This is a genomic window from Ensifer sp. (genome assembly GCF_035999135.1).
GTDB lineage: Bacteria > Pseudomonadota > Alphaproteobacteria > Rhizobiales > Rhizobiaceae > Ensifer.
This window is the reverse complement of sequence record NZ_DASYGZ010000236.1, coordinates 1-41,915: the sequence shown is the minus strand read 5'-3', so window position 1 is coordinate 41,915 and position 41,915 is coordinate 1. Positions and strand designations below refer to the sequence as shown.

The following is a 41,915-nucleotide window of genomic DNA, read 5'->3' as shown; positions in this document are numbered from 1 at the left end:
GGAACAGATAGAATGAAAATTCCATATTGACGAAACGTCGGAATTTATGTTTCATACCGCCATCACCCACAGTACGAAAATGGTCGGGCCCGCCAAGGTGTCCGCGGGGAGGAAGCAGTGAGCCAGAACGTTTCGGCACAGCGAGCAAAGCCGCTCGACCTGATCACCATCGGCCGGGCCTCGGTCGATCTCTACGGCCAGCAGATCGGCACGCGGCTTGAAGACGTTTCGAGCTTTGCGAAGTCCGTCGGCGGCTGCCCCTGCAACATCTCGGTCGGCACGGCCCGGCTCGGCCTGAAATCGGCGCTTTTGACCCGCGTCGGCGACGAGCAGATGGGCCGCTTCATCCGCGAGCAGCTCACCCGCGAGGGCGTCGAGACCCGCGGCATCGTCACCGATCCGGAGCGACTGACAGCGCTTGCGATCCTCGCGGTTGAGAACGACAAGTCCTTTCCGCTGCTCTTTTATCGCGACAACTGCGCCGACAACGCGCTTTGCGAAGACGACGTTTCGGAAGAGTTCATCCGCTCCGCCCGCGCGATCCTCGTATCCGGCACCCATTTCTCCAAGCCGAACACCGACGCCGCCCAGCGCAAGGCGATGCGCCTTGCCAAGGAAAGCGGCGCAAAGATCGTCTTCGACATCGACTACCGCCCGAACCTCTGGGGTCTTGCCGGTCATGACGCCGGCGAGAGCCGCTACATCGCTTCAGACCGCGTCTCGGCGCACCTCAAAACCGTTCTTTCCGACTGCGACCTGATCGTCGGCACCGAAGAGGAAGTGCTGATCGCGTCCGGCGAAAGCGACCTGCTTCAGGCGCTGAAGACGATCCGCGCACTTTCAACGGCGACGATCGTTTTGAAGCGCGGACCGATGGGCTGCATCGTCTATGACGGCCCGATCTCCGACAATCTGGAAGACGGCATCGTCGGCAAGGGTTTTCCGATCGAGGTCTACAACGTGCTTGGCGCCGGCGACGCCTTCATGTCCGGCTTCCTGCGCGGCTGGCTGCGTGACGAGCCGCATGCAACGTCGGCCACCTGGGCCAATGCCTGCGGCGCCTTCGCCGTCTCGCGCCTGCTCTGCGCCCCTGAAATCCCGACCTGGACGGAACTGAAGTTCTTCCTCGAAAACGGCAGCAAGGAACGGGCGCTGCGCAAGGACGAGGCGATCAACCACGTGCACTGGGCAACGACGCGCCGGCGCGACATTCCGCTTCTGATGGCGCTCGCAATCGACCATCGCAGCCAGCTCGAAGACATAGCCGCCGGCGATCCGGCGCTGCTTGCCCGCATTCCCGCCTTCAAGGTGCTGGCGGTCAAGGCGGCCGCCCAGGTCGCCGCCGGTCGCTCCGGCTTCGGCATGCTGATCGACGACAAGTATGGCCGCGATGCGCTCTATGCCACCGGCGCCCACCGCGACTTCTGGATCGGCAAGCCGATCGAGCTGCCGGGCTCGCGTCCGCTGCAGTTCGAGTTCAGCCAGGATCTCGGCAGCCGGCTGATCGACTGGCCGGTCGACCACTGCATCAAGGTGCTTTCCTTCTACCATCCGGATGATCCGGCCGAACTCAAGTCACAGCAGGTGGCAAAGCTGCGTTCGGCCTTCGAGGCGGCCCGCAAGGTCGGGCGTGAAATCCTGATCGAGATCATCGCCGGCAAACACGGCAAGCTCGACGACCAGACCATTCCACGCGCCCTTAACGAACTCTACGACGCAGGCCTCAAGCCCGACTGGTGGAAGCTCGAGCCGCAGGCAAGCCGCAGCGCCTGGGCAGCGATCGACGCCGTCATCGAAGCGCGTGACCCGCTCTGCCGCGGCGTGGTGCTGCTCGGCCTCGAGGCGCCCTATGAGCAGTTGAAGGACGGATTTGCGGCCGCGCGCACCTCGAAGACCGTCAAGGGCTTCGCCGTCGGCCGCACAATCTTCGCCGATGCCGGCAAGGCCTGGCTTGGCGGCACGATGACAGACGACCAAGCGATCGCCGACATGGCCGGCAAGTTCAAGGCGCTGGTGGATCTCTGGCTGCAATTGGGTGAAACGAAAGCGGCATAGGATCGGCGCCCAAGCGTCGGACAATGCATCAAGCAGGGTGGAACGGGACGATTTCGCCCACGAGGAGGAAACAGACAATGAGCCAGAAGACCGTGCGCATGACCATGGCCCAGGCCGTGGCGCGGTTCCTGACCCGCCAGATGACCGTGATCGACGGAAAGAAAGTACCGATCTTCGGCGGTGTCTTCGCCATCTTCGGCCATGGCAACGTCGCCGGCGTCGGCGAGGCACTGTACGCGATCAAAGACACGCTGCCGACCTACCGCGCCCAGAACGAGCAGGGCATGGCCAATGCCGCGATCGCCTTTGCCAAGGCGAGCTTCCGCCGCCGCTTCATGGCCTGCACCACCTCGATCGGCCCCGGCGCGCTCAACATGGTGACGTCGGCGGCGCTTGCCCATGTCAACCGCCTGCCGGTTCTCTTCCTGCCCGGCGATGTCTTTGCCAACCGCCGCCCCGATCCGGTGCTGCAGCAGGTCGAAAGTTTTGGCGACGGCACGATCTCGGCCAATGACTGCTTTCGTCCGGTGTCGCGCTATTTCGACCGCATCACCCGGCCCGAGCAGATCATCCCGGCACTGCGCCGCGCCATGCAGGTGCTGACCGATCCTGCCGATTGCGGCCCGGTGACGCTGTCGCTCTGCCAGGACGTGCAGGCGGAAGCCTACGACTATCCGGAGAACTTCTTCGACGAGAAGGTCTGGGTGCCGCGCCGGATCGAACCCGATCTCGACGAACTGGCAACCGCGATCGCGGTACTGAAGGAAGCCAAGAAGCCGATCATCATCGCCGGCGGCGGCGTGCTCTATTCGGAAGCAAGCAAGGACCTTGCAGACTTCGCCGAGCGGCATGGCATTCCCGTCGTCGAGACCCAGGCCGGCAAGTCGGCGTTGCCGCATTCGCATTCGCTCAACATGGGCTCGGTCGGCGTGACCGGCACCTCCGCCTCCAACGCGCTTGCCGAGGATGCCGACGTGGTGCTCGCCGTCGGCTCGCGTCTGCAGGACTTCACGACCGGTTCCTGGGCACTCTTCAAGAATGAAGGCCTGAAGATCATCGGTCTCAACGTCCAGCCCTTCGATGCCGGCAAGCACAACGCCCTGCCGCTGATTGCCGACGCCCGCGCCGGTCTCAACCGCATTTCCGGCGGTCTTGGCGGCCACAAGGCCGATCCGAGCTGGACTGCCAAGGCCAAGGCCGGCAAGGCCGAATGGCTGGCTGTGGCCGACAAGGCGACGGCCACGACCAATGCCGCCCTTCCCTCCGATGCCCAGGTGATCGGCGCCGTCCAGCGCGCCCGCGGAGCCAGGAACACGACGCTCGTCTGCGCTGCCGGCGGTCTGCCGGGTGAGTTGCACAAGCTCTGGCAGGCGGAAGAGCCCGGCGGCTACCACATGGAATACGGCTTCTCGACCATGGGCTACGAGGTCGCCGGCGGTCTCGGCGTCAAGCTCGCCAAGCCCGAGAGCGACGTGATCGTCATGGTCGGCGACGGCAGCTACATGATGCTGAACTCGGAGATCGCCTCGTCGATCATGCTCGGCGCCAAGTTCACCATCGTGCTGCTCGACAATGCCGGCTACGGCTGCATCAACCGGCTGCAAATGGGCACCGGCGGCGCCAACTTCAACAATCTGCTCACGGACACGCACCACGTCGAGCTGCCGCAGATCGACTTCGCCGCCCATGCCGGCGCCATGGGCGCCGTGACCCGCAAGGTCGGCTCGATCTCCGAGCTCGAAACGGCGCTCAAGGAAACGGCGGGCGAGACGCGAACGACCGTCATCGTCATCGACACCGACCCGCTGATTACCACCCAAGCCGGCGGCCACTGGTGGGATGTGGCCGTGCCGGAGGTTTCGGACCGCAGTCAAGTGAACGACGCGCGCAAGGGCTACGAAAAGGCCCTTAACGCCCAGCGGTTCGGCTGAACAAGAACAAAGCGCTCGCGTTTACTGCGCGGGCGCTTTTGCATGTCGGGCGACGCCCCGGAGGAATCAGAGGTTGACAATTGCCCCTCACCCTAACCCTCTCCCCGCCCGCGGGGATAGGGGAAGTGCCCCACCGGGAGCTCGATATGGGTGCACCGCGGCGCGGCACATCCCTTCTCTCCGCCTGCGGGGAGAAGGTGGCGGCAGCCGGATGAGGGGGCCGCCTGGGTGGTAAAGACAGACAACGACGAAGCAACCGCTTCAGCAGACAGAAAGTGAAAGACATGATCCGCTACGGAACCAACCCGATCGCCTGGAGCAACGACGACGATCATTCGATCGGCGCGCATCTGACGCTCGAGGACTGCCTGTCCGATTGCCAGAAGATCGGCTTCGACGGCATCGAGAAGGGCCACAAGATGCCAACCGATCCGGAGGCGCTGAAGCAGAAGCTCGGCTCCTACGATCTCGTCTTCGTCTCCGGCTGGCACTCGACCAACCTGCTGACCCACGACGTCGAGGCCGAGAAGAAGGCGATCCAGCCGCATCTCGACCTTCTGAAGCACAATGGCTGCAAGGTCGCGATCGTCTGCGAGACCTCGAACGCCATCCATGGCGACGACACCAAGTCGGTCGCCAACGACAAGCCGGTGCTGCCGGCCGACCAGTGGAAGAAGTTCGGCGCCGATCTCGAAGCGGTCGCTCAATATTGCGCCGACCAGGGCATCGACCTCGTCTACCACCACCACATGGGCACGATCGTCCAGACCGGCGAGGAAATCGACCTCCTGATGCAGAACACCGGCCCGGCGACCAAACTTTTGCTCGACACCGGCCACGCCTGGTTCGGCGGATCCGACCCGGCGGACGTGGCGAAAAAGTACATGCACCGCGTCCGCCACATTCATGCCAAGAACGTTCGCCCGTCCGTCCGCAAGGTCGTCGAGGGCGAGGGCCTTTCGTTCCTTGAAGGCGTGCGCCGTGGCGTCTTTACCGTTCCTGGCGACAGCGAAGGTGGCGTCGACTTCCTTCCCGTTCTGAAAATTGCCGCCGAACACGGCTATTCCGGCTGGCTGGTGATCGAGGCGGAACAGGATTCGGCCGTGCGCAACCCGTTCGAGTACCAGTCGCTCGGACTGAAATCGCTGAAGGCCTTTGCCAAGGAAGCAGGCCTCGACAAGTAAGCGCGTCCATCCGGTTGCCGGGTGTGCTTCGGAGTACGCCCCTCATCCGGCTGCCGCCACCTTCTCCCCGCTCGCGGGGAGAAGGGATATGCTGCAACCGCTCGATCCTCTCTATGCTTGGCTGAGCGCGCGCCGCGAACGCGAGAAATCCCCTCTCCCCGTCCGCGGGGAGAGGGCTAGGGTGAGGGCGCGCCGAAAGCGCAGCCGCCGTCAAAGAATTCAGGAGATCGACATGTCCAAGCTGCTCGTCAAACCGAAGGCCAAGTCCGGCCTGATGCAGAACGTCACACCGGAGAGCGCCGGCTGGACCTATGTCGGCTTTGCACTCGAGCGATTGAAGGCGGGTGAAACGACCGAAGGCGAGACTGGCGACAAGGAAGTCTGCCTCGTGCTCGTCTCCGGCAAGGCAAAGGTTTCCGTCGACGGCGAAGGCTTTGGCGAACTCGGCGAGCGCATGACGCCGTTCGAGGGACAGCCCTATGCCGTCTATGTGCCGAAGGGCAGCCACTGGCAGGCGACCGCCACGTGCGACCTCGACCTTGCCATCTGCTCGGCGCCTGGCGGCGATGGCTTCAAGGCGAAGGTGATCACGCCCGGCACCCATCCGCAGATGACGCGCGGCAAGAACACCAACACCCGCTATGTCACCAACATCATGCCCGAGGACGACGGCTCGGCGCAGTCGCTGCTCGTCGTCGAGGTGATCACCCCCGGCGGTCACACCTCCTCCTATCCGCCGCACAAGCACGACCAGGACGATCTGCCGGCCGAGAGCTACCTGGAAGAGACCTATTATCACCGGATCAACCCGCCGCAGGGTTTTGCCATGCAGCGCGTCTATACCGACGACCGCTCGCTCGACGAGACCATGGCGGTCGAGGACGGCGACGTGACGCTGGTGCCAAGGGGGTATCACCCGGTTGCCGCCGTGCACGGCTATGACGTCTATTACCTGAACGTCATGGCCGGGCCGAAGCGCGTCTGGAAGTTCCACAACGCTCCCGAACACGCGTGGCTGTTCACCGGCGTGTAAGCGGCAGCGAACAAAGACGCTCCGAAGCTCCGTGCCCGTTTGCTGTGCGACTGGCAAAGGGGTTGCGGCGGCCTTCGAGCCGATCCCGACCCAACGGCATCAGAACGAGGGAGAACCGCATACACTTTTTCCAGTCGCGCCCTAGCTTCTCTGCTTTCAGGGAGGCGTCTCATGCGCATCGACGGCCAATGCCATTGCGGCTTCGTGACCTATGAGGCCGAGATCGATCCGGCCGATGTCGCGATCTGCCACTGCACCGATTGCCAGCAACTGACCGGGACCGCTTATCGGGTGACCGCCGGAACGGCGCGCGAGAACTTCAGGATCACCGGCGGCGAGCCCAAGCTCTACACCAAGACTGGCGCCAATGGCCGGAAGCGGCTGCAGTACTTCTGCCCGGACTGCGGCTCCCCCGTCTACACGACCGGCACCGACGAGGATGCGCTCGAAGTGGGCATCCGGGTCGGCACGATCAACCAGCGCCAGCAGCTCAAGCCCAGGTCGCAGATCTGGTGTTCCTCGGCACTGCCGTGGATCGGTGACGTCAGGCAATTGCCGGGCCGCGATCGCGACGAGGCGCCCTATGCGTGAGGAACGCGCCAGGGTGGCTCACGTTTTGCCCGCTCACGCCACCGCCAGCAGACTTTTCCGCAGCGGCGCCCAGGCGTCACCGATCACCACGGAAGCGGGCGTTGCCGTCATCTGCGACGGCCGCGCCTTGGGGTTCGCAGCAAGATAGGTTTTGACAAGGTGATAGCCGATCGTGTGGCCGGCCCAGCGCGGAAGGGCGCGATCGTAGCCGTAGAACCAGCCCTCGTGATCATAGGTGTCCGACCAAAGCTCCCGTTCGGCGCGCTCCAGCACCTGCGGCCACTCGCCGGCGGCGATCGCATGTCCCCACAGGCGGCCATCGCCGCCGTTGATCTCGTCGTCAAAGGCATCCGCGAGACCTTCCGTGACCAGGGCTTCTCCCAGGCGGACGCCATAGCCGCAGGTCGCGTGGCGGAAGGAATGATGCAGTTCATGCGTCAGCGTCTTTAAAAGATCGCCGCCGGCAAGGCTGGCTTCGAAATTGTCGTTGTCGGGATCGAGCGTCAGCCAGATCAACCCGCGGCGATAGCAGGCTCCGGTAAGACCCAGTTCGGGTATCACCTCATCCGGCCGTCGTTCGACGACGATATCGATGGGTGCTGCAGCCTCTGCGACGGACATCCGGCCACCGACGCGCTCCGCCGTTTCGCGGACCACGCAAAGGATCTGTTCACGCCAGGGTGCGAGCGGTCCATCGGCTTCAAGGAAGTGAACGCGCAGGTCCAGCATGGCGAATCTCTCTCGTCGTCAACATCGTGGCGGCAAGTTACGCATGCGGCTCGTGATTGCAACGGTGGCTGGCCCTTGACCTTCAGAGTGCGTCCGCGACGTCACTTATGCGCCAGACACGGCAACAAGAGGCCAGACACGGCAACAAGAGGATGGTCGGCTGCAAGCCCACGATGTAGAAGTGTGACGGGAAACGCATCGGGCGCACGCATGGCAAAAGGTCAATTCAGGATCCTGCGCAGCGCGACCGTCGGCATAGACGCGGTCGAAGCTGAAACGCGCCATAGCTTTGCCCGCCATACGCACGATCAATTCGGCATCGGTCTCATCTACCAGGGCGCACAGAAATCACTGAGCGGCCGCGGCATGGTCGAGGCCACCGCCGGTGACATGATCAGCGTCAATCCCGGTGAGGTGCATGATGGCGCACCGATCGGGGACGCCGGCCGCGGCTGGCGCATGCTCTACCTCGATCCTTCCGTTGTCGCCGCTGCCGCCGAAGACATCAGCCAGGGGCGCTCGTCGGAAGGCGAGTTTACCGCCCCGGCATTCCGCGATGAAGATGCCGCTAGCCAATTCCGCGCCCTCTTCGCAGCGATCACCGCCCCCGTGGCTCCGGACGAAGCGATCCGCCGGGAAGAACTGTTCCTGCTGCTGTTCGGAAACCTGCTCGCCACAGGCAAGACGCAACGCCCGGAAAGCCCAGCGCCGGTCGCGTCGGCCAAGACCATGATCGACGACGACCCGACCGTCGCCATCACGCTTGCCGATCTCGCCGCCGAAGCCGGACTCAGCCGTTTCCAGCTCGTGCGCAATTTCGCAAAGGCAGTCGGCCTGACACCCCACGCCTACATCGTCCAGCGCCGCATCGAACTTGCCCGCCGCCTGATCGGCAAAAGCGTGCCGCTTGCAGAAGCCGCTTTCGCCGCAGGTTTTGCCGACCAGAGCCACATGACGCGGGTCTTCGTCAGCAAGTACGGGCTTTCGCCCGGTGCCTATGCCGAGGCCAGGAAGTAGCACCCGCAATTCCGTTCAAGACCCGAAGCCTTCTCCGGCGCATTGCTGCGCCAACTGCGCGTTCGCGTGCGCACTCCAATGGAGAACGGACATGTCGGGAAAGGTTCTCGGATATCTCTATCTGTCGCTGGCGATGATCCTGGTCGGAAGCACGGTCATCGCCAGCAAGATCATCGCCACCGGCCTGCCGCCGTTTTCGGCGACGGCACTGCGCTTCGCCGTCGCCTTTCCGCTCTTCCTCGTGCTGATGCGGCTGACGGGAGCGCGCTGGCCGAAACTCGAACGGCGCGACTGGCTCATCCTTGTTGCACAGGCCGGCGCCGGCAGCGTCGGCTACACGACCTTGCTGATCGCCGGCCTCGGCCTGACATCGGCAACCGATGCCGGCGTCGTCATCGGCACTCTGCCGATCGTGTCTGCCGCCATCGCCATCCTGCTTCTCGGCGAGCGCCCGGATCGCCGGATGCTGGGAGCGATCGCGCTTGCTGCCTTCGGTGTACTGGCGATCGTCGTCGCGCCCGGTAACGGTGCTGCCCACTCTCCGCTCGGCATTGCGCTGATCCTCGGCGCTGTCGTCTGCGAGGGACTGTTCATCCTGATCAACAAACGCGTGAAGACCGAGATCTCGCCGCTCGCGCTCTCGACGCTGATGACCGGCCTCGGCCTGGCGGTGGCACTGGTGCCCGCCCTCTTCGAGGCTCCCTTTGACATAGGGCCCGAAACGGATGCGATCACGGCCGTTCTCTATTACGCCCTCGTCCCAACGGTCGCCGGCTTCCTGCTCTGGTACGCAGGATCTGCGCGCGTGAGCGGAACCGAGGCTTCCGTCTTCACGGCGCTCGCGCCCGTTTCGGCCGTCGCCTTCGCCTTCCTGCTCCTCGGCGAGCCGGTCACACTCTCGCAGATGGCAGGGATCGGCTGCGTGCTGGCCGCTGTTCTTGGGCTGAGCCTGCCCCAGATACTCTCAAACAGGAAGCAGGCCAGTATCCTGCCGCCTTCGCCACGGAAGGCTTGAGCCATCATGATTGTCGAGGACCCCATGCACTTCCAACACGCAGACGAGATCTGGCGCGATTTTCCCGAGCTCAGCGCCGGAGCGCTGTTCGTCGACGCCATGCACGCCGATGTTTCGATTGCCGATGCGATCGCGTCGTTTCAGGCGCTCGCCAGCGACCGCCTTGGCGCAGGCACGGAAAGCGACCTGCCGGAAATCCAGGCCTGGCGGCGGACATTCGCGAAGATGGGGCTGAAGCCGACGCAGTATCGCTCGGCCTCCGAGGCGCTGCTCAGGCGCTTCCGCAAGGAGGGCAGCCTGCCGTCGATCCATCCCCTGATCGATCTCTGCAACGCCGCCTCGCTCGCCTTCGCCATCCCGATCGCCGTGTTCGACCTCGCGCGTGTCAGCGGACACCTTCATGTCCGCCGGGCGCATGGCCGCGAGACCTATCTGACGTTTTCGGGGGAGACGGAAAACCCGGAGCCTGGCGAGGTGATCTTCGCCGATGCAGAGGGCCAAGCTCACGCCCGGCGCTGGACCAACCGGCAGAGCGGACTGTCGGCGATAAGGCCGCAGACGGCGCGCGCACTGATCGTGACGGAGGCGCTGCACGACACGGCTCGGGAGGATATCGGGCGGCTGCTCGTGTCCCTGTCGCAAGCGATCGAACATGCCTGGGGCGCTCGCCAGGGCATGACAATGCTCGATCGCGCGTCGCCGCGTTTCGATTTTTCGGTTTAGGGATTTCGTCCGGATGCGGCGCTCGTGCGCCGGGAGGCCGGCCGGTGCTCTATTCACCGGCCGGTACGATCAGCTGATCAGGCCGCCTTGGCGACGTGATATTCCTTGATGGCGACCATCTTGATCGCCGGATAGCGCTCTGCCTCGTAGCGCAGCGAGAAGCTGTCCTGCGCGAGGAACACCGGATCGCCGTCGAGATCGCGGGCGATGTCGCCACGACGGGCCGTGACGAACTTGTCGAGTTCGGCCGGCTGATCGGACGAGATCCAGCGGCAGACGGAGAAGCGCGACATTTCGAAGGAGACCGGCAGGCCGTATTCGCCCTGCAGGCGTTCCTTCAAGACGTCGAGCTGCAGTGCGCCGACGACGCCGACGATCGCCGGCGAGCCGTCTTCGGGCGAAAACAGCTGCACGACGCCCTCTTCCGCCATCTGCTGCAGCGCTTCCTTCAGCTTCTTTGCCTTCATCGCATCCTCCAGCCGCACGCGGCGCAGGATTTCCGGCGAGAAGTTCGGCACGCCCTGGAACACCAAGGCTTCGCCCTCGGTCAGCGTGTCGCCGATCCTGAGCGTGCCGTGGTTCGGAATGCCGACGACATCACCGGCGTAAGCCGTGTCGGCAAGCTGGCGCTGCGAGGCGAAGAAGAACTGTGGGGCGCTAAGGCCCAGCTGCTTGCCCGTGCGCGACAGGCGCGCCTTCATGCCGCGCTCCAGCTTGCCCGAGCAGACACGGGCAAAGGCGATGCGGTCGCGATGGTTCGGATCCATGTTGGCCTGGATCTTGAAGACGAAGGCCGTCATCTTGTCGTCGGTCGCATGCACGGTGCGGATGTCGGCCACCTGGTCGCGCGGCGGCGGGGCGATGTCGCCGAGCGCGTTGATGAGGTCGCGCACACCGAAGTTGCGCAGCGCCGAACCGAAGAACACCGGCGTCAGGTGACCTTCGAGGAAGGCCTTCTTGTCGAAGGGCTTGCAGGCTTCGATCGCCAGCGACAGCTCGTCGGTGAAGGCCTCGCGCTCGTTTTCCGGCAGGCGGTGCGATGCCATTTCCGGGCCGTTGACCTTGGTCGGGATTTCCTGCGTGTCGGAACCGCGCACGGTGTTGTTGGCGAGATGATAGGAGCCGCAGAAGGTCTTCGAGCGGCCGATCGGCCAGGTGACCGGCGCGCAATCGAGCGCCAGCTTCTCCTCGACCTCGTCGAGGATCTCGAAAGGATCGCGGCTCTCGCGGTCCATCTTGTTGACGAAGGTGATGATCGGGATGTCGCGCATGCGGCAGACTTCGAAGAGCTTCAACGTGCGCGGCTCGATACCCTTGGCGGCGTCGATGACCATGACGGCCGCATCCACCGCCGTCAGCGTGCGGTAGGTGTCGTCGGCGAAGTCTTCGTGACCGGGGGTGTCGAGAATGTTGAAGACATTGCCGCCATACTCGAAGGTCATCACCGAGGTGACGACCGAGATGCCGCGCTCGCGCTCGATCTTCATCCAGTCCGAACGGGTCTGGATACGATCCTTCTTGGCCTTGACCTCACCGGCGAGCTGGATAGCGCCGCCGAACAGCAGCAACTTTTCGGTGAGGGTGGTCTTACCGGCGTCCGGGTGGGCAATGATCGCAAAGGTGCGGCGGCGGGAAACCGCCTCGGCGAGAGTTTCGGCCATGTCGTAAAATCCTGTGAGTTGCCGCGTCCTTTACAGGCTCGGGCCCGATTATGCAATTGACCGAGGGATGGGCCGCCCGGCTTATGGGGCCATGACCACATCGACCTCACAATCCCGCCCGACGCTCAACCTCGTTCGCCTGCCGCATGGCGAAGGCCTGGACCTGCCCGCCTACGAAACATCAGGTGCTGCCGGCATGGATCTGCGCGCCGCCGTCCCCGGCGATCGCCCACTGATGCTGATGCCGGGCAAGCGCGCACTGGTGCCGACCGGCTTCATCTTCGAGGTTCCGGCGGGCTATGAAGCCCAGATCCGCCCGCGCTCGGGCCTCGCCTTCAAGCACGGCATCACCTGCCTCAATACGCCCGGCACGATCGACAGCGACTACCGCGGCGAAGTGAAAGTGCTGCTCGTCAATCTCGGCGACGAGGATTTCATCGTCGAGCGTGACATGCGCATCGCCCAGATGGTGATCGCACCGGTGACGCAGGTCGCCGTTTGCGAGACAAACAATGCCAGCGAGACGGCGCGCGGCGCCGGCGGTTTCGGCTCGACCGGGGTCTGAGCCTCATCCTATCAAAGTAGCGGCGGCAGGCGGCGCTTGACCGGCGACGATTTGACGATCGAGGTGTTGGTCTGCGACTTCTCGGCGATGCGGTCGAGGATCGTGTCCAACTGTTCCATGTCGCGCACATAGAGCTTGGCGATGAAACAATCGTCGCCGGTGACCTTGTCGCATTCGACGATTTCGGGTGTCTCCTGGATCAGCCGCTCAACGATGTGCAGCATGCCCGGCATGGGACGCACACGGATCACCGCCTGCAAGGGATAGCCGAGCTTCATCGGGTTGAGCGCGATGGTGAAACCATCGAGGATGCCCCGCTCTTCCAGCTTGCGCAGCCGGTCGGCAGCACTCGGCGAGGACAGTCCAGCCTGCTCCGCCAGCTCCTTCAGCGACACCCGCGCATTGGCCGCCAGAATATCGAGGATTCGCCGGTCGATCTCGTCCAACATCGCGACACCATAAGCCGAAACGGCAATTGTAGCTTCGAAGATTAGGCATTATCGCACAAACACCTTTTTCAATCCATAGAAATCGCTGGGGCGACCGAGTACTCTCTGGCCATCAAACAGGGAGTGGTGACCATGAATTCGGAACTCAGGCGCGGCAGCGTCGAGATGACGGCGGCGATGCTGATCTCGGGCACGATCGGCTGGTTTGTGCTCAAATCGGGCCAGCCGGTGACGAGCGTGGTCTTCTGGCGCTGCGTTTTCGGTGCGATCACACTCGTCGCCATCGCCTGGTTTCTCGGCCTGCTCGAGCGTCGCCACTTCAGCGCCCGCATGCTGCTGCTGTCGATCGCCGGCGGCATCGCGATCGTCGCCAACTGGCTCATGCTCTTTGCCGCCTATTCCCATGCCTCGATCTCGATTTCGACCATGGTCTACAACGTCCAACCCTTCATGCTGCTCGGGCTCGGTGCGCTGTTCCTCGGCGAGAAGATCACGGCAACCAAGATCTTCTGGCTCTCCGTCTCGTTTGCCGGCATGCTGGCGATCGTCGCGGCCAAGCCGGGTGACGGTTTCGCGCCGGAGAGGTACCTGATCGGCATTGCGCTCTCGATCGGCGCTGCGTTCTTCTACGCGATCGCCGCGATTGCGACGAAGCTGCTCAAGGGCACGCCACCGCATCTGATTGCGCTGATCCAGGTGATCACCGGGACTTTGATGCTGGCGCCGATGGCGCTTGCCGCCCCCGCACCCACGGGGACAGCGCAATGGTCGATCCTCGTTACGCTCGGCGTCATCCATACCGGGCTGATGTACGTGCTGCTCTATGGTGCGATCCAGCGGTTGCCGACGCACATGACCGGGGCGCTCTCCTTCGTCTACCCGATCGCCGCCATCGTGGTCGACCGCATCGCCTTCGGCCATCAATTGCAGCCGATCCAGATCCTCGGCTCGATCGCGATCCTCTTTGCCGCCGCCGGCATGAATCTGGGATGGAAACTTCGCCTGCCCTCTTCTATCAAGCGGCAACGCGAAGGGAGAACCGCATGATCACCTGCTACCTGAAATACGTCATCGACCCCTATCAGGCGGCCGAGTTCGAGCACTATGCCAAGCTCTGGATCCCGCTCGTCAACCGTCTCGGCGGCACGCATCACGGCTATTTCATGCCGCATGAGGGGGCAAACAATATCGCGCTTGCGCTCTTCAGCTTTCCGAACCTTGCCGAGTACGAGGTCTATCGACAGAAAATGGCCGCAGATCCGGAGTGCCAGGAAGCCTTTGCCTATGCTGAAAAGACCCGCTGCATCCTGAGCTACGAGCGCAGCTTCATGCGTCCGGTCTTCGAATAGCGCCAAGGGCTGGCCGGGCGCGGATTAACGCCGCGCTTCGGCGGCCATGCTGAGGGCGAAGCCGAACAGCGCCGTGCCCATCGCCCAACGCTGCACCACCATGAACAGCGGCCGTCCGGCGAGGAACGCCGAAATGCCGCTCGCGGCGAGCGCAATCATCGCATTGACGGTAACGCTGGTGGCGATCTGGATCGAGCCGAAGACCATGGACTGCCCGAGCACGTTGCCAAGTTCCGGCCGGATGAACTGCGGCAGGAGCGAGAGATAGAGGATCGCCACCTTGGGATTGAGCAGGCTCGTCAGGAAGCCCATGACGAACAGCTTCTTTGGCCCATCCTTCGGCAGATTGCGCACCTGAAAGGGCGAGCGCCCGCCGGGCTTGATCGCCTGCCAGGCGAGATAGAGCAGATAGGCAGCCCCGGCGAAACGCAGTGCGTCATAGGCGAAGGGCACGGCAATCAAAAGCGCGGTGATGCCGAGTGCCGCCGAGACCATGTAGACGACGAAGCCGAGCGCCACGCCGCCAAGCGAAATCAACCCGGCGACCGGCCCCTGGCTGATCGAGCGCGAGATCAGGTAAATCATGTTCGGCCCCGGCGTCAGCACCATGCCGAGGGCCAAGAGCGCAAAGCCGATCATGTCTTTCAGTTCAGGCATGGAAACGTCCCCCGATCTTCTTCGGTCGCAAGCTCTCACCAGCCGACGCCACGGGGCAATCGCGGACTTGTCACCGGATCAATTTTGCCCAAGCGTGCAAGCCAATCTACGCCCTTGGCGCGAATTGTCGACTGCGGCACCCTTGATGGCTGCATTCCTCCTCAAAATCGACGAAGGTTCGAAGGAGGATGCGGCATCGATCGCCCATGTTCCCTTGTTTAGTCTTTTGCGATAAAAGCCTGTATCTCATCGGAAGGACCGTTCATGACGCTCGCGGCTCTTGTCGCCTATTGCGGCGCACTCTTCATCGCTGCGGCGATCCCGGGCCCCGGCGTGACCGCGCTCGTCGCACGGGCGCTCGGTTCCAGTTTTCGCGAGACGTTTTTCATGGGCCTCGGGATCGCACTTGGCGACATGGTCTATCTGACTGCCGTCATCCTCGGGCTGGCGCTGATCGCTGAGACCTTCACCACGGCCTTTCTGGTCCTGAAGTTTGCGGGCGTGCTCTATCTTGGCTATATCGCCTGGAAGCTCTGGAGCGCCGGCCTGCTGCCGGAGGACATCAAGGCCAAGCCGTCCACGAGTGCCGCCATGTCTTTCCTCTCCGGCCTGCTGATCACGCTCGGCAATCCGAAAACCATGCTGTTTTACGTGGCGCTGGTGCCGACGCTGATCGACATCCAGACGATCGGCGCTGGCGACTACGGCCTGCTTCTGACGGCAACCTTCCTGGTGCTTCTGACGGTGCTCGTGCCTTACATGCTGCTCGCGTCGCGGGCGCGCCTGCTCCTGAAGCAACCGAGAGCGTTGAAGGCGCTGAACCGGGTTGCTTCCAGCGTGCTCGCCGGCACGGCCGTCTACATCGCCGTTCGCGCGAACTGAAAAAACTTTTCCCGAACAATGACTTCGCCGGTGCTTTTTCCTCACGCCGATCGCAAGGCCGTGTTTGCCGTTCTGGAAGTGGGCGGGCATAATCCCTATTCTCGTAGACATAAAACGTCACGCCCAAGGGAGAAGCCCATGCCCGATACACGCAAGCCCGGCCGCGGCCGCGTCTATTCCTCGATCACCGAGACGATCGGCGACACCCCGATCGTCCGGCTCGACAAGCTTGCCAAGGAAAAGGGCGTGAAGGCGAACCTGCTCGCCAAGCTCGAATTCTTCAACCCGATCGCCTCGGTCAAGGACCGCATCGGCGTGGCGATGATCGAGAGCCTGGAGGCCCAGGGCAAGATCGCACCCGGCCGCACCACGCTCGTCGAGCCGACCTCGGGCAACACCGGCATCGCCCTTGCCTTCGTCGCCGCCGCCAAGGGCTACAAGCTGATCCTGACCATGCCGGAGACCATGTCGGTCGAGCGGCGCAAGATGCTGGCGCTGCTTGGCGCGGAGCTGGTGCTGACCGAAGGCGCCAAGGGCATGAAGGGCGCGATCGCCAAGGCGCAGGAGCTGGTCGAGACCCTGCCCGACGCCATCATCCCGCAGCAGTTCGAAAACCCGGCCAACCCGGAAATCCACCGCAAGACCACGGCCGAAGAGATCTGGAACGACACCGACGGCGCCGTCGACATCTTCGTGTCGGGTATCGGCACCGGCGGTACGATCACCGGCGCCGGCCAGGTGCTGAAGGCACGCAAGCCCTCGATCAAGGTGATCGCCGTCGAGCCCGAGGAATCCCCTGTTCTCTCCGGTGGCGCGCCCGGCCCGCACAAGATCCAGGGCATCGGCGCCGGCTTTGCGCCGGCCATCCTCGATACTTCCATCTACGACGAAATCGTCACCGTCAGCAGCGGTGAAGCAATCGAGGCCGCCCGCCTCGTCGCCCGGCTCGAAGGCGTACCTGTCGGCATTTCCGCCGGTGCGGCACTGACGGCGGCGATCGAGATCGGCCAGCGCGAGGAAAACGCCGGCAAGACCATCGTCGTCATCATCCCCTCCTTCGCCGAGCGTTACCTGTCGACAGCGCTGTTCGAAGGGCTGGGCAGCTAATCAGGCTGCAATCGCTACAATCGCAAAGGGCGCCCCCGGAGGCGCCCTTTTTGCTTCGAATCCGTCCTCAGGCATGCTCCCTTCGTGGGAGGGAACGAGCTTCTCGTGTGCGAGACAGAACCAAGGCCCAACCCGAAATCCGGCGCGCTTGGTTTCCGGCGGCGCCGCGTCGCGCAAAAATCATCGGTCCCCTTCATCGCGACACCGGCTTTCAGCAACATCTCGCAAGACAGGCCGCATGGATTGAGCGCGGTTGCGCCGGCGTTTTCTAGGCCGCCGCCTGCAGTCGTTCCCCTGCAATACGATAGGAAATCGCTTCGGCGAGATGGATGCGGCCGACCGTCGGCGTACCATCGAGATCGGCAAGCGTTCGCGCGACCTTTAGTACCCGATGATAGCCGCGGGCGGAGAATTTCATCTTCTCCGCGGCGTCCCTCAAGAGCTGCAGGCCCGACGCATCGGGCGCTGCGATCTTCTCGATCAGCGAGGTCGAGGCGCGGGCATTGCTGGTCAGGTCCGGATGGCCAAGGGCAGCGAAACGGTCGATCTGCAGCGCACGGGCACGGGCGACCCGACGGGCCACCACCTCGCTGCTTTCGGCGGCGGCCGGCTTCAACAGATCGGCGGCGCTGACGGCCGGCACATCGATGCGGATATCGATGCGGTCCATCAGCGGGCCGGAAATACGCGCCTGATAATCGGTCATGCAGCGCGGTCCGCGGGCGCAAGCGCGGCCGGGCTCGCCCGCCATGCCGCAGCGGCAGGGATTCATGGCGGCAACGAGCTGGATCGCCGCCGGGTAGCTGACGCGATGGTTGGCGCGGGCGATGATGCACTCGGCCGTTTCCAGCGGCTGGCGCAGCGCATCGAGCACCTGTGGCGTGAACTCCGGAAACTCGTCAAGAAACAGAACGCCGTTATGGGCGAGAGATGCCTCTCCGGGTTTGGCGCGCAAGCCGCCGCCGACCATAGCGGCCATGGTCGCGGAATGATGGGGCGTACGGAACGGACGCCGGTCCGACAGCTTGCCGCCCGGAAGCTGGCCTGCGATCGAATGGATCATCGAGACTTCGAGAAGCTCGGCCGGATTGAGCGGCGGCAGGATCGAGGGCAGCCGCGCAGCCAGCATCGACTTGCCCGAGCCCGGCGGCCCCACCATCAACAGGTTATGGTTGCCGGCGGCCGCGACTTCGAGCGCCCGCTTGGCGCTTTCCTGGCCCTTGATGTCGCCGAGGTCGGGCAGGTTGGCAGCACCGGAGCGGATCGCGGCCTCGGGCCGGGAGAGCACCTGCGTGCCGCGAAAATGGTTGGCGATCGCGATCAGGCTGCGGGGGGCCAGAATGTCGATCTCGGCGCCGGCCCAGGCAGCCTCGGAGCCGCTTTCGGCCGGGCAGATCAACCCTTTGCCGAGCCCATTGGCACCGATCGCCGCCGGCAATGCACCGGCAACGGCGGCAATGGTGCCGTCGAGGTTGAGTTCGCCGATGACCACATAGGGTGCGAGCGCATCGCCGGGGATGGCGCCGAGCGCTGCCATCAGGCCAAGTGCAATCGCCAGATCGAAATGGCTGCCTTCCTTGGGCAGATCGGCAGGCGCCAGGTTGACGGTGACGCGCTTGGCCGGCAGCGCCAGGCCCGAAGCATGAAGGGCGGCCTGCACCCGCTCACGGCTTTCGGCCACCGCCTTGTCCGGCAGGCCGACGATCTGCATGCCTACCTTGCCGGGCGCGACCATCACCTGAACGTCGACCGGCAGACCCTCGATGCCCTGAAATGCCACCGTGCTGACGCGCGCGACCATGAGTGCTCCCTCGCCCGAGCAGCCGACACGCGCGGCCGCCGCAACCGCCCTGGGTTGCAGGATGGAGCCTTGCACGGTTCACGCACAAAAACAAGAACAATTACAGAACATCCAAAGGATCAATGTCTGCACGATAGCATGGTGCATGCCGCGTTACCTGAACGCCGCCCTAGTCAGCCACATCCACCACGATCTTGCCGCGCGCGCTGCGGTCCTCAATGGCCGCATGCGCGGCCGCCACTTCATCCAGGGAAAATGCCCTTTGATCAACGATCGGCGCGAGCTTGCCCTCCTCCACCAGGCGGGACGCGTCAGCCAGGATAGTGCCGTGATGCTCGCGGCCGATGCCGGTCAGCAGCGGCAGCAACGTGAAGACACCGGAGTAAGTGCCGTTTCGAAACGACAGGGGTGCCAGCGCGTGGTCGCCCCAACCGAGGCAACTGACGACATGGCCAAAGCGTCGGATCGCCGCGAAAGACGCATCGAGGATGGCGCTACCGCCGGTGTCGTAGACGATGTCGAAGCCCAAGCCGGCGGTATGCGCGGCGACGTAGGCCTCGACCGGCTCCGCGCGGTAGTCGATCGCGGTCGCCCCGAGCACTTCGATCGTCTCCCGCTGTCCGGCGCTGCCGGTCGCGTAGACTTGAGCCCCGAAGGCGCGAGCGACTTGGATCGCGATGTGGCCGACGCCTCCGGCGCCGCCCTGGATCAGCACCTTCTGCCCGGCGCGAACGCCTGCTCGATCGACGAGCCCCTCCCAGGCCGTGATGAGGACGAGCGGCAGAGCGGCCGCATCGCGGAAGCTCAGATGACCCGGCTTGCGGGCAAGCAACCGTGCGTCGACCGCAGCGTATTCGGCAAGCGATCCCTGGATGCCGCCGACGCCGCCGGTCATGCCATAGACCTCGTCGCCAGGGCGGAAAGCCGTCACATCCGAGCCGACCGCCTCGACGACGCCAGCAAGGTCGATCCCCAAAATGGCCGGCAGGGGATGCCGGGCGTGCGCGGCAGCGCCGGCGCGGATCTTGATGTCCAGCGGGTTGACCCCACTGGCGCGGATCCGCACCAGAACCTCGCCGGGGCCCGGCTCCGGCCTGGCGATCTCAGCCAGCCTGAATCGTCCGCCATGGGCATCGAGCAAGGCTGCCCGCATCGTGGTTTGCGTCCTGGACATTTTTCCATCTCCGTCGTGCTGTTGACGCAGCGAGGATGGGCGCAGATGCTTCCGTTTGAAACTTACGGCTTTGACTGATTATCATTCAAAAATGCATGGATCGAAGGATGGACTGGAGCGACGTCAAGATCTTCCTGGCAATCGCGCGGAACGGCACGCTCGGTGCCGCCGCCCGCGCCCTCGGGCAAAGTCAGCCAACGATGGGCCGGCGCCTGAAGGCGCTGGAAGGGGCGGTCGGCCACGCACTGTTCCAGCGAACGAGCGAGGGCTTCGTCCTCACCGATGAAGGTTCGGCAGTGCTCTCGCATGCCGAGCGGATGGAAGAAGAGGCTCTTTCGTTCGAGCGTGAGCTCGATGGAAAGGCCAAGCAGCTTGAAGGCACGGTGCGGATCGCCAGCTCGGAGTGGTTCGGCACCTATGTGCTGACGCCGATCCTGGCGAAGTTCGTTGCCGATCACCCGCGGCTCACGATCGAGCTTCTGACCGATGCCCGCATTTTCAGCCTCGCCCGGCGCGAAGCGGACCTGGCGTTCCGGATCGCCCCGTTCAAGGAGAGCGGCGTGATCCAGCGCAAGCTCAGTCGGCTCGACTACGGGCTTTTTGGGACTTCCAGTACGGCCGATCCAAGGGCGACGGCGGGTTCCGACGTCAGGCTGGTGACGATGGACCATGCGTTCGAGACATTGCCGGACGCCGTCTGGCTTCGCGAAACCTTTCCGCAGGCGAGCATCGGCTTTCGCAGCAACAATCGCGAGGTGCAGGCAAAGGCGGTTCTTGCCGGCGCCGGCATCGCCGTATTGCCCAACCTTCTGGCCGAGCAGATCGCCGGTCTGGTTCGCATCGACATTGATCCCGCACCACCGGCGCGGGATGTCTGGGCGGGCTATCACGGTGACCTCAAGCGACTACGCCGACTGCGCGTCGTGCTCGACGCGGTCATCAACGGCTTTTGAGCAAACCGCTCAGGTGGCCGTCAAGCGAACGGTTGGCCGCGGGCCGCAGCCACGCCATTCCCGGCGTATCGATCAGGCGCGCTTGCGCTCGATCGCGTCCCAGAGCAAGCTTGCGACGTCAGCGCCACCGAACTTCTTGACTTCGCGGATGCCGGTCGGCGAGGTCACGTTGATCTCGGTCATGTAGTCGCCGATGACGTCGATGCCGACGAACAGGAAGCCGCGTGCCTTCAAGGCCGGGGCAATGCGGGCGCAGATTTCCTTTTCGCGCGCCGTCAGCTCCGTCGGCTCGGGGCGGCCGCCGGCGTGCATGTTGGAGCGCGCGTCGTGCTCGGCCGGAACGCGGTTGATCGCGCCGACCGGCTCGCCGTCGACGAGCAGAATGCGCTTGTCGCCCTTGCGCACCGCCGGCAGGTACTCCTGGGCGATGAAGGGCTCGCGGAACATCTGGCCGAACATTTCAAGCAGCGACGACATGTTGCGATCATCACGGGTCGAGTGGAAAACGCCGGCGCCGCCGTTGCCGTAGAGCGGCTTCAGGATGATGTCGCCCATTTCCTGGCGGAAGCGCGCGATCTCTTCGGGATCGCGGGTGATCAGCGTCTTCGGCATCAGGTCGGCAAATTCGGTGACGAAGATCTTTTCCGGCGAATTGCGTACCCAGGCTGGGTCGTTGACAACAAGCGTCTTCGGATGCAGGCGCTCCAGCAGATGCGTCGAGGTGATATAGGCCATGTCGAAGGGCGGATCCTGGCGAAGCAGGATCACGTCCATGCTCGAAAGGTCGACGCGCTCCGGCTCACCGAGCGTGTAGTGGTCGCCCTTGACGTCGCGCAGCGTCATCTGCTGTGCACTCGCATAGACCTTGCCGTCGCGCAGCGACAGTTTTTCCGGCGTGTAGTGGAAGAGCCGGTAGCCGCGCGCCTGTGCCTCGAGGCTCATGGCAAAGGTGGAGTCCCCTGCAATGTTGATGCCCGACACATGGTCCATCTGGACCCCGACATTGACGATTTTCGCCATCTTCCGTCCCCTCTGCATCGCGGCCATGCGCGATCGATTTCAAAGCGCCGGAACGGAAGAGGACAGGAAAACCGCGCCCGCTCCCGTACCGGAAAAGCCCTCGACATGTAGAATGCGGACGGGCCTTAGGCAAGGAGACGCGCGCCTATTCGAAGCCTTCGACGACGCAGGTGATGAGATCGTGATCCGAGAGCGGGCGGCCGGTTTCATCGAGCGACGAAATGATCCTGGTTTCACCGATCTTCAGCCCGCGCGCGAGGAACCAGTCAAGCTTCATCGCCCGCTCCGGCCAGCGGGTGATCAGGCTCGGGCGCGTGGTCATCACGTCGAGCGGCCCACCGTGGCGGGCAAAGCCGCGTGCCGCACTCATGGCAAAGAGCCCTTCGGCCTCGAAATCGCCGCCGGCATGATTGCCGGTGTTGAGATCGCCGCCGATCAGCACCGGCATTCCTGGGAAGGCCTCGTCGAGCGCATCGATCAATTCCTTGACCTGGCGCTCGCGGTAGGCGGCGGTCGTTGCACTTTCGAGATGGGTGGAAACTGCGACGAAGGGACCGGCCTCCGTGTCGATCACGACGCCGATGGCAAAACGTTCGCCGAGGCGCGGCTGTTCGCCATCGGCAAACCAGAGCCGCTCGCCCCAGAGGCGCACCATGAAGGGTCGCCCGAGCGGCACCGAGGCCATCAGCGCATTGCCGTGAAAACCCTTGGCGTTGAAGTCGTCCTCGCAGAATTCGCGCTCGGTGTCGGAGCCGAGGCCGAGCTCGATGAACTCGATGCCATAGGCGTATTGCATCCCGAGCGTGTCAGCGACGTCGGCTGTCGGATGACGCTGGCTGGTGCGGGCCATGCCGTTGTCCATTTCCGAAAGCAGCACGACCGGCGCCTTCGTCGCGGCGAGGTGGGCAGCACTTTCAGCCGCAAACAGGCAGCGCTCCAGGTTCCAGGCAGCGACGGTGAAAGGAAACGTGAGCGGCATGGCCGACGACGGCGCACCGCCGACCTCGATGCTGTTCATCTCGGGGCGAGCGGCCATGGCTGCGTCATGGGCTGCGATGGTGCGGACGATGTCGGCAAAGCCGGCACGGATTTCGAGCGACGGGACAGCAAGCTGTTCGACGGTTTCGAAGATCACGATGCCGTCTCCATATGCGACGCTGCAACCGGAGCTTCGCTCGCAAAGGACGTGCCGCGCTCGAGCCGCTTGCCGGTGTCCGGCGCGAAGAAGTGCAGGCGGTCGACCGCGATCGTCACGGCGAGATCGCCGGACAGCGGCATTTCCGGCGAGAGCGCGATGGTCAGCGCCTGGCCTTCGATGCTGCCGTGCACCAACCGCTGGGCGCCCAGTTCCTCGACATAGTCGACCTGGAACAGCATGGCGTCCTCGCCGACACCGGCGAGCTTCAGATCCTCGGCGCGAAGTCCCACGGTGACCGGGCCTTCGGCGGGGGCGCGGTTGCCGAGTGCGATCCTGTAGAGCCCAATCTGCAGGCTGCTGCCATCGATCTCCGCCTTGATCAGGTTCATCGCCGGCGAGCCGATGAAGCTCGCAACGAAGGTCGAGGCCGGGCGGTGATAGACATCGAGCGGACGGCCGATCTGCTCGATGCGGCCGCCGTTCAGCACCACCAGCCGGTCAGCGAGCGTCATCGCTTCGAGCTGGTCGTGGGTGACATAGAGCGAGGTCGTGCCGAGTCGCTTCTGCAGCCGCTTGATCTCGCCGCGCATCGACACGCGCAGCTTGGCGTCGAGGTTGGAAAGCGGCTCGTCGAAGAGAAAGGCCGCCGGTTTGCGCACGATGGCGCGGCCCATGGCGACGCGCTGGCGCTGGCCGCCCGAAAGCGCGCGCGGCTTGCGCTGGAGATAGGGCTCGATCTCCAGCATGCGGGCGGCTTCGGCCACACGGGCGTCGATCTCCGCCTTCGGCGTCTTTCGGTTCTTCAGGCCGTAGGCGAGGTTGTCGTAGACGGTCATGTGCGGATAGAGCGCGTAGTTCTGGAAGACCATGGCGATGTCGCGCTCGGCCGGATCGACCTCGTTGATGACGCGCGAACCGATCGTCACCGTGCCCTTCGAGATGCCCTCGAGGCCCGCAACCATGCGCAGGAGCGTGGACTTGCCGCAGCCGGATGGGCCGACGAGCACGATGAACTCGCCGTCCTCGATATCGATCGACACGGATTTCACCGCCTCGACATTGCCGTGATAGATCTTCGAGACCTCGGCGATGGTAATGGCCGCCATGGCTGCCTCCGTAATTTGGTGTCGTTTCAGGAGCAAGCGGAACGTTTGTCCCGCCGCTGCTCCGCTTACTTGTCGCTTTCGGTCAGGCCCTTGATGAACCAGCGCTGGAAGATCACCACGATCATCACAGGCGGCAGCATGGCGAGGATCGCCAGTGCAAAGGCCTCGTTGTAATCGGGGATGTTGGAGCCGACCCAGACGAGCAGGATCTGCTTGATGCCGCGCACCAGGGTGAAGAAGCCTTCGTCGGTCGTCATCAGCGTCGGCCAGAGATACTGGTTCCAGCCATAGACGAACATGATGATGAAGATCGCCGCCATCATCGTGCGCGACAAGGGCACCAGCACGTCGATGAAGAACTTGAACGGCCCGGCGCCATCGATGCGTGCCGCCTCGAGCAATTCATCCGGCACCGACTTGAAGAACTGCCGGAAATAGAAGGTGCCGGTGGCAGACGCCAAGAGCGGCACGATCAGGCCGGTGTAGGTGTTCGTCAGCTTCAGCGTGTTCATCACCTCGTAGGAGGGAAGGATGCGCACTTCGAGCGGCAGAAGCAGCGTGGTGAAGATCACCCAGAAGAAGAAGGTCGCCAGCGGAAAGCGGAAATAGACCAGCGCATAGGCGGCCAGCATCGACAAGACGATCTTGCCGACGGCAAAGCCTAAGCCCAGGATCATCGAGTTCAGCATCATGTTGAACCCGGTGATCTTGCCGGTGAAGCCGCCCTCGCGCGTCAGCACCGTCTGGTAGGTCTCGACGAAATGGCCGCCCCAGCTGAGGCTGAGGCCGTTGCGGTGAATGTCGGCAGCCTCGTGGGTCGAGGTCATGAAGGCGACGACAACCGGCGCCACCATGATGAAGACGCCGAACATGAGGATGACGTGGTCGAAAATCTTGGTGCGATACATCGGCCCCACCTCAGTTGTAGTGCACGCGCCGCTCGATGAAGCGGAACTGGAAGATGGTGAGCACGAAGACGATCAGCATCAGGATCACCGACTGGGCCGAAGAGCCGCCGAGATCGTTGCCGCGGAAACCGTCCATATAGACCTTGTAGACAAGGGTGATCGGATTGTTCGCCGCCTTGTCCTTCACCATCACGTCGATGACGCCGAAGGTGTCGAACAGCGCGTAGGTGACGTTGATGATCAGAAGGAAGAAGGCGGTCGGCGCCAGCAGCGGCAGGATCACCGTCCAGAAGCGGCGGAAACCGGAGCGGCAATCGATCGCCGCAGCTTCCCGCACCGAAACCGGAATGCCCTGGAGGCCCGATAGGAAGAAGATGAAATTGTAGGGGATCTGTTTCCAGACCGAGACGACCACCATAGAAAAGGCGGTGTCGAAATAATTCAGGCCCACCTTGATGTCCCAGCCGAACCAGCGCGCAAGCTCGACGATCGGGCCGATATGCTGGTCGAAGAACATCATGCCGATGAGGCCCGCGACCGGCGGGGCGATGGCGTAGACCCAGATCAGCAGCGTCTTGTAGGCCGCGTTGCCGCGGATGACACCGTCGGCCTTGACGGCGAGCAAAAGCCCGATCGACAGCGCAAAGAAGGTGACGAGTGCCGTGAAGACCGCGGTGAAGCGGGCAATGCCGAGATATTCGCCTGACTTCAAGACGTCGGTGTAGTTGGTCATGCCGACGAAGGTCGAGCCGAAGCCGAAGGGGTCTTCCAGATAGAAGGACGACTGGATCGCCTGGACCGACGGCCAGTAGAAAAAGATGAAAATGATCGCGAGCTGCGGCGCGAGAAAGAGGTAGGGCAGGAACGGCGAGGAGAACTGCACGCGCTTTTGAGCGCTTTCCTCTCCGCTGTTCGACTGGCCACCGAAAAGCCGGAAGACGCCGAAGTGGCGCCCCCCGGTCTTTTGTGCGGTCCCTCCCCGCGGTGCGGGGAGGAGATCTGTCGCGGTCGACATCGAGATCAGCCGGCCGTCTTGGCGAAACGGGCGAGCAGCTCGTTGCCTTCCTTCTCGATCGTGTCGAACGCGTCCTTGACGGTCGTCTCGCCCGAGAAGATGCGGCCGTATTCGCGTTCCATGATTTCGCGGATCTGCGGGTAGAAGCCGAGGCGGTAGCCCTTCGACCATTCGCCGGCCGGCAGCATCAGCTGCTTGATGCCGACTTCGGCAACTGGCTTTTCCTTGTAGTAGCCGTCCTTCTGGGCAAGCTCGTAGGCTGCCTTGGTGATGGCCACGTAGCCAGTGGCCTTGTGGTAGAAGTACTGGATCTCAGGCGAGGTCAGGAACTGGAAGAAGTCGGCAACGCACTTGTTTTCTTCATCCGACTTGCCGGACATGGCAAAGAGAGCCGCGCCGCCGATGAAGGAGTTGGTGCCCGCACCCTTGATCGAGCCCCAATAGGGCAGGAAGGTTGCCGAGAATGGCATCTGGGCAGTCTTCTGCAGGCCGCCGAACGAACCCGACGAACCGATCCAGAAGGCAGCCTTGCCTTCTTCGAAGACCTTCTGGTTGTCGTTCCAGCCGGCACCGTAAAAGGCGAAATAGCCTTCGTCCTTCCAGGCCTTGAGCTTGTCGAACATCATGACGAGGTTCGGGTCGGTGACCTTGAGCTCGGTGTCGACGACCGCGTCATAGCCGTTGTTGTTGGTGGCGAACTGGATGTTGTTGCGCGAGAAGAAATTCTCGGTGAACTGCCAGGTCAGTTGCGACTGGACGAGCGGGATATAGCCGGCTTCCTTCAGCTTCGGGGCAGCGGCCTCGAACTCTTCCCAGGTCTTCGGCGCTTCGACGCCGGCCTTCTTCAGCGCTTCGTCGTTGATGTACATGATCGGCGCCGAGGAGTTGAACGGCATGCCGACGAACTTGCCCTGGCTGTCGGCGTAGAAGTAGCGCACGCCGTCGATGAAGGCGTTGCGGTCGAAGTTGTGGCCGGCCTTGATGATCAGGTCTTCGGCCGGGATGACCGCGCCCTTGGCGTTGATGATGGTGGCGGCACCGGCGTCGAAGACCTGCAGGATGTTCGGCTGTTCACCCGAGCGGAAAGCGGCGATGCCGGAAGCCAGCGCTTCCTCATAGGTGCCCTTGGACACCGGGGTCAGCGCGCAGGCGCTCTGGGCTTCGTTGAACTTCTTGGAAACTTCATTGATGACTTCGCCGTTGCGGCCGGCCATGCCGTGCCACCAGGTAATGTTGGTTGCGGCAAACGACGAGGTCGCGGAAAAAGCAAAGGTAAGGGCTGCGAGCGAAAACTTCTTGAACATGACTGATCCTCTCCACCGGGTTGCGGATGGCAGTGGACTAGTGACCTTCAATGACAGGCCCTTAACGCTTTTGTGTCGGAACGATTACAAATTCGCTAATATGTTCCAACGGGGCACCCAACTGGAACGCCGCAATCATTTTGTGCATTTCAGAAGGCATCCGGCAGATGCCGCGGCCAGCCCCAGGGCGTCACGGTGACGATGTCGTAGCGCACGGAAAGCCTGCTGAAATCCGGCTGCCTGGCCAGCCAGAGGTCGCTGGCGGCGCGAATGCGTCTTTGCGCGGTGGCGGTCACCGCGAACACGCCATCCTCGGCCGAGCGGCGCGCCTTGACCTCGACGCAAACAATGAGATCGCCGCGACGGGCGATGATGTCGATCTCGCCCAGTTTGGTGCGATGACGCATGGCGACGATGCGATAGCCCTTGAGCAACAGGCAGAGTGCGGCGCGGTACTCCGCGAGTTGTCCCCGCCTTACCGCCTTCAGCCGCCGCTTGTCGCCACCATCACTCGCCATGGCGCTCCTTCAGCTGCAGCAGCCGGTCATAGAGTTCTTTGCGCGGCAGGCCGGTCTGGCGTGCGGCCTCCGTTGCCGCCTTGCCGGCCGGCATATCGGCAACAAGACGGGAAAGCAGCGCGTCGACGTCGGCTGCTTCCGGCTCGGGTGCGGCATCCGGCGGACCGATGACAAGCACGATCTCTCCCTTGACCGCGCCCGCCTGCGCATAATGGGCGGCAAGCTCGCCGAGTGTGCCGCGGCGGAACTCCTCGAAGGTCTTGGTCAGTTCACGGCAGACGGCGGCACGCCTGCCCTCGCCCAGCACCTCGGCCGCCGCCGCGACCGTGGCCGCGATCCGGTGCGGCGATTCGAAGAACATGATGGTCGCCGGCACGCGTTCGAACTCTCTCAGACGATCGCGCTTGGCCTTGTCCTTGGTCGGCAGAAAACCGGCAAAGAGAAAGGCGTCGTTCGGCAGGCCGGAGCCGACAAGCGCTGCGAGCGGCGCCGAAGCACCCGGGATCGGGACGACGCGATGACCGGCCTCGATTGCAAGCTGCGCCAGGCGATAGCCGGGGTCGGAGACCAGCGGCGTTCCGGCGTCGGAGACCAGCGCCACCGAGCGCCCTTCGGCAAGCGCTGCCAAAAGGCGCGGCCCTGCCTCGTCGGCATTGTGCTCATGATAGGCGTAGGGACGGTTGGTGATGCCATAGCGGTCGAGCAGGACACGAGTCACCCGCGTGTCCTCGCAGGCAAGCACGTCGGCGCCGGCGAGCGTCTCCAGCGCCCGAAGCGTGATGTCGCCCAGATTGCCGATCGGGGTTGCCACCAGATAGAGCGCCGCATCGAGCGGGCGGGCGGGCACGCTTGCATTGTTGAGACGGAAGCTGCGCTGCTTCTGTCCGTCTGATGGTTCGGTTGTTTTCTGCTTTTCCACCTGTAACGCCCTGATCACACTCACCGATAAGCCGGTTCGGTCTTTATGAGTGAGCCTTCATGACAGGGCAAGGGTCGCGCCGCGCGCCGATGCGCCGCTTCTGGGGACAGAACACCTCAAACCCCTTGCTTTCCGGGCGCGGTTTCTGCCATTTTGCCGGTCCATATCTTTCCGGTCCGTCGGCCGGGACACTCGCAGTTGACGCTCGGGCGGGCGCCTCGTCCGCCGGGCAACGGTTGAAAGCGGTAGCATCCCATGCGCATTACTCTCGAGCGGTCCAACCTCCTGAAATCGCTGAACCACGTTCACCGCGTGGTCGAGCGGCGAAACACCATCCCGATCCTCTCGAACGTGCTCCTGCGCTGCGATGGCGCAAGCCTCGAGATGAAGGCGACCGACCTTGACCTCGAAATCACCGAGGCGACGCCGGCGCAGGTGGAACAGGCGGGTGCGACCACCGTGCCGGCGCACCTGCTCTACGACATCGTGCGCAAGCTGCCCGACGGTTCGGAAGTGCTGCTCGCCACCAATGCCGAGGGCACGGCGATGACCGTCCAATCCGGACGTTCGAAATTCTCGCTGCAGTGCCTGCCGCAATCCGACTTCCCGGATCTCACCGCCGGCAGCTTCTCGCACTCCTTCCGCCTCAAGGCGACCGACCTCAAGATGCTGATCGATCGCACCCAGTTTGCGATCTCCACCGAGGAAACCCGCTATTATCTCAACGGCATCTTCATCCACACGGTGGAAAGCAAGGGCGAACTGAAGCTGCGCGCGGTGGCCACCGACGGGCACCGTCTCGCCCGCGCCGACGTGGAGGCGCCGTCAGGCTCCGAGGGCATGCCGGGCATCATCATCCCGCGCAAGACTGTCAGCGAGTTGCAGAAGCTGCTCGACAATCCGGATCTCGTCGTCTCGGTCGAGGTTTCGGACGCCAAGATCCGCCTGACGATGGGCTCGATCGTCATGACTTCCAAGTTGATCGACGGCACCTTCCCCGACTACCAGCGCGTTATCCCGGCCAACAACGACAAGGAACTGCGCGTCGATTGCCAGTCCTTCGCCCAGGCGGTCGACCGCGTGTCGACGATTTCGTCGGAGCGCGGTCGCGCCGTCAAGCTGGCGCTGAGCGAAGGCCAGATGACGCTGACGGTCAACAATCCGGATTCCGGCAGCGCGACCGAAGAACTGCCCGTCGGCTACGACCACGATCCGCTCGAAATCGGCTTCAATGCCAAATACCTGCTCGACATCACCTCGCAGCTGACCGGCACCGACGCGATCTTCATGCTGGCCGACCCGGGCTCGCCGACGCTCGTGCGCGACCTGGCGGCTGAAGACGCACTTTACGTGCTGATGCCGATGCGCGTTTGACGGGCCTGACGCGGCGCGAAATGCGAACCCGTCACGCCCACGCGTGGCGGGTTTTTTGTTGTCGCTTTCGTTTGGAGCCTGTTGATAAGAGAACGCTTTCAGGCGCAGACAGACTTGTTTTTGCCGCAGATGGGGACACATTATTACAACCGTCGCCCCGTCCAGCCCGAATCACCGGGATGAGATGCAGCGGGCGGCCCGTGCGAGGAGAGGACAACGGTTTTGAGGGGTTCAATGAATTTGCGCGTAAAGGTGAAGGAACGGCTCGGGCGGAAGTTCGATGAGGAAATCCGCTTCTTCAAGGGGTGGATGAGCAATGCCAAGGCTGTCGGCGCGATCCTGCCGACCTCCTCCATCACCGCGCGCCGGATGGCGAGCGTCATCAACCCCGCGTCCGGCCTGCCGGTCCTTGAGCTTGGTCCCGGCACCGGCGTCATCACCAAGGCAATTCTGGAACGCGGCCTTGAGCCGTCCAGCCTGGTCTCGATCGAATATTCGACGGATTTCTTCAATCAGCTCAGGTCCAACTTCAACGGCGTCAACTTCATCAACGGCGACGCCTTCGATCTGGAGCACACGCTCGGGGCGCTGAAGGATCAGACCTTCGACAGCGTTGTTTCGGCCGTGCCGCTGCTCAATTTCCCGATGCATCGACGTGTCGAATTGATCGACGACCTGCTGTCGCGCATTCCGGTCGGGCGCCCCGTGGTGCAGATTTCCTATGGGCCGCTGTCGCCGGTTGTCGCCATGCCGGACCGCTACAGCATCCAGCATCTCGATTTCGTCGTGCGCAACATCCCGCCGGCGCAGCTCTGGGTCTACCGGCGAGCGCACTGACCACATGTTCGCCGTCTATGTCACCCATCCGCAGGTCCGGATTGATCCGGACGTGCCGGTTCCCCGATGGGGACTTTCAGATATCGGCCGTGAGCGTGCAGCCGCGGCCGCGGCTCTGCCCTGGGCGCGCGCACTCGGACGGATCGTTTCGAGCGACGAAACCAAGGCGATCGAAACCGCCGGTCTGCTGGCGGACGCCGCCGGCGTCGGCGTGGACGTCCACCACGACATGGGCGAGAACGATCGCTCCGCCACAGGCTTCCTGCCGCCGCCCGAGTTCGAGAAGGCGGCCGACTGGTTCTTTGCCAACCCCACGGAGGGCTTCAAGGGCTGGGAGCGCGCGGTCGACGCGCAGGCACGGATCTCGGACGCGGTTATGCGGGTCCTGGATGACCACGATCCGAAGGTCCCGATCGCCTTCGTCGGCCATGGCGGCGTCGGGACCCTCTTGAAGTGCCGGCTGCTTGGGGTGCCGATCTCGCGCGCCGCCGACCAGAAGGGCGGCGGTGGCGGCAATGTCTTTGCTTTCCGCCTTGCGGATCGGACGGTTGCATGCGACTGGACCCCGATGGAACACTGGCAGGGGATCTCGACATGACCGAAAACGCGCGCGACAGACTGATCGTGGGCCTCGACCTTCCGACGATCGGCGATGCGGAAAAGATCGTATCGACGCTCGGAAACGACGTCTCCTTCTACAAGATCGGCTATCAGCTGGTGTTTGCCGGCGGCCTTGAATTCGCGCGCGACCTTGCCGCAAGCGGCAAGAACGTCTTCCTCGACATGAAGCTGCTCGATATCGACAACACCGTCGCCAAGGGCGTCGAGAACATCGTCAAGATGGGCATGTCGATGCTGACCCTGCATGCCTACCCGAAGGCCATGAGGGCTGCCGTCGAGGCCGCTAGGGGCTCCGATCTCTGCCTGCTCGGCGTCACGGTGCTGACCTCGATGGACGAGCAGGACGTGATCGATGCCGGCTACGAATACGATCCGCACACGCTGGTGCTGCGCCGGGCCGAACAGGCGCGCGCCGCCGGCATGGGCGGCATCGTCTGCTCGGCCGAGGAATCGGCCGCGGTCCGCAAGATCATCGGCCCCGACATGGCGCTGGTGACGCCCGGCATCCGCCCTGCCGGCGCCGACAAGGGTGACCAGAAGCGGGTGATGACGCCGTCCGAGGCGCTGAAGGCCGGTTCGAGCCATCTCGTCGTCGCGCGCCCAATCGTCGCAGCCGCCGATCCGCTCACCGCCGCCCGCGCCATTCTTGCGGAAATGAACGGCGCCTTGACGCCCTGAATCAGTCGGCCACGCCACTCCCGTGCGATCGGCTTGACCTTGGCCAAAATATGCCGGAAGTAACACTCCCGTCAGCCGAAGTGCAAAGGACGAGGAGTTGACTATGGCCAAGGGCTACTGGATCGCGCGGGTCGATATCCGCGACGCCGAACGCTATAAGGACTATGTGACGGCCGCAAAGCCGGCCTTCGAGAAGTATGGCGCGAATTTTCTGGCACGCGGCGGCGCGTATCAGCGGCTCGAGGGCAATGTGCGCGCCCGAAACGTCGTCATCGAATTTCCGTCGCTGCAGGCAGCGATCGACTGTTACAACTCGCCCGAATACCAGATTGCCGCTGCGATCCGCCAGCAGGTCGCCGATGCGGAAATGGTGGTCGTCGAAGGCGCCTGACCGCCGGGCGATCACCTGTCCGGCCAGATCGGAGTGCTGCGTGGATTGGCCTTCACCTCTCGCGGCACTTCGGCTATGTAGCAATCAATTCTTCTCACTGCGATCAGGAGTGCCTATCCCATGACCTTGTCCAACCTTCCGCCGCTGGTGACGATTTTCGGCGGATCCGGGTTCGTCGGCCGTCATGTGGTGCGCGCGCTCGCCAAGCGCGGCTATCGCATCCGCGTCGCTGTTCGCCGGCCTGACCTGGCCGGCCACCTGCAGCCGCTCGGCAATGTCGGGCAGATCTCCTTCGTCCAGGCGAACCTGCGCTACCGCAAATCGGTCGACCGCGCCGTCGAGGGCGCCGACCACGTCATCAACTGCGTCGGCGTTCTCTTCGAAAGCGGCCGCAATACCTTCGATGCCGTCCAGGACTTCGGCGCCCGTGCCGTGGCAGAAGCAACCCTCGGGGTCGGCGCGACGCTGACGCACATCTCGGCGATCGGCGCGGATGCCAACTCGCCTTCTGCCTATGCCCGCAGCAAGGGACGCGCCGAAGCGGCTATCCAGCAGACGCTGCCCGAAGCCATCATCCTGCGCCCGTCGATCGTGTTCGGACCGGAGGATGGCTTCTTCAACAAGTTTGCCGACATGGCGCGGTTCTCGCCGTTCCTGCCGCTGATCGGTGGCGGCGAGACCAAGTTCCAGCCGGTCTACGTCACCGACGTTGCCGAAGCCGTGGCGCGCGCGGTCGACGGCAAGATCGCCAAGGGCAAGATTTACGAACTTGGCGGCCCGGATGTCCTAAGCTTCCGCGACTGTCTCGAGATCATCCTCAACACGATCGACCGCAAGCGCACACTCGTCTCGCTGCCCTTCGGCGTCGCGTCGTTCATGGGCAGCGTCGCGTCCATGATCCCGTTCGTCGCGCCGCCGATCACTCCCGACCAGGTGGTGTTGCTGAAATCCGACAATGTCGTCTCGGCAAAGGCCGTCTCGGAGGGACGCACGCTCTCGGGCATCGGCATCGAACCGACCATGCTCGAGCCGATCCTGCCGACCTATCTGGTGCGCTATCGCCCGCAGGGCCAGTACACCCGCAGCGGACGCGCTGCCTGACAGCTGCGATCCATTGCCCTTTTTGAAGCGGCCGCCGGACCTTCCGGCGGCCGTTTTCTGTTGTATCGGGGCAACAGCGTTGCAGTTCTGCCGCAGTTGCAAAAGCGAATGGCATTTACCGCAGATTCAACATGTCGTGATATTGATCATGTCATATCCAGCGAATAAACACCGCCTCGCGCCACGATCCCAAGTAAGGCGGCGGCAGCATCAATCTCGAAAGGCATAGCGTCCATGGGCAAGTCGATCGCAATCTTTTTTGCGTGTGCGGCACTGATCATTCTGGCTGGCTCATTCATCGCGCCGAACACGGTCGCGAGCAGCGGCAAGGATTGTGCTCCGGCCTATGGCGTCGATCCGTGCACGACCGCGTCGATCGACCTTTCCGGCAACTAAGCCGGCACCCTCTCGCGGGGTAAATCAGTTATTGGCGGGGGCCAGTGGCCGCGTGCGTTTCTCCTTGAGACGCACGCGGCTTTGTTTTTGGTGGACCTTGGCCGCTCATCCAGCGGCCGTGGGCGCGCCGCCTTGCCGCGACAGCAGGCTGCAGGTGACAGGACAATCCACGCAGGCGCTCGTGTCGCAAAGGCGGCAGACGGAATAGGCATGGTCGACGTCTTCGACGAAAGCCGTCAGCAGCTTCTCGGCAAGCAAGCGGAACGTCTCCCGTTCATGCGGGTCGAAAACCTCGAGCGCCCTTGCGATCCGCCGGTAGCGCGAGGCAAGGATCGCGTTACAGCTTTCGTCGCCCGCCTCGGTCAAATGCAGCGCCACCGCACGCTTGTCCGCGACGCTCGGCCTTCGCGCGACCAGACCATCGACCGCAAGCCGATCAACCAGCCGCACCGCGCCCGGGTGCGACATGCCGAGCGCGCGACGCAACTGCTCGATGGTCATGCCGGGCTCGTGGCGCAGCAGTGCTATCGCGGCGGCCGCCTGGCCTTTTTCCGGTGCGTGGTTCCCGGCCTCATCAAGGACTGCGTCCGCAAGACCGAGTACAAGCGCGCCGACCACATTTTCTGTCTTCTTTTCCATTGCGCGAAATTATATGCGTCGCGCATAGACAGCAACCGCAAAATGCCACATCCTTGAGCGCGATGCGACGCTGGAAGTTCGTTGCTGCAGCGGACCTTTCGGCTTCGCCTGACGCGACCCTTGTCACCATCCTGATCGACATGGAGTTGTCGTCGGTCCAGTACGCCTGTTCTTTCGTAAATGACGCGCCGACCGCCGACGGTGGGCGTACCGAGGAATGGCGACAACCGGGAGGCAAATGCGATGAGGACGGAGAAAGTGGAGTTTGCCGGGCACGCCGGCGGCCGCATCGCGGCGCGGCTCGATTTGCCGGATGCAGAGGTCCGCGCCATCGCCTTGTTTGCCCATTGCTTCACCTGTTCGAAGGACCTTCTGGCGGTCAGGCGCATTGCAACTGCGCTTGCGCGCCACGGTATCGGCGTTCTGCGTTTCGATTTTACCGGTCTCGGCGCGTCGGAGGGCGAGTTTCCCTCCACCAATTTCTCCTCCAACATCGAGGATCTCAAGCTTGCCGGCGACCGCCTCAGGCAGACGCATGGCGGGCCGCGCCTGTTGATCGGCCATTCGCTCGGCGGGGCCGCGGTGCTGGCTGCGGCGGGTGAGATCGCCGACGTTAAAGCCGTGGTGACCATCGGGGCGCCCGCAGACGTCGCCCATGTGCTGCACAATTTCGGCTCCGACATCGCCGAGATCGAACATGCCGGCAGCGCCCGCGTCTGCCTGAATGGCCGCACATTCACCATCGAGCGCCAGTTCGTCGAAGACGCACGCGCCGCCAATCTTTCGACCCGCATCGCCGCCATGCGCAAACCCTTGCTGATCCTGCATGCGCCGCTGGACGAAACTGTCGGCATCGACAATGCCGCGCAGATCTTTTCCGCGGCGAAACATCCCAAGAGCTTCGTTTCGCTCGACGGCGCGGATCACCTTTTGACCCGGGCTGAGGATGCCGAATATGCGGCAAGCGTCATAGCCGGATGGGCATCGCGCTACATAAGCCCGGCGCAGGTTGCCGCTCAGCCACAGCAGACGGGTGCGGTCCTCGTCACCGAAACCCGCGAAGGCAAGTTTCAGCAAAGAGTGGACGCCCATGGCCACAGGCTGATCGCCGACGAGCCGCACAGCTACGGCGGCACGGATACCGGCCCAACGCCCTATGATTTTCTCGCAATCGGCCTTGGAGCATGTACGTCGATGACGTTGCGGCTCTATGCCGAGAAGAAGGGACTGTCGCTCGATCAGATTTCCGTCGAGGTCGATCACCAGAAGGTTCACGCGACGGATTGCGCCGAATGCGTCGACAGGCCGCTGGGCGACGGCAAGATAGACCGGTTCGAGCGCCGCATTCGCGTCAAGGGCGGGATATCCGACGACGTCGCGCAGGATCTCTTGCGGATTGCCGATCGCTGCCCCGTGCACCGGACACTGGAAGCGTCGTCCATCATCGTCACCCAGATCCTGCCGGAATGAATGCGAACGGTCTCGCGGCCCCGGCCCTCGCGACCGAGCGCCGGTTTGCCTTCATGCCGCAATCGGGTTTTGCAGGGTCAGGGCCTCAGGGCGTCCTGGCGTTGGACCGCAGCAGGCCTTCGCCGAGAACGACCAGGCTGACGCCAAGCAAGGCCACGTCCTTGATCAGGAACGATCCCAGGAAGTTGAGGAACGGAAACCCGCCCGACGAGTCTTCCCAGACCGGCAGCGCGACCAGGGTGGAAACCGTGGTCGCGAAGGTCAGGGCGCCAAGGGCGCCGGCCGCAATCGCCGCGCGGGGCGACCACACCGAAAGCATGAAGAGAACCGCCGTCACCAGCTCGACGACGCCAAGCAGATAGCTCGTGCCGGCGAATCCGAACACGGCGCAAAGCCAGGCAAGCCAAGGCGTTCCGGAGACCAGCGGCTTCAATCCGTCGATCTCGACCTGCGTGAACTTCAGAATACCGATCAGAAAGAGCGGCAGGAACACGCCGGCGAGTGCGATGAGGCGACCGGCTACCAACACCCAGGCCGGGGAATCGCTTTTGCTGGCCACTGAAAATGAAGGCACGCTCATTGTCAGGCTCCTTGTTGATTGCCATCGCGCAATTTACATGCGTTGCGCATATAAATACACGACCCGATCAAAATGTCTATGCGCGACGCATATATTTCAGACAACGGACGCTCGGACGCGCACCCGTTGGCGGCAAACGTGCTTGAATGGAAGAAACGACAGCGACCCGGGAGAACCGACTTTTCCGCGGACCAACGGCGGCGATAAAAGAAAAAGGCGCGTCCGAAACGCGCCTTTTTTTGGTTTTGAAGATCGCTGACCCTGCTCAGCCGAGCAGCCAGAGACCAATGAGGCCAGCCGTGCCGACGATGATGCGCCAGATCGCGAAGGGCGTGAAACCGCGCCGCGAGACGAAATCGAGAAGCGAGCGCACGACGAAGATGCCGGCGACGAAAGCGGCGATGAAGCCGACCGCGATCAGGGTGAAATCGTCGAAGGAAAGCGCGTCGCGGTTCTTGTAGAGATCGAGCGTGAAGGCGCCGAGCATGGTCGGCATCGCCAGAAAGAACGAAAACTCCGCAGCCGAACGCTTGTCGGTGCCCATGAGCAGCGCACCGGCGATGGTCGCGCCCGAGCGCGAGGTGCCCGGGATCATCGCCAGGCATTGGAACAGGCCGATCTTCAGCGCCAGCGACGGCGGGTAGTCCATGACGTCGGTATAGCGCGGCTGAAGCGGCAGCCGGTCGATCGCGTAAAGAATGATGCCGCCGACGATGAGCACGATGCAGATCAGCACCGGCGTCTCGAACAGCACCGTCTTGATGAAGTCATGGGCGATGGCGCCGATGATCGCGGCCGGCAGGAAGGCGAGCAGGACGGAGACGACAAAGCGGCGCGCCTTGACACTGGTCGGCAGCGCCAGCGCAATCGACAGAAGCCTCTGGAAATAGACGAGCAGGATCGCCAGAATGGCGCCGAGCTGGATGAGGACGGCGAAGGTGTTGCCGGGCGACTTGAAGCCGAGGAAGTGGCCGGCGAGAAGCACGTGCGCTGTCGACGAGACGGGGATGAACTCCGTCAGGCCCTCGATCAGACCGAGGACAAGCGCGCTGATGATCGATTGATCCGCCATATATGAGAATTTCCTGACAAGTTTTGGAGTGGGAGGAAAAGGCTGATTCGCTTGTGTTTGCCACCACAAATTTCTATAGCTCTAACACATGAGCCGTGGCCAGACGCTTGCGCCGCCACGCTGATGCCCCCAAGCAAAAGCTGAGAAGCCAGATCATCGATGCCGACACTGTACCACCACCCTATGTCCGCCGCTTCACGCTTCGTTCGCCTGATCCTTTCGGAATACGGCTATCAGACGGAACTGACGGAGGAGCAGCCCTGGGAGAACCGGCGCGACTTCCTGGCGCTGAACCCGGCCGGCACGCTACCCGTCTATGTTGACGACAGTATGAGAGCGCTCTGTGGCGCCACGATCATCTCGGAATATCTCGACGAGACGAACGGCATCATGAAGCGGGATCGGCGGCTTCTGGCCGAGGACCCGTTCCAGCGGGCGGAAATCCGCCGGCTCGCCGAATGGTTCCTGCAGAAGATGGAGGCCGACGTGACGCGACCGCTGGTGCGCGAGCGGATCTACAAGCTGCAGATGACGCCCGACCAGGGCGGCGGCGCGCCCGACAGCAAGGTGCTGCGCACGTCGCGCGCCAACATCCGCCAGCACATGAAGTATCTCTCCTGGCTTGCGGGCTCGCGCACCTGGCTTGCCGGTGACCGCATTTCCTACGCGGACCTCGCGGCTGCAGCGACGGTGTCGGTGCTCGACTATCTCGGGGAGATCGACTGGTCGGACGCGCCGACCGCCAAGGAATGGTACCAGCGGCTGAAGTCCCGCCCCTCGTTCCGGCCGCTGCTTGCCGAGCGCGTCCGCGGCGTGACCCCCGTTCCGCATTATGCGGATCTCGACTTCTGAGGCGAAAACCGTGCCCGGCATCAGTGCCAAGGCGGAGAGTGAGGAACGGCGGCGGCAGAAGCTGACGGCGTTCCTGAAGGCCGAGGCCACCGACAAGGGCTTCGACCTCTGTCGCGTGACCCGGCCCGACGCCATTCCGCAAGCACCTGCCCGGCTCAGGGATTTCCTCGACGACGGTTTCCACGGCACGATGGAGTGGATGGCCGAAACGGCAGATCGCCGCTCGGACCCACGCACGCTCTGGAGCGAGGTGCGCTCCGTCGTCATGTTCGCGATGAACTACGGACCGGACGACGATCCGCGCGGCATCCTCGCGCAGACCGATCGCGGCGCGATCTCGGTCTACGCCCAGAACCGCGATTATCACGACATCATCAAGGGCAAGCTCAAGGAAGTCGCGACCCGTTTTGCCGCCCGCGCCGGCGAGGACGTGAAAGTCTTCGTCGACACGGCCCCCGTCATGGAAAAGCCGCTCGCCGAACAGGCCGGCCTTGGCTGGCAGGGCAAGCACACCAACCTGGTCAGCCGCGAATTCGGCTCGTGGCTGTTTTTAGGCAGCCTGTTCACGACGGCAGACCTTGCCTTCGACGAACCGGAGAGGGACCATTGCGGCTCCTGCCGCGCCTGTCTCGACGCCTGCCCGACCGACGCCTTCCCGGCACCCTACCGGATCGACGCGCGGCGCTGCATCTCCTATCTGACGATCGAGCACAAGGGGCCAATCGACGCCGACCTCCGGCCGCTAATGGGCAACCGCATCTATGGCTGCGACGACTGTCTCGCTGCCTGCCCCTGGAACAAGTTCGCGCAAGCGGCTTCCGAAATGAAGCTGAAGGCGCGCGAGGACCTCAAGGCTCCATCGCTCGAAGCTTTGCTCGACCTGGACGATCCGGCCTTCCGCAGCCTGTTTTCGGGCTCGCCGGTCAAGCGCATCGGGCGTGATCGCTTTATCCGAAACGTGCTGATCGCGGCCGGCAACTCCGGTGACGCGGCGCTCGTACCGACAGTCCGGGGTCGGCTCGCAGACTGTTCGCCGGTGGTGCGGGCCATGGCGGTCTGGGCGCTGTCGCGATTGGTCGCGCCGGCGGCGCTTGCGCAAATCGCCGAACAATGCGAGCCAGAGGCCGACGAAGACGTCCTCAACGAATGGCAGATGGCGGGAGTGAACCGATGCATGTCCTGATCCTTGGCGCCGGCTACTCCGGCCTGGCAATCGCACGGGCGATGGGGCCGACGGCAACGAGCGTTGCCGGAACCACCCGCACCGCGGAAAAGGCTGCGCAGCTGGAAAAAGCTGGTGTCCAGCCGATCCTCTTTGACGGCGAGACGATCTCCGACGCGCTCGCCGCCGCCCTTGGCCAGGCCACCCACCTGATCCAGTCGATCGCGCCGGGACGGGACGGCGACCCGATGTTCCGGGCGTCGAGCCCGGATCTTGCGACGCTCGCACCGAACCTTAAATGGATCGGCTATCTCTCGACCGTCGGCGTCTATGGCGACCATGGCGGGCAGTGGGTGAGCGAAGACATGCTGCGCAAGCCGGTGTCAGCCCGTTCGGTCGAGCGCGTGGAGGCGGAGGACGCCTGGATCGCCTTTGGCGTAAGGCAGAATGTTCCGGTCGCCGTGCTCCGGCTCGCGGGCATCTACGGCCCCGGTCGCAACGCCTTTTGCAATCTGGAGAATGGCACCGCCCGCCGCCTGATCAAGCCCGGCCAGGTGTTCAACCGCATCCGTGTCGAGGATATCGGCGCTTCGGCCCTCTATCTTGCCAATCACGGCACGTCCGGCGTCTTCAACATCACCGACAACGAGCCGGCGCCGCCGCAGGACGTGGTCGCGGAAGCCGCCCGGCTGATGGGTGTCGAGCCGCCGCCGGAAACCCCGTTCGAACAGGCGGAGCTGTCGCCCATGGCACGCTCCTTCTATGGCGAAAACAAGCGGGTTTCGAACGCTCGGATGCGTGCCACGGGGTTTGAGTTTGCCTATCCGGATTATCGCGTCTCGCTTGCACAGCTCTGGCAGTCCGGCGCCTGGCGCCGACAGTGAAACGCAACGCGTCCGGCGCCGGATAGCATAACCCATTGTGCTTATAGAACGTTGACAGTCAGTCCGTCAGTAACGACGACGGCTGCGCCATCTGAATTGTGACATTCTCTGGATATTCGTTCGATACTTGGCGAATGTCATACAACCTGTGCGCTAGTATGCGATTTTCGACCATCGTGAATCCGGAAATTTCGTCCAAATCGAAATTTTTAATGATTTTTTTCGTTTACGCCTGAGCTGCGCTCGCGTGCGGAAGTCATTGCGCGCTCAACCGCTGATTCCAAAGAACTTCCGGGCGATCTTTAAACTATTTCAAACAATCTTCGTTTTTGAAATTTCGTTGTTTTTTAATAAACCCTAATAGATCGTAAATGGTTGAAGCACGTTTTTGCCATGTTTCGCCCCAATTAGCGGTTCCCAGAAGATTTTTAACCAAGCATTGACCGAGGGGATCGCCAGTTTGACGCCAGCGAAGCTCAAGACTGCTGCTGCCGCAGCGCTGTTCACCGCCACGATCGGTCTCCTGTCGGTTTCCGATAGCCACGCAGCCGGCGCCGCCTGTGGCGGCGCTTCCTGGTACGCGCTGAGTTCCAAGACCGCGTCCGGCGAGCGCATGAATGCCGCCCACCTGACCGCCGCCCACCGCAGCCTCAAGTTCGGGACCAAGGTTCAGGTCACCAACAAGCGCAACGGCAAGAGCGTCATCGTTCGCATCAACGATCGCGGGCCCTTCATCCGCGGACGCGTCATGGATCTGTCCAAGGCTGCGGCGTCGCAGATCGGCATGGTCCGCTCGGGCACCGCCAGCGTCTGTTATCGCGTCGTCAATTCCTGATCCTGAAATACTGAACGCGCGCCAGTCGCGGCGCGGGTTTACTTTGAGAAAGACCTTTCTTAGCGGTTAATCTTCTCGGCCGTCTTGCTCTTCGATGCCATCGCCGTTACCACGGCGAAAAAGGAGTTGATCGAAGATGCGTTTGGGCGGCAGGCTCGCTGGAGCCATTGAGGTTCTTGAGGATATCGAAAAGCGGAAGCGCCCGGTCGCCGACGCGCT

At 63.5% G+C, this 41,915-nt stretch carries 43 protein-coding genes; 25 read left to right on the top strand and 18 right to left on the bottom strand.

The genetic code is table 11. The features are described 5' to 3' along the window. Positions 1-117: 117 nt before the first annotated feature. The 5 genes from VGO12_RS30900 (at position 118) to VGO12_RS30880 (ending at position 6,794) form a co-directional block, all read left to right on the top strand. Positions 118-2,055, top strand: a complete 1,938-nt coding sequence (locus VGO12_RS30900) for a bifunctional 5-dehydro-2-deoxygluconokinase/5-dehydro-2-deoxyphosphogluconate aldolase (protein WP_327516554.1) — start codon at positions 118-120, stop codon at positions 2,053-2,055. A 77-nt stretch (positions 2,056-2,132) separates the two neighbouring features. Continuing rightward, the gene (gene iolD, locus VGO12_RS30895) at positions 2,133-3,986 is read left to right on the top strand and encodes a 3D-(3,5/4)-trihydroxycyclohexane-1,2-dione acylhydrolase (decyclizing) (RefSeq protein WP_327516552.1); all 1,854 of its coding nucleotides are present in this window, start codon (positions 2,133-2,135) and stop codon (positions 3,984-3,986) included. 284 nt (positions 3,987-4,270) lie between these two features. After that, the gene (iolE, locus tag VGO12_RS30890; RefSeq protein WP_327516551.1) at positions 4,271-5,170 is read left to right on the top strand and encodes a myo-inosose-2 dehydratase; all 900 of its coding nucleotides are present in this window, start codon (positions 4,271-4,273) and stop codon (positions 5,168-5,170) included. Between the two features lie 232 nt (positions 5,171-5,402). Continuing rightward, positions 5,403-6,203 carry a 5-deoxy-glucuronate isomerase gene (iolB, locus tag VGO12_RS30885; protein ID WP_327516550.1) on the top strand — a complete coding sequence of 267 codons (801 nt, stop codon included), beginning with the start codon at positions 5,403-5,405 and terminating at the stop codon, positions 6,201-6,203. A gap of 171 nt (positions 6,204-6,374) precedes the next feature. Then, on the top strand, positions 6,375-6,794 hold the full coding sequence (locus tag VGO12_RS30880; RefSeq protein WP_327516549.1) for a GFA family protein: 420 nt from the start codon (positions 6,375-6,377) through the stop codon (positions 6,792-6,794). Positions 6,795-6,827: 33 nt separating this feature from the next. Here VGO12_RS30880 and VGO12_RS30875 read toward each other — a convergent pair whose 3' ends face one another. Then, the gene (locus VGO12_RS30875) at positions 6,828-7,523 is read right to left on the bottom strand and encodes a DUF2268 domain-containing putative Zn-dependent protease (RefSeq protein ID WP_327516548.1); all 696 of its coding nucleotides are present in this window, start codon (positions 7,521-7,523) and stop codon (positions 6,828-6,830) included. A gap of 210 nt (positions 7,524-7,733) precedes the next feature. Here VGO12_RS30875 and VGO12_RS30870 point away from each other — a divergent pair, with 210 nt between their 5' ends. The 3 genes from VGO12_RS30870 to VGO12_RS30860 all read left to right on the top strand — a co-directional run bounded on the left by VGO12_RS30870 (position 7,734) and on the right by VGO12_RS30860 (position 10,278). Continuing rightward, a complete protein-coding gene (locus tag VGO12_RS30870) occupies positions 7,734-8,540 on the top strand; it encodes an AraC family transcriptional regulator (RefSeq protein WP_327516547.1) in 807 nt (268 codons plus the stop codon). 91 nt (positions 8,541-8,631) lie between these two features. Continuing rightward, positions 8,632-9,555, top strand: coding sequence for a DMT family transporter (locus tag VGO12_RS30865; RefSeq protein ID WP_327516546.1), 924 nt, complete (start codon positions 8,632-8,634; stop codon positions 9,553-9,555). Positions 9,556-9,579: 24 nt separating this feature from the next. Continuing rightward, a complete protein-coding gene (locus VGO12_RS30860; RefSeq protein ID WP_327516545.1) occupies positions 9,580-10,278 on the top strand; it encodes a B3/B4 domain-containing protein in 699 nt (232 codons plus the stop codon). Between the two features lie 77 nt (positions 10,279-10,355). Here VGO12_RS30860 and VGO12_RS30855 read toward each other — a convergent pair whose 3' ends face one another. Beyond that, positions 10,356-11,939, bottom strand: coding sequence for a peptide chain release factor 3 (locus VGO12_RS30855; protein ID WP_327516544.1), 1,584 nt, complete (start codon positions 11,937-11,939; stop codon positions 10,356-10,358). Positions 11,940-12,030: 91 nt separating this feature from the next. On the opposite strand from VGO12_RS30855, the gene dut reads away from it, so the two are divergent. Next, a complete protein-coding gene (gene dut / locus VGO12_RS30850; protein WP_327516543.1) occupies positions 12,031-12,504 on the top strand; it encodes a dUTP diphosphatase in 474 nt (157 codons plus the stop codon). 11 nt (positions 12,505-12,515) lie between these two features. Here the strand turns inward: dut and VGO12_RS30845 are convergent, their stop codons facing one another. After that, the gene (locus VGO12_RS30845) at positions 12,516-12,953 is read right to left on the bottom strand and encodes an Lrp/AsnC family transcriptional regulator (protein ID WP_327516542.1); all 438 of its coding nucleotides are present in this window, start codon (positions 12,951-12,953) and stop codon (positions 12,516-12,518) included. 132 nt (positions 12,954-13,085) lie between these two features. Here VGO12_RS30845 and VGO12_RS30840 point away from each other — a divergent pair, with 132 nt between their 5' ends. Both VGO12_RS30840 and VGO12_RS30835 read left to right on the top strand, forming a co-directional pair. Then, positions 13,086-14,000 (top strand): DMT family transporter, encoded by a 915-nt coding sequence (locus tag VGO12_RS30840; protein ID WP_327516541.1) that lies wholly within the window; start codon positions 13,086-13,088, stop codon positions 13,998-14,000. After that, positions 13,997-14,302 carry an NIPSNAP family protein gene (locus tag VGO12_RS30835; protein WP_327516540.1) on the top strand — a complete coding sequence of 102 codons (306 nt, stop codon included), beginning with the start codon at positions 13,997-13,999 and terminating at the stop codon, positions 14,300-14,302. Before VGO12_RS30840 ends, VGO12_RS30835 begins: the two co-directional genes overlap by 4 nt. A gap of 24 nt (positions 14,303-14,326) precedes the next feature. Here the strand turns inward: VGO12_RS30835 and VGO12_RS30830 are convergent, their stop codons facing one another. Next, complete coding sequence (locus VGO12_RS30830) at positions 14,327-14,959, bottom strand: LysE family translocator (protein WP_327516539.1); 633 nt, start codon at positions 14,957-14,959, stop codon at positions 14,327-14,329. Between the two features lie 264 nt (positions 14,960-15,223). Here VGO12_RS30830 and VGO12_RS30825 point away from each other — a divergent pair, with 264 nt between their 5' ends. Continuing rightward, positions 15,224-15,841, top strand: coding sequence for a LysE family translocator (locus VGO12_RS30825; RefSeq protein ID WP_327516538.1), 618 nt, complete (start codon positions 15,224-15,226; stop codon positions 15,839-15,841). Positions 15,842-15,979: 138 nt separating this feature from the next. After that, positions 15,980-16,948, top strand: coding sequence for a cysteine synthase A (cysK, locus tag VGO12_RS30820; RefSeq protein ID WP_327516537.1), 969 nt, complete (start codon positions 15,980-15,982; stop codon positions 16,946-16,948). A 268-nt stretch (positions 16,949-17,216) separates the two neighbouring features. Here the strand turns inward: cysK and VGO12_RS30815 are convergent, their stop codons facing one another. Continuing rightward, positions 17,217-18,749 carry a YifB family Mg chelatase-like AAA ATPase gene (locus VGO12_RS30815; protein WP_327516536.1) on the bottom strand — a complete coding sequence of 511 codons (1,533 nt, stop codon included), beginning with the start codon at positions 18,747-18,749 and terminating at the stop codon, positions 17,217-17,219. 169 nt (positions 18,750-18,918) lie between these two features. Next, positions 18,919-19,902 carry a zinc-dependent alcohol dehydrogenase family protein gene (locus VGO12_RS30810; protein ID WP_327516535.1) on the bottom strand — a complete coding sequence of 328 codons (984 nt, stop codon included), beginning with the start codon at positions 19,900-19,902 and terminating at the stop codon, positions 18,919-18,921. Positions 19,903-20,030: 128 nt separating this feature from the next. Here VGO12_RS30810 and VGO12_RS30805 point away from each other — a divergent pair, with 128 nt between their 5' ends. Continuing rightward, positions 20,031-20,876 (top strand): LysR family transcriptional regulator, encoded by an 846-nt coding sequence (locus VGO12_RS30805; RefSeq protein ID WP_327516534.1) that lies wholly within the window; start codon positions 20,031-20,033, stop codon positions 20,874-20,876. Positions 20,877-20,948: 72 nt separating this feature from the next. On the opposite strand, the gene gshB is transcribed toward VGO12_RS30805, so the two are convergent. The 8 genes from gshB to rsmI form a co-directional block, all read right to left on the bottom strand. Next, the gene (gene gshB / locus VGO12_RS30800; RefSeq protein ID WP_327516533.1) at positions 20,949-21,896 is read right to left on the bottom strand and encodes a glutathione synthase; all 948 of its coding nucleotides are present in this window, start codon (positions 21,894-21,896) and stop codon (positions 20,949-20,951) included. A 145-nt stretch (positions 21,897-22,041) separates the two neighbouring features. Beyond that, on the bottom strand, positions 22,042-23,031 hold the full coding sequence (locus VGO12_RS30795; RefSeq protein ID WP_327516532.1) for an endonuclease/exonuclease/phosphatase family protein: 990 nt from the start codon (positions 23,029-23,031) through the stop codon (positions 22,042-22,044). Continuing rightward, positions 23,028-24,140 carry a sn-glycerol-3-phosphate import ATP-binding protein UgpC gene (locus VGO12_RS30790; protein ID WP_327516531.1) on the bottom strand — a complete coding sequence of 371 codons (1,113 nt, stop codon included), beginning with the start codon at positions 24,138-24,140 and terminating at the stop codon, positions 23,028-23,030. Before VGO12_RS30790 ends, VGO12_RS30795 begins: the two co-directional genes overlap by 4 nt. Positions 24,141-24,205: 65 nt before the next feature. Beyond that, positions 24,206-25,048 carry a sn-glycerol-3-phosphate ABC transporter permease UgpE gene (gene ugpE / locus VGO12_RS30785; RefSeq protein ID WP_327516530.1) on the bottom strand — a complete coding sequence of 281 codons (843 nt, stop codon included), beginning with the start codon at positions 25,046-25,048 and terminating at the stop codon, positions 24,206-24,208. A 10-nt stretch (positions 25,049-25,058) separates the two neighbouring features. Then, the gene (locus tag VGO12_RS30780; protein ID WP_327516529.1) at positions 25,059-26,063 is read right to left on the bottom strand and encodes an ABC transporter permease subunit; all 1,005 of its coding nucleotides are present in this window, start codon (positions 26,061-26,063) and stop codon (positions 25,059-25,061) included. A 5-nt stretch (positions 26,064-26,068) separates the two neighbouring features. After that, a complete protein-coding gene (locus tag VGO12_RS30775; protein WP_327516528.1) occupies positions 26,069-27,367 on the bottom strand; it encodes an extracellular solute-binding protein in 1,299 nt (432 codons plus the stop codon). A 149-nt stretch (positions 27,368-27,516) separates the two neighbouring features. Then, positions 27,517-27,885: a YraN family protein gene (locus VGO12_RS30770; protein ID WP_327516527.1), complete on the bottom strand. Its 369-nt coding sequence runs from the start codon at positions 27,883-27,885 to the stop codon at positions 27,517-27,519. Further along, on the bottom strand, positions 27,875-28,804 hold the full coding sequence (gene rsmI / locus VGO12_RS30765; RefSeq protein ID WP_327516526.1) for a 16S rRNA (cytidine(1402)-2'-O)-methyltransferase: 930 nt from the start codon (positions 28,802-28,804) through the stop codon (positions 27,875-27,877). The genes VGO12_RS30770 and rsmI overlap by 11 nt, the downstream gene beginning before the upstream one ends. Positions 28,805-29,059: 255 nt before the next feature. On the opposite strand from rsmI, the gene dnaN reads away from it, so the two are divergent. From dnaN to VGO12_RS30735, 6 genes are all read left to right on the top strand, one after another. Then, positions 29,060-30,178: a DNA polymerase III subunit beta gene (gene dnaN, locus VGO12_RS30760; protein ID WP_327516525.1), complete on the top strand. Its 1,119-nt coding sequence runs from the start codon at positions 29,060-29,062 to the stop codon at positions 30,176-30,178. A gap of 234 nt (positions 30,179-30,412) precedes the next feature. After that, complete coding sequence (gene pmtA / locus VGO12_RS30755) at positions 30,413-31,015, top strand: phospholipid N-methyltransferase PmtA (protein WP_327516524.1); 603 nt, start codon at positions 30,413-30,415, stop codon at positions 31,013-31,015. 4 nt (positions 31,016-31,019) lie between these two features. Further along, positions 31,020-31,613, top strand: a complete 594-nt coding sequence (locus VGO12_RS30750; protein WP_327516523.1) for a histidine phosphatase family protein — start codon at positions 31,020-31,022, stop codon at positions 31,611-31,613. Next, the gene (gene pyrF / locus VGO12_RS30745; RefSeq protein WP_327516555.1) at positions 31,610-32,314 is read left to right on the top strand and encodes an orotidine-5'-phosphate decarboxylase; all 705 of its coding nucleotides are present in this window, start codon (positions 31,610-31,612) and stop codon (positions 32,312-32,314) included. The genes VGO12_RS30750 and pyrF overlap by 4 nt, the downstream gene beginning before the upstream one ends. A 103-nt stretch (positions 32,315-32,417) precedes the next feature. After that, positions 32,418-32,705 (top strand): DUF1330 domain-containing protein, encoded by a 288-nt coding sequence (locus VGO12_RS30740; protein WP_327516522.1) that lies wholly within the window; start codon positions 32,418-32,420, stop codon positions 32,703-32,705. Between the two features lie 120 nt (positions 32,706-32,825). After that, the gene (locus tag VGO12_RS30735; RefSeq protein ID WP_327516521.1) at positions 32,826-33,806 is read left to right on the top strand and encodes a complex I NDUFA9 subunit family protein; all 981 of its coding nucleotides are present in this window, start codon (positions 32,826-32,828) and stop codon (positions 33,804-33,806) included. A 146-nt stretch (positions 33,807-33,952) separates the two neighbouring features. Here the strand turns inward: VGO12_RS30735 and VGO12_RS30730 are convergent, their stop codons facing one another. Together VGO12_RS30730 and VGO12_RS30725 are read right to left on the bottom strand one after the other, a co-directional pair. Further along, positions 33,953-34,135 (bottom strand): hypothetical protein, encoded by a 183-nt coding sequence (locus VGO12_RS30730; protein ID WP_327516556.1) that lies wholly within the window; start codon positions 34,133-34,135, stop codon positions 33,953-33,955. A 172-nt stretch (positions 34,136-34,307) separates the two neighbouring features. Then, positions 34,308-34,841, bottom strand: coding sequence for a MarR family winged helix-turn-helix transcriptional regulator (locus VGO12_RS30725; protein WP_327516520.1), 534 nt, complete (start codon positions 34,839-34,841; stop codon positions 34,308-34,310). A 243-nt stretch (positions 34,842-35,084) separates the two neighbouring features. Here VGO12_RS30725 and VGO12_RS30720 point away from each other — a divergent pair, with 243 nt between their 5' ends. Then, complete coding sequence (locus VGO12_RS30720; RefSeq protein ID WP_327516519.1) at positions 35,085-36,311, top strand: bifunctional alpha/beta hydrolase/OsmC family protein; 1,227 nt, start codon at positions 35,085-35,087, stop codon at positions 36,309-36,311. Positions 36,312-36,396: 85 nt separating this feature from the next. Here the strand turns inward: VGO12_RS30720 and VGO12_RS30715 are convergent, their stop codons facing one another. Both VGO12_RS30715 and VGO12_RS30710 read right to left on the bottom strand, forming a co-directional pair. After that, the gene (locus VGO12_RS30715; protein WP_327516518.1) at positions 36,397-36,891 is read right to left on the bottom strand and encodes a DUF417 family protein; all 495 of its coding nucleotides are present in this window, start codon (positions 36,889-36,891) and stop codon (positions 36,397-36,399) included. 265 nt (positions 36,892-37,156) lie between these two features. Continuing rightward, complete coding sequence (locus VGO12_RS30710) at positions 37,157-37,963, bottom strand: undecaprenyl-diphosphate phosphatase (RefSeq protein WP_327516517.1); 807 nt, start codon at positions 37,961-37,963, stop codon at positions 37,157-37,159. Between the two features lie 159 nt (positions 37,964-38,122). Here VGO12_RS30710 and VGO12_RS30705 point away from each other — a divergent pair, with 159 nt between their 5' ends. The 4 genes from VGO12_RS30705 to VGO12_RS30690 all read left to right on the top strand — a co-directional run bounded on the left by VGO12_RS30705 (position 38,123) and on the right by VGO12_RS30690 (position 41,696). Continuing rightward, the gene (locus VGO12_RS30705) at positions 38,123-38,815 is read left to right on the top strand and encodes a glutathione S-transferase family protein (RefSeq protein WP_327516516.1); all 693 of its coding nucleotides are present in this window, start codon (positions 38,123-38,125) and stop codon (positions 38,813-38,815) included. Beyond that, positions 38,796-39,998, top strand: a complete 1,203-nt coding sequence (gene queG / locus VGO12_RS30700) for a tRNA epoxyqueuosine(34) reductase QueG (RefSeq protein ID WP_327516515.1) — start codon at positions 38,796-38,798, stop codon at positions 39,996-39,998. Before VGO12_RS30705 ends, queG begins: the two co-directional genes overlap by 20 nt. Beyond that, positions 39,986-40,861 carry an SDR family oxidoreductase gene (locus VGO12_RS30695; protein WP_327516514.1) on the top strand — a complete coding sequence of 292 codons (876 nt, stop codon included), beginning with the start codon at positions 39,986-39,988 and terminating at the stop codon, positions 40,859-40,861. Before queG ends, VGO12_RS30695 begins: the two co-directional genes overlap by 13 nt. A gap of 460 nt (positions 40,862-41,321) precedes the next feature. Next, complete coding sequence (locus VGO12_RS30690; protein WP_327516513.1) at positions 41,322-41,696, top strand: septal ring lytic transglycosylase RlpA family protein; 375 nt, start codon at positions 41,322-41,324, stop codon at positions 41,694-41,696. Positions 41,697-41,915 lie beyond the last annotated feature (219 nt).

Coding starts and splice junctions, on each gene's coding strand:
- iolD (WP_327516552.1), top strand. CDS start 2,133: ATGAGCCAGAAGACCGTGCGCATGACCATGGCCCAGGCCGTGGCGCGG.
- iolE (WP_327516551.1), top strand. CDS start 4,271: ATGATCCGCTACGGAACCAACCCGATCGCCTGGAGCAACGACGACGAT.
- iolB (WP_327516550.1), top strand. CDS start 5,403: ATGTCCAAGCTGCTCGTCAAACCGAAGGCCAAGTCCGGCCTGATGCAG.
- VGO12_RS30880 (WP_327516549.1), top strand. CDS start 6,375: ATGCGCATCGACGGCCAATGCCATTGCGGCTTCGTGACCTATGAGGCC.
- VGO12_RS30875 (WP_327516548.1), bottom strand. CDS start 7,523: ATGCTGGACCTGCGCGTTCACTTCCTTGAAGCCGATGGACCGCTCGCA.
- VGO12_RS30870 (WP_327516547.1), top strand. CDS start 7,734: ATGGCAAAAGGTCAATTCAGGATCCTGCGCAGCGCGACCGTCGGCATA.
- VGO12_RS30865 (WP_327516546.1), top strand. CDS start 8,632: ATGTCGGGAAAGGTTCTCGGATATCTCTATCTGTCGCTGGCGATGATC.
- VGO12_RS30860 (WP_327516545.1), top strand. CDS start 9,580: ATGCACTTCCAACACGCAGACGAGATCTGGCGCGATTTTCCCGAGCTC.
- VGO12_RS30855 (WP_327516544.1), bottom strand. CDS start 11,939: ATGGCCGAAACTCTCGCCGAGGCGGTTTCCCGCCGCCGCACCTTTGCG.
- dut (WP_327516543.1), top strand. CDS start 12,031: ATGACCACATCGACCTCACAATCCCGCCCGACGCTCAACCTCGTTCGC.
- VGO12_RS30845 (WP_327516542.1), bottom strand. CDS start 12,953: ATGTTGGACGAGATCGACCGGCGAATCCTCGATATTCTGGCGGCCAAT.
- VGO12_RS30840 (WP_327516541.1), top strand. CDS start 13,086: ATGAATTCGGAACTCAGGCGCGGCAGCGTCGAGATGACGGCGGCGATG.
- VGO12_RS30835 (WP_327516540.1), top strand. CDS start 13,997: ATGATCACCTGCTACCTGAAATACGTCATCGACCCCTATCAGGCGGCC.
- VGO12_RS30830 (WP_327516539.1), bottom strand. CDS start 14,959: ATGCCTGAACTGAAAGACATGATCGGCTTTGCGCTCTTGGCCCTCGGC.
- VGO12_RS30825 (WP_327516538.1), top strand. CDS start 15,224: ATGACGCTCGCGGCTCTTGTCGCCTATTGCGGCGCACTCTTCATCGCT.
- cysK (WP_327516537.1), top strand. CDS start 15,980: ATGCCCGATACACGCAAGCCCGGCCGCGGCCGCGTCTATTCCTCGATC.
- VGO12_RS30815 (WP_327516536.1), bottom strand. CDS start 18,749: ATGGTCGCGCGCGTCAGCACGGTGGCATTTCAGGGCATCGAGGGTCTG.
- VGO12_RS30810 (WP_327516535.1), bottom strand. CDS start 19,902: ATGCGGGCAGCCTTGCTCGATGCCCATGGCGGACGATTCAGGCTGGCT.
- VGO12_RS30805 (WP_327516534.1), top strand. CDS start 20,031: ATGGACTGGAGCGACGTCAAGATCTTCCTGGCAATCGCGCGGAACGGC.
- gshB (WP_327516533.1), bottom strand. CDS start 21,896: ATGGCGAAAATCGTCAATGTCGGGGTCCAGATGGACCATGTGTCGGGC.
- VGO12_RS30790 (WP_327516531.1), bottom strand. CDS start 24,140: ATGGCGGCCATTACCATCGCCGAGGTCTCGAAGATCTATCACGGCAAT.
- ugpE (WP_327516530.1), bottom strand. CDS start 25,048: ATGTATCGCACCAAGATTTTCGACCACGTCATCCTCATGTTCGGCGTC.
- VGO12_RS30780 (WP_327516529.1), bottom strand. CDS start 26,063: ATGTCGACCGCGACAGATCTCCTCCCCGCACCGCGGGGAGGGACCGCA.
- VGO12_RS30775 (WP_327516528.1), bottom strand. CDS start 27,367: ATGTTCAAGAAGTTTTCGCTCGCAGCCCTTACCTTTGCTTTTTCCGCG.
- VGO12_RS30770 (WP_327516527.1), bottom strand. CDS start 27,885: ATGGCGAGTGATGGTGGCGACAAGCGGCGGCTGAAGGCGGTAAGGCGG.
- dnaN (WP_327516525.1), top strand. CDS start 29,060: ATGCGCATTACTCTCGAGCGGTCCAACCTCCTGAAATCGCTGAACCAC.
- pmtA (WP_327516524.1), top strand. CDS start 30,413: ATGAATTTGCGCGTAAAGGTGAAGGAACGGCTCGGGCGGAAGTTCGAT.
- VGO12_RS30750 (WP_327516523.1), top strand. CDS start 31,020: ATGTTCGCCGTCTATGTCACCCATCCGCAGGTCCGGATTGATCCGGAC.
- pyrF (WP_327516555.1), top strand. CDS start 31,610: ATGACCGAAAACGCGCGCGACAGACTGATCGTGGGCCTCGACCTTCCG.
- VGO12_RS30740 (WP_327516522.1), top strand. CDS start 32,418: ATGGCCAAGGGCTACTGGATCGCGCGGGTCGATATCCGCGACGCCGAA.
- VGO12_RS30735 (WP_327516521.1), top strand. CDS start 32,826: ATGACCTTGTCCAACCTTCCGCCGCTGGTGACGATTTTCGGCGGATCC.
- VGO12_RS30725 (WP_327516520.1), bottom strand. CDS start 34,841: ATGGAAAAGAAGACAGAAAATGTGGTCGGCGCGCTTGTACTCGGTCTT.
- VGO12_RS30720 (WP_327516519.1), top strand. CDS start 35,085: ATGAGGACGGAGAAAGTGGAGTTTGCCGGGCACGCCGGCGGCCGCATC.
- VGO12_RS30715 (WP_327516518.1), bottom strand. CDS start 36,891: ATGAGCGTGCCTTCATTTTCAGTGGCCAGCAAAAGCGATTCCCCGGCC.
- VGO12_RS30710 (WP_327516517.1), bottom strand. CDS start 37,963: ATGGCGGATCAATCGATCATCAGCGCGCTTGTCCTCGGTCTGATCGAG.
- VGO12_RS30705 (WP_327516516.1), top strand. CDS start 38,123: ATGCCGACACTGTACCACCACCCTATGTCCGCCGCTTCACGCTTCGTT.
- queG (WP_327516515.1), top strand. CDS start 38,796: ATGCGGATCTCGACTTCTGAGGCGAAAACCGTGCCCGGCATCAGTGCC.
- VGO12_RS30695 (WP_327516514.1), top strand. CDS start 39,986: ATGCATGTCCTGATCCTTGGCGCCGGCTACTCCGGCCTGGCAATCGCA.